Consider the following 57,671-nt stretch of genomic DNA (forward strand, 5'->3'; position numbering starts at 1 on the left):
ACGATAATTCTTTACTAATTCACTTTCGGTAAAAGGAAAGTGGTGCCGACTAACCGAGTCGAACGGTTGACCTACTGATTACAAGTCAGTTGCTCTACCAGCTGAGCTAAGTCGGCACTGCTTTAGTACGGGGCGAGATATTAGAGTAAGGTTTATTATGATGCAACTATAAAATTAAAAAAAATGTAATTTTTTAGCTTAAATGCTCACAATTCATGCAAAAGTGCTTAATTTTGCTGTTTTTCGTCGTTTTTACTTAGCTCATGCCAATAATTTAATCCTTTCATAACCAATAAAGAATCAAAAATACTGCCACTTATTTGTTGCTGTAACAGCAAACCGTAACCACCGGCGCACAAAATTTGTGGTTTTTGTTCGCCTGTTACGTGTTTAAGTTGATATTTGGCCTGTTCAATAGCGCCTAATGTTGCCACCAGCGCGCCATTTTTTAATCCGTTGGGTGTGTCTTTACCCAGCTCGTTTAAAAAGGGGGTATTGGCATCATCAAACACGCGCTGAGTATTTTGTGTTAATGAGCGAGTCATTAAGTCAAGGCCGGGCAATATCCAGCCCCCTAAGTGCTCGCCTTCGCCGCTCAATACATCAATAGTGGTTGCAGTGCCAGCATCAACAATAATACTCGCTCTGTTTGGGTAAAGGGTAAAACCTGCCACCAGCGCAAGCCAGCGATCAATACCTAAATTGCTAACCTGTTCATATGCGCAACTTAAGCCACTGAGATTTTTACTAACATGCGCCTCACAACACGGAATGCTTTTTTTGGCGGCTAATGTGAGCGCGTCATTTAATAATTCACTGTTACCTACACAAGCATACACAACCTCAGTTATTGCTTGCCACGGCACGTCGCTCATAGAAACGGGCGTTGCTTGTTGCTCGCGCCATAAGGCCGCTTTTAATGACGTATTACCTACATCTATTAGCAGTTTCATAATTCGGCCTTTCTTAACGAGATTTCGCCACCATAGTAACTTTTAACTTCGCCGTCTTGGCGAATGCGTATTCCGCCGTGCTGATCAATCCCCTCACAAATACCCCGCCAGCTTCTGTGCCCCGTATTTAGCTCTACGCATTCTCCTGCAAAGGCGTTTAGGGCGTTCCACTGTGCGTACATGCTGTTTAGCCCGTCTTGCTGGTAATCTGCCAAACGCTGCTCTAAATAAAAGGTAAGCGAAGCAACTAACTGGTTTTTATCAAGCGCGGTGGTGTGTTGGCTTAAATCAGTCCATGCTTGATCAATCTGTTCGCTGGTGTTTTGCGGCATTTGTAGATTAATGCCAATACCAATGACTAGCTGACAAGGGCCTTGCGGTTGCCCATCTAGCTCAACTAATACTCCGGCTAGTTTTTGCTTATTTATATATATGTCGTTTGGCCATTTAAGTTCAATGTCTATATCGTAAAGTGCTTTTATAGCATCGTATACCGCAAGCCCTACTGCAATTGATACGCCCATAGCAGCTTGCAGACCATCATCTAAGCGCCAAAAATAACTGTAATATAAATTGGCGCCAAATGGAGATTGCCATACCCGCCCTCGCCTTCCGCGCCCGGCTTGCTGCATTTCGGCAACCACAACAGTGCCAGACTCAAGCGCGACTTTATTTTGAATACGGCGCATTAGCTCGCTGTTGGTTGAATCTATAATAGGGTGTACTTCTACTTGGGCTGTATTGGCACCTAATGCATGGTAATGTTTGGTTATATCGGCTTGGTTTAGCAAACCCACCGCATTGTTTAAATTGTAACCTTTACCCGTCACTTTAAATATATCGAGCCCCATGTCTTGCAGTGTTTGAATATGCTTACTCACTGCTGCGCGGCTTATACCCAGCTGCTCGCCAAGGACTTGGCCCGATACAAAGCCACCTTGGTTAAGTGCATTTAATATAGCTAGTTTATTTCCATCTGGTGCTTTCATTACGCGTGCTCCGTAATAATATGGCATTCACTATTTGTGTTTATAAGCCTTACTTCGTGCTCTAGCATTATGCCGTAACGTGCAAACACCGTATTTTGTATATGCGTGATCATAGTGATTAAATCGCTTCCTTTACTATCACCATGATTAACTAATACCAGCGCCTGCTGCTGATGCACCTCAATCCCTGCTACTGTAAAGCCCTTCAAGCCCGCTTGGTCAATTAGCCAACCTGCCGCCACTTTGTGATGGCTTTCCCCATAGGGGTAATGCGGTAAATCACCAAACCGCACAAGCAGCACTTCTAAACGCGCATTGCTAATAATCGGATTTTTAAAAAAACTACCCGCATTGGCTAAAGTGTATGGGTTTGGCAGCTTAGCGTTACGAATTTCAATTACCTGCTCAAATACCATTTTAGGGGTGGGATTTTGCAATACTTTGAGTGGGCCATAACTTAAAACTGGCTGCCACTTTTTAGGGAGCGCTAAATTAACTTGAGTGATCACCGCTTTGTTTTTTAAAGCATGTTTAAAAATAGAGTCACGATAAGCAAACTCACACTGTGCGTTAGTTAAAGTCACCTTGGTTTTTGTGGCTATATCAATGTATTCAACCGACTCTACAAATTGAGCAAGCTCAACACCATAAGCACCAATGTTTTGTACCGGCGACGCCCCAACGGTGCCCGGAATAAGGGCTAGGTTTTCAAGCCCTGCAATATCTTTATCAAGTAAATAGCTTACTAGCTTATGCCAGTTCTCGCCCGCAGCTGCACTCACTAATACGTCATTTTCACGCTCGGTAATAGTAATGCCCTTAGTGGCCATTTTAATTACGGTGCCTGCGTAGTTTTCTAAAAATATTGTGTTGCTACCTTCCCCTAATAAACAAAACGGAGCACTAAAACGGTGTGCTTTAAGTTGCTCAACCGAGGTTATTTCAACAAAATGCTGGCATTGATTGTTTAGTGCAAAGGTATGTAAAGGTTTTAATGAGTGCGCCACAAAGGTCTCTGAGTGTACTGGTAACTAATCGCAGTAGTTTACCTTATTGTCGCAAAGAATGTAAAAATCACTCAACCCGCTGTATCAATCATGATATAAAACCTGCACTTATTATTAGTGTTCAGGGTATTTTATGAAAATTAAACCTCTTTTTTTAAGCCTCGCTATGGCCGGTATGTGCTCGCAAGCAATGGCAAACGCGATTGATCAAAACTCATACGCCAACCTAGATGATGTGGTAACAACACACTTAAACCTTGATTTAGATGTCGATTTTGCCGACAAGCAATTAGAAGGTTTTGTTGAGCACACGCTAAAGTGGAACAATGACACGAGTAAAAAGCTGGTACTTGATACCCGCGACTTAGACATTGATAAAGTAATGTACCAAGACACCTCGGGCGATTGGCACAAAGCTAAATTTACACTGGCAGATCGCGATGATGTTAAAGGCTCAAAACTAACAATTACTTTAAAAAGCCAAGCGCCAAAAGTACGTATTTACTACAACAGCCGCCCAGAAGCATCTGGCCTGCAATGGTTAACACCAGAGCAAACAGCCAGCAAAACGCACCCGTTTATGTACAGCCAATCGCAGGCTATTCACGCTCGTAGCTGGTTACCAGTACAAGATACCCCTGCCATGCGCGTTACTTACTCTGCCCGTATTCATACACCAAAAGATATACGTGCCGTAATGAGCGCCGATAACAAAGACGCACTATACAAAGATGGCGACTACCACTTTGAAATGCCACAAGCTATTTCGCCGTACTTAATTGCGATTGGTGCAGGTAATTTAGAATTCAAAGCCATGTCAAAACAAACTGGTATATTTGCCGAGCCTGAAATTTTAGACGCTTCGGTTGCCGAGTTTAACGACACCCAAGCCATGATCGACAAAACCAACGAAATGTATGGTGAGTATGCATGGGGCCGTTACGATTTATTAATGTTACCGCCTAGCTTTCCGTTTGGTGGTATGGAAAACCCGCGTCTTTCGTTTATTACCCCTACCGTAGTTGCTGGCGATAAAAGCTTAGTAAACCTTATTGCGCATGAGCTTGCACACTCTTGGTCTGGTAACTTAGTTACCAACGCTACGTGGGAAGATTTATGGTTAAACGAAGGTTTTACCTCTTACGTTGAAAACCGCATCATGGAAGAAGTGTTTGGCCGCGACCGCGCCGTAATGGAGCAAGCTTTAGATGCAGCAGGCTTACGTGCTCAGCTTAAAACCATTGATGCACCCGATACGCGCCTTAATTTAAAACTTAATGGCCGCGATCCAGATGATGCATTTAGCTCAGTGCCATACACTAAAGGGCAGCTATTTTTAATCTACCTAGAAGAAAAATACGGCCGAGATAAGTTTGATGACTTTGTTAAGACCTACTTTAATGAGTTTGCATTTAAATCGCTGACTACTGCGCAATTTGTTACTTACTTAAAAGCTAACTTAATTGAAAAATATCCAGGCGTTGTAAGCATGGATAAAGTGAATGAGTGGATTTTTGAGCCAGGTTTACCAAGCGATGCACCTAACCCAACATCGGATGCGTTTGATAAAGTAGATACAGCAAGCGCAGCATGGTTAAAAGGTGAAACAAGCGCAGTACAATTACCTACGGCTCAGTGGACAGTGCACGAATGGTTACACTTTTTAAATAACCTACCACGTGATTTAAGCTTAGATAAAATGAGCGAGCTTGATAAGCAATTTAACTTAACGCAATCAACCAATGCAGAGCGCGCGTTTGCATGGTTTATGTTAGCGGTAGGTAATGGTTATCAACCTATTTACCCAGCGCTTGATAAGCACTTATCAGGTATTGGCCGCCGTAAATTAATTGTGCCGTTATACAAAGCACTTATTAAAAATGGTAAGCGTGAGTGGGCACACGATGTATACATCAAAGCACGCCCAGGCTACCACCCGCTCGCACAAGGCACCATTGATGCTTTATTTGATAAATAAGCAACCTGTGCCAACCCAAAAGGTGTTTAGACCTTTAGGGTAAAACAGCAAAACCATTAAAAAAGGCCGATTTATCGGCCTTTTTTAATACTGTAATTTTCTCAAGCTAAAAACTGTAACTAAGTTCAGCGCAGTTAGCGCTTAAAATTAGTAGCTTGAGATAAGTTTATTATTCAGCGCCTTGGTTCGTTACCTTTTCTAAAAAGGCCTTTCGCTCAGCAAGCGTGGCTTGCTGCCACCAAAATTCTAGCATTTGCGGTGCACTTGGCATGCCTTTGCCATTAATAGGCGCAATAGGCTTTATAGGTTGGCTTGGACGCGTTGGACCCGCTGGCACCGTATTTTGTAAAGCAGGCTTTTGACTTGCAAGCTGTGTATTTGAAATAACACTAAGCGGCTGTGCCACAGACGCGCCCTTTGCTTTTAAACTTACCTGTGGTGCCTCAGCAAATATTTTCGCTGATACCGCGTTATCGGCACGATTAAACACCATGTCGTAGTCTTTGTTATCGTCAATAGTAATATCTACCCAAAACGGTTCAGACTCTATTACCTCATGGTCGTCAAAGCCTAGCTCGTATAAATCGGTGTATTTTAATTTTAATCGATAAGAGCCTGGATCAAGTTCAATGTCGTCAACGCGGCTAAATAGAGAGCTTTCAATCACTCTTTCGCCGACTTGTAAAGGCACTAACTCTTCAGGAAAGTGAATATTTCCGGCACTTACTGACATACTCATCAATAGCGCCGCAGCTGCAGTTATTAACATTGGTTTACGCATAAAAACTCCTTTATTTGTTTTGAGTTTGACACTGCAAACAAAATTTGTCATTAGTGACTTTAAATTCAAACCTTACACTGAAACGATTATGAGCACAGAAACATTATTTACAAAAATTATTAACCGCGAAATTCCTGCCGACATTATTTACGAAGACGACACTACCCTTGCATTTAAAGATATAAACCCGCAAGCTCCTTTTCATGTGTTAATTATTCCAAAAAAAGCAATTGCCACTATCAATGATATTAATAGCGAAAACTCACATTTAGTTGGAAATTTATACGAGGTTGCTGCTAAATTAGCCAAGCAATTTAACTTTAGTGACGATGGCTACAGAGTAGTAATGAACTGCAATAAACACGGCGGGCAAACCGAGTATCACATACATTTACATATGCTTGCAGGCAAAGAAATGGGCTGGCCTCCGTATCAAGAAGCTAAAAAATTAAAAATTTAATAATAAAAATTCACTGGAATTATTAGTATTTAGCTAGTTACAAATGTTATGGTTTATCATGTATATAAAGTGAAAAATAATTACTTATTTGCAACATTTTATGTTTAAATAATCGTAAAATCGTACTTGTTCACAAGGCGAAACCCGACTTTCTAATACAAAAGGTGTGGAAGTCGTGATAAACTTAACTAGTCAGCTTTATAAAAAGAGTATAAAAACATGAGCAGTTCAGCCTTTTTGTTATTAGATCAAGAGCCAATTAACACCATTGGCATTAACGTTTTAGAACCTTTGTTAAAAACGCAAGGCCTTGACGTAACCACGGGTACAAATATTTTAGATGTACCAGAAGGGACTCGATTACTGTTCATTGAAACATCAAGTAACGATGCATGGGGTAAACTAAAAGAACAGCTAGTTAACCTGCGCACCAAGTGCGATATCGTATTATTTAACCTAGACGAAAACCCAGAGCTCGCTAACCGCGCGCTGTTGAGCGGCATTCGTGGCGTGTTTTATACGACAGATAACGCTGATGTATTAATGAAAGGTATTCGCTTACTTTTAGAAGATCAGCTTTGGTACAGACGTGACATTATGTGTAATGCATTAAACCGCATGCTGCAGTTTAATAAAGACGCACTACACAAGCTGACCGAAGGCGATATAGAGCCAATTAAACTCACTAAACGAGAAAAAGCAATAATCTCGTTAATGAGTAAGGGCTCTAAAAAACAAAGAAATTGCTGAAGATTTAAGCATCAGCCCACACACAGTTAAAACACATTTATACAGCGCATTTAGAAAAACTAAATGTCGTAACCGTATTGAGCTACTATCTTGGGCTCAACAAAACATTCCAGACGAAATTCGTTAATCAATTTCGTAATTTAAAAACAGGTACTTATGGTGCCTGTTTTTGTTTATGCCGCATGCTTGTTAAATTAATCGCTTTTTATTACTCTATTTAAAGTACCCATTGCTGGAACCTCTATGCTCGACTCATTTACCCTCTTTTTTGCCAGCATTGCCGTTATTATTGTAATGACCCTTCTTAACTTTTTAACTTGGCGTACCAACAAAAGTACCCCAGGTACGCTGCTTTATATTTTTTACCCAGTTTTATTACTAGGCGCAGTAATTGGCTTTACGCTTATTGGTAAAACGCACAACCTTATTGTGATTAGTATTGCCAGCAGTATGATGTTTGGCGCATCAATTGTGCACAGCTTGGCTATATGCCAATTTTTAGATTATCGGGGTATTGGCTTTAAGCTACTGTGCTCCTTTACCGCGTTTAGCGCAGTAATGCTGGGGTATTATTCTTTTATTGACCCTTCTTTACGCGAGCGAATTTACGTCTCGGATGTACAGCACATTGCAGAAGCCGCTTTTTTGCTGTTTTTATTTATTAAATATGCCCGAAAACCCTACCCAAATGGCACCATTGTTTACATTTTAATATTAACTTTAGTTGGCCTGAGCTTTATTAGCCGCTCACTATTTATGGTTAATATTGAACAACCCCTGCTATTGCAAAGCCCATGGTTTAGCAGCTTACTGTTTTTAAATGGCGTTATTGCACCTATGTTTTATGCCGCCGGTATGGCGCTTTTGTGTAATGAACGCAGAGAAAAAAACCTTAACAAGCTGGCCGACAAAGCCCAAAAAGATTTAGAAATTAGAGGCCTGTTTTTATCAACTATTAGCCATGAAATTCGCACCCCCCTTAATGGCATATTAGGCAGCGCCCAATTAGTTATGAACCAAAGCACCGACAGCCGCAATAAAGCCTATTGTGAGGCCATTATTAATTCGGCCGAGTCGTTAAATTTACTGGTTGATAAAGTGCTCGACTACGCAAGCCTAGATCAAAGTGATGAAGCACTTTACGAAGAAGACATTGAATTTAAAACCTGGTTAAACAATTTGTGTTTATTACTCAGCCCATTGGCGGAGCAAAAGCAGCTTAAGTTTGAACTGGTATGTAATATCCCTGAACAAGCCTGTTACTACTGCGATCAGCAAAAGTTAAGGCAAATTATTATTAACCTTGTTGGTAACGCCATTAAGTTTACCGACCACGGTATAGTAAAAATTCAGGTTGATTTAATAAGCGATAGGCAGCTTGAGCACACCATAAAAATTAGCGTTAAAGACTCAGGCCCTGGTATCGAAAAAGACGAAATAGCCTACTTAACCGAACCCTACGTACAAAGTAGCGCCGGGAAAGAAAAAGGCGGCACCGGCCTTGGGCTTGCCATCACCAGCCGCTTACTAGAAAAGCTAGGCAGCCGCTTAGAAATAACCAGTCAATTAGGCACTGGTAGCGTATTTAGCTTTACCACCACCTTTACGCTAGGGGAGCTTAGTTTGGTAGAGCAGCGACATCAAAACAAAGACTACTTAACCGGCCTTGAAGTACTGCTAGTCGAAGATTTAGATTTAAATCAAAAAATTGCCATTGAATTTATGGCCGAAGATGAGCATAAAATAAAGCTCGCCAAAGATGGCAGAAGCGCTATTGAGCTGCTGCAAACGCATCACTTTGACGTTATTTTACTGGATATGAACCTGCCAGACTTTACCGGCCAAGAAGTATTAAAACGACTGCAGCGTTTGGAGCATAAAAACCAGCGCACGCCCGTACTGGCTTTTACAGCAAGCTTAAGCCCTGATGAGGTAAAAGAATACTTAGCTCTGGGAATAAAAGACATAGTAGGCAAACCAATTAAGCAGCAAAAGCTTCGCCAAGCACTGAGTGATTCACAATCCAATCAAACTACAAATATAGCTGTAGAGCTAGTAGACACCTTATACGACGAAACCGCAGCAGAAACGCTAACTAGCTCATTTAGTGAGGATGAAGTGTCGTCGATTTACAATGAATTTGTACTCTCAGCACGGACTAAACTAACCCGATGCCAAGAACTTATTGACCAGCAACCAGAGCAGTGCATTAAATTATTGCACCGCCAAGCAAGCACCGCGCTGCAATTAGGCTTTAACCGTTACGGTATTGAGCTTAAAAAAATAGAGCGCCGCCTGCTTGATAACAAACCCCATAACAACCTGCTAGATGAGGCGTTAGAGCTATGGCAACGAAGCCTAGAACAATACTTAAAGTACGTGCGCGGGCAGTTGGGGTGAAATTTAGTCAAAAAAACCAGCTACGGTCTTTGCTTTTCTTTAATTACTGAAAGTAATGGGGCTGATACGCGGAAATCTAACCTTGAAAGCAATCCATACATCAAATCATTTGTACCTTCATGATCGAAATAATATTGTTCGAATAAATATAAGTTCGTAAAGCTATTTATTAACTCCTTAGCCGCGCTCATATTATTAAATATATTTTTTGTATACATATACTCTCTTAATACTTCAGGCTCTGACTCGCTTGAATCATCAAAACGAGCATTAAAGAATGAATAGCTATCATGCTTTTTATCTAAGTTTAAGTTATCGAAAAGTAAGTCTATAGTAAGACTATTAAGTGCCCTTGATAAATGATTATAATGCATATTCTGCCAATGCATCCGTACCATTGCCTTATGTAAATCATCAGTTAGCTCATCATATAATGTTTTGAAGTCACAACCGAAGCTGGACATTATACTTATAAACTCATTCACCTCTCGATCGGTAAATTTTGTATTTGAAGCCAACTTATCCGACTCATGAGACATTCTATCTATCAGTAGTCTTGCCTCATTAGCAATAATAATTTGCCTCTCCTTTTCACCATTTTTTCGATATTGATAAACAGCAAAGAAAAATGCAAAAGCAGTCGCAACTTGAGCTATGGTATTAAATACATCGGTTATTTTAATTTTTTCGACTGTTAAACTTTGAATTGCTAATAATCCACAAGTTGTATAGGTAAGTGATAACAGCACTATGCATAAAATTATAAGAAACTGTAAAAAGTAAGATATTTTCTTCTTATACTTTTTTTCATATAGCATTTTTATTACTCTCCACTTTTAAATATAGAAATATCGGGCATAGCCAATGCCATTAGAGAAAAAGCACTTAGTTTTAATTGGTAATTTAAAACTACTTTCCACGTCCATACTTATCATCAAAACGCTCTATGTCACTTTCATCTAGTACGGCGCCAGTTTGTACTTCAATGACAATTAGCGGCTCTTTTTGATTGTTCGCTAAGCTGTGTATTTGTTTTGCTGCAATGTAGCACGATTGGTCGTGGCTAAGTGTTAATGCTTGCTTATCAATACGTACATCGGCAATACCCGATACCACCACCCAATGCTCTGCACGATGCTGATGGCGCTGCGTTGAAAGTTTAGCCCCGCTGTTTACGGTTATTTTTTTAACTTTAAACCCTGCCCCTGTTACTAAAGTGCGGTAATTGCCCCATGGCCGATACACAACCTGATGGTGATTGAGTTTATCACTTTGGCTAACCGCTAATTGCTTGAGCAATAAAGGCAGACCATCGAGCTTGTTTTTATTGGCAACGAGGGTGGCATCGTGGGTATGAATAATAGCTAAGTCGCTAACTCCAAGGGTAGCAACGCTGTGATCGTTTTCGCTTAAAACAAAATTATTAGTACTATTTTGCGCGGTATGGCTGTCGTTTTCATTATTGCCATGTGCATCTTTTTTAATAAGGCTAGCCAAGGCACTAAAGCTGCCTACATCACTCCAATTAAGAGCAACAGGCAGCACTGCTACATTATTACTGCGCTCTAAAATGGCGTAATCGATAGAGTCACTTGGGCAGGTTTTAAGTGGCTCACTTACCGGCCTTGTAAACCCTAAATCGTCAGAGAAATTAGCCGCCGCGCTTACACTGTGTGCAATTTTTGGGGCAAAGCGTTCTAGTTCATTTAAATAGGCTTGTGGTGTAAATAAAAACATCCCGCTATTCCAGCTATAACCGCCTTGAGTTAAATAATGCTCAGCGGTAGCCAAGCTTGGCTTCTCTTTAAATGCAGCCACTTTATAGCAATTTGAGCCTGCTATTTTACTACCTTGCTTAATGTAGCCAAACCCAGTGTGGGGCTGTGTTGGTGTAATTGAAAACGTGACCAGCATACCTTGCTGGGCTAATTCAATTGCATCGTTTAATTTAAGTGTGAGCTCAGTAAAGTTGGATATATGATGATCGGCAGGCATCACCAGTATTGGCCCTGTTATGCCTTGCTGTAAAGCGTAGTGTGCTGCCAGCGCAATGGCCGGCGCGGTATTTTTACCCTGCGGCTCTAACAAAAGTGCATGAGGAGTAGCCTGCGCACTTTGCTCAGCAGCAATAAAGCGGTGCTGCTCGTTACAAACAAGTATTGGCTTTGCAAACTCCTTGCCCGATACACGCGCTAACGTACTTTGTAATAGTGAGTGTTTGTTATCAAGCAGAGGTAAAAATTGCTTAGGCATAGCTTGGCGAGAAAGCGGCCATAACCGTGTGCCAATGCCGCCCGCTAAAATTACCGGTGTAATAAGGGTTGTATTCATAAAGCCGCCAATAAACATATCAGCGGCTATTTTAGCACTTTATTGGCTAGGCGCTAATGCTTAGCGATTTATACCAAGGTAAACGCGTCGGCATCTAAATAAGCAGGAAACGAGGCTTTAAAATCATCAAGCGGTGCTTTTTCAAGTGTTACGGTAAGTAACTCTTGTGTATTGTCTTTTGCTTTGGCGAGTGTATCGCCTTTAAAGTCGTACACGGCCGTGCCGCCATTGTGCGCAACACCATTGCCATCGTCGCCAACACGGTTAACGGCTACTACATAACATAGGTTTTCCATAGCGCGCGCCATTAATAGCGTATCCCAAATATGACGACGAACCGCAGGCCAGTTAGCAACGTTTATCATTACGTCGTAATCATTATTGTTGCGCTGAAAAACCGGAAAGCGCAAGTCGTAACATACTTGCGGCAGTAACTTAAAACCGTTAATTTCAAACGTTTTACGCGCTTGCCCTGCGACAACGTAATCGCCCTCACTGCCTAAGCGAAATAAATGACGTTTATCGTAATAATTCACTTCACCACTTGGGGTCACCCAATAAAAGCGATTCGCTTTTTTATCACCTTGAGCAACCAAAACCGAACCTGCAATAACGGCTTTATGTTTATGTGCTTGGGTTTTTAGCCAGCTCAACACTTTGCCATTTTCGGGCTCTGCGCAATCAAGATTAATAGCAAAGCCTGTGGCGAAGGTTTCGGGTAGTAAAATTAAATCAGGTTGAGCGCTCATCGCTGCTAATTTTTTATCAAACATGGCTAAATTGGCGTCTTTATCAAGCCAATGCAGCGCACTTTGAACGAGTGTAAGCGTTAAAGTTGACATAATATTTGCGCGGCCTCTATTAAGGTTTCATCGTTTTTAGCAAAACACAGTCGAATCACTTTATCATTTGAAGGTTGCTTATAAAACACACTTAAAGGAATAGCAGCAACCCCAGCTTGCTCTACTAACCAGTGGCAAAAATCCACATCATTAAGATCAGACACCTCACTGTAATCGAGCAATAAAAAGTACGTACCTTGGCTTGGTAAAATATTAAAACGGCTGTCACTTAAGTGCTGTGCCAGTAAGTCGCGCTTTTGCTGATAAAAATTACTCAGCTCATCGACATGCTCGCCTTGTTGTTCAAGCATGTCGGCCAATGCGTGTTGTGCAGGTGTAAAGCTTGAAAAAGTAACATACTGGTGTATTTTTCTAAATTCAATAGCAAGCGGTGCAGGCGCAATACAGTACCCCATTTTCCAGCCGGTACTGTGAAACGTTTTGCCAAAGCTTGATATAACAAAGCTTTTTTCACGTAGTTGCTCATCACAAAGCATGCTTAAGTGCTTATCGCCATCAAAGGTAATGTGTTCGTAAACTTCATCACTTATTACATATAAATCGTGGTCGCTTACTAACGATTTGAGCGCGTTTATATCATCGCTTTTAAGTATTTTTCCGCTTGGATTGTGTGGCGTATTAATAATTATAGCGCGCGTGTTTTTGCTCACTGCACTGCGAACCGTTTGCCAATCAATAGCATAATCGGGGGCATGGAATGCAATATGAACTGTTTTACCGCCAGCAAGCTCAATGGCGGGCTGGTAAGAGTCATAAGCGGGGTCAAACACAATGACTTCATCATCGGGGCGTACTATAGTTTGAATAGCCACAAATAATGCTTCGGTGGCGCCCGACGTTACCGTAACTTGCTCAGCTGCATCAATGTTAGCCGCGTATTTACGCGAAACTAAATTTGCTATTTGTTGCTGTAAACGGGGCACACCACTGGATGGCGAGTATTGATTAACCCCTTGCTGAACATAAAAATTTAGCTGGTTTTTCAGTAGTTCTGGCGCATCAAACTCAGGAAAACCCTGCGATAAATTTATTGCCGAATGCTGACTTGCCAAGCCACTCATTTGGCTAAATATACTAACACTTAAATTTGGTAATTTACTTTCAAACACGACAGGCCCTTAATGATGGTTTTGCGCTTAAAGCGATGCTATCATTGCTTAAAACAGAAGTATAGCCGTCTAAAATTAAATAGCTTTATATCAATTTGCTTAATTAACTGAGTTATTTTGAGGTAGCAAAAACGCAGCTCGCGTTTGGTTTAGCGCCTTAAACGCATTAAGTATTATTACGCATTGGTATTACACTCATTGGTGAGGAATGTATGCACAACAATACCGCTATTTCGCAACTTATTGAAGCCGGAAAATGGATCAGTCAAAAAGGCTGGGTTCCCGCCACCGGCGGAAATTTTTCGGCGCGCACCGCAACAGGGTATGTGGTTACCGCTAGCGGCTTTGATAAAGGTCAGCTCGGTACACACACATTCATTGAGCTTGATCATCAAGGTAATCGCACTAAAGGTGCTGGCAACCCATCGGCCGAAACGCAACTGCACCTAGGCATGTATAAGCTTATTCCGCACGCAAACGTGGTGCTGCATACTCACTCAGTAGCAGCCACCGTACTATCGCGTGTAATTAAAAGCCATGCATTAAATTTAAGCGGTTACGAAATGCAAAAGTCACTCAGTGGGGTAACCTCGCATTTAGATACGCTCAGCATTCCTATTTTTGAAAACGACCAAGACATAGACCGCTTAAGTTTGCTGCTTAGCGATCACCACTTACATACACCCATTGAACATGCAGTGTTAATTCGTGGGCATGGCGTTTATGTAGTAGGGCGTAATTACAAGCAAGCACTTCGCCACTTAGAAGGGTTAGAGTTTTTATTTAGTTGCGAGCTCGAACGGTTAAAAATAGAAGGTATTGGGGCACAGCTATAATGATAAAAGCAATTTTAACTGATATTGAAGGCACCATAACACGTATCTCATTTGTAAAAGAGGTGCTGTTTCCGTATGCAGCTAAACAACTAGCAACGTTTATGCGCTTAAACGAAAATAAAACCCATGTCGCTGAGCAAATAGCGGCTGTTAAAGCCATTATTAATGAGCCAGATGCCGATATAGAAAATGTCATTAGCGTGTTACTAAAGTGGATTGAAGAAGATAAAAAAATTACCCCTTTAAAGCAAATACAAGGGCTAATTTGGCAAACGGGCTACGAGCACGGTGATTTTAAAGGCCACCTATACGCAGATGCGTTTGAGTTTTTACAAGCTCAGCACGCTCAAGGCACCGCACTCTATGTGTATTCATCAGGCTCGGTGAGGGCGCAGCAGTTACTCTTTAAATACAGTGACTATGGCGATATACGCCCCCTGTTTAATGATTTTTTTGATACCAAAGTCGGCGCAAAGCAAGAGCAAGCCGCCTATAACACTATAGTTAACCAGCTCCCCTTTAGTGCTAACGAAATCTTGTTTTTAAGTGATGTGGCAGGTGAGCTTGATGCAGCCAAAGCCGCAGGGCTTAAAACCTTGCACTTAATACGTGATGGCCAAGCACATAGCGCGCACCCATACGTACATGACTTTAGCACAGTTAAATTGGAGCAATTTGCATGAGCCAATTAACAATTTATGCTAGCAACAATCCGAGTAATGCGCTGGTAAACACTTGTGATTTAAGCGAAATTACTCAGCAATTAGCAAAAGTAAATGTACGTTTTGAACAATGGCAAGCAACCGCACCCATTAATGAGCACACCACAAATGAGCAAATTATTGCAGCGTATAAAAATGATATAGCGCGCTTAAAAGCGCAAAATGGCTACCAAACGGTAGATGTTATTTCGCTTGCAAAAGGTAATCCTGCAGCGGCACAAATGCGAGAAAAGTTTTTATTTGAGCACACTCATAGTGAAGACGAAGTTCGCTTTTTTGTAAAAGGCCAAGGGTTATTTTGCCTACATATTGATGCCAAAATTTACCAAGTATTATGCCAGCAAGGTGACTTAATTTCGGTCCCAACTCTTACCCCACATTGGTTTGATATGGGGAGCGACCCAGAATTTACCGCCATTCGATTATTTAATAATACCGAGGGCTGGGTTGCAAAAAGCACCGAGTCTGAAATTGCGAAGCAGTTTCCGTTGCTCGCATAGCAAACGTAATACGCTCCACAAAGGGATAAGTGGAGCGATGTTTAAAAACTACTTAAGCGCTGTTAACGCCCCACTCTCTACATCACTTTTATTGTAAACACCGGTATCTAACACCCAAGCTGTTATTAGTTTTGCAGGTGTTACATCAAATGCGGGATTATACACATTGGCATTAGTGGGTGCCCACAGCGCCTCACCAAAACTGCCACTTACGCCGCGTACCTCTGCGCTATTTCGCTGCTCTATTGCTATATCGCTACCGCAAGCTGTTTGTGTATCAAGCGTAGTTAAAGGCGCGACAACATAAAAAGGAATATCATGAAAATGGGCCAATACAGCTAAATTATAAGTTCCCACTTTATTAGCAAAGTCGCCATTAGCAGCAATACGATCGGCGCCTACCACTATTTTATCTACCTTGCCTGCGGCCATTAAACTTGCTGCCATATTATCGCAAATAAGCGTATACGGTACTTGCCAGCGCTCAAGTTCGAACGCGGTTAAACGCCCGCCTTGCAACAAGGGCCGCGTTTCATCAACCCACACATGTATATTGCCGTGTTGTTGCTGCGCTTTGTAAATAACGCCTAATGCTGTACCAATACCAGCAGTCGCTAATGCGCCGGTATTACAATGGGTTAAAATATTGTCGCCGCTGTTTATAAGCTCAGCTCCGCGCGTTGCCATACGCTCACATAGGGCAATGTCTTCAATAAAAAGGCGCTCTGCGCTGCACACCACAGCAGCTACAAAACCATCGCTTTTAAGGGCCTCTCTTAATATAGCCATGCAATGCATTAAATTAACAGCGGTTGGCCTTGTGGCTTCAAGCTCATCAATTGCTTTTGCAAGCGCCGCTTGAGTTCCCCCCTGCCGCGCTAAATGAGCAACCAGCAAACTCGCACCTAAGCCTATTAATGGTGCGCCACGAATTTTTAAACTGATGATCAGCTCCTTCATCGTCTCAACACTATGGCATTCGTGCCATACCTGCTGATGAGGAAGTAAATACTGGTCAAGCACACTTAATGTGCCGTTTTCATATTTTAAACTGCTTGCGATTAGGTTTTGCATGGTGAGGCTGCTTAAATAAAATGCGTAAGGGTATTTTACATCAGTTTGAATAACTCTCAAGTTAGACTTGTAGACATCTAAACATTTAAAGGTATAGAATGCCCAAAAAGGTTATTTGAGAACTCACTATGGCTAACTATGTCGCGTTTGATGCGCAGCGCGCAATTGAATATGTAAACTCGCTAATTGACTCTAAGCAGTATGATTTTTTTAATGCTGGCGCACACTTAACTGCGTACGAATTTGGAGACGGTAACCTTAATTTAGTATTTAGAATTAGCGATGAGCACCATAACAGCATTATTTTAAAGCAAGCACTGCCTTATGCTCGTTGTGTAGGTGAATCATGGCCGCTCACGCTTGATAGAGCCCGTATAGAGGCGCAAGTGTTACTTAACCATGGCGCTATTTGCCCACAAAACACCGCTAAAGTACTGCACTATAACCAAGCTTACGCACTTACTATTTTAGAAGATTTAGGTCACTTAAAAATATTGCGCACTGCGCAAAATAACGCGGAGCAATTTCCTAAGTTAGCCGAGCACGTAGCTACGTATTTAAGCCATACCGGGTTTTATAATTCAGATTTTTACCTAACCGCCCAGCATAAAAAGGCCCTCGTACAGCAATTTACTAATCCTGAGCTTTGCCAAATTACAGAAGATTTATTTTTTAGCGATCCGTATACAGATCACGAACGCAATCACTTTGACGAGCAACTTACTACACATGTACACGCTTTGCGTGATAACACGGCACTTAAGTTAGAAGTTGCGAAATTAAAAGCTAATTTTTTATCTAACCCGCAAACATTGCTGCACGGCGATATGCACAGCGGCAGTATTTTTGTAGATACCAATACCACTAAAGTGATTGACCCCGAGTTTGGCTTTTTTGGCCCTGTTGGCTTTGATATAGGCTCTTTTATTGGCAATTTACTATTAAATTACTGCGCACAAGCAGGGCATATTGAAGAGTTTGTAGCACGGCGAAACTATCAAACGCATTTACTTAGCTGCATTGTTGAAAGCTATAATTTATTTGAGCAACAATGGTTAGCTTTAATTGCCAACCACAGCACAGATCGCACCCTTAATACCGAGGGCTACCCACAGTACTTTATGAAAACCGTATTACAAGACGCCATAGGCTATTGTGGAACAGAGCTAATTAGGCGCACCATAGGGCTCGCGCATGTGGTAGATATTGACAGCATTGAAGATGAAAATACGCGCCTTGCAGTACAAAAACAAACGCTGAGCTTAGGTGAGCAACTTATTTTAAATGCCAAAAGCTGCGACAACAAAGATGCCTTTTTTAGTTTATTAATAAGCCAGCTAAATTAAAAAAGGCGCCAAAGCGCCTTTTTTACTACCAATACCGTTATTGGTAGTTTTCGTAAATTTTATCGAGCGGCTCCGACAGCCCACTTTCTTGCACTATACGCACGTGTTTACGCCTTAATTCCCGCGCACTCGTTACACCACATGAGTGGGCAATTAAGCCAGCACCGTAATGAATATATTTATTATAATTGGCAACTCGCTGGGCTTTATCTGCAACATTTAACCCACGCTGTAGCCGCTCGTTATGGGTAGTTACACCGGTTGGGCAGGTGTCTTTATTACATTGCATAGCCTGTATACAGCCTAACGCAAACATATGACCACGAGCAGAAACAACAAAATCAGCACCCAAAGCAAGCGCCCATGCCACCTTAGAGGGCACAATTAACTTACCCGATACAATGACTTTAACCCGTCCTGTTAAGCCGTGTTTTTCAAGCATATTAACAACCAGCGGTAAGCTTTCGCGTAGCGGTAAACCTACCGAATCTAATAAGGGTTGTGGCGCTGCGCCCGTACCGCCATCGGCACTATCAATAGTGATAAAATCCGGTGCTGATTCAAGCCCGCGGTGGTTTATTTCTGCAAATAGCGTTTCTAGCCATGTGTAATCACCAATAACGGCTTTAAAGCCGGTAGGTTTGCCTGTGGCGTTTCGCACTGTGGCAATCATATCTAATATGTCGCTTGGCTTTTTGATCTCTGGGTGCCCATTTGGGCTAATTGAATCTTTACCCTCAGGGATGCCCCTTATTTTAGCAATTTCAGCATTAACCTTTTTACCAGGTAACATACCGCCTTTACCTGGTTTGGCACCTTGGCTTAATTTAAGCTCAAACATTTTTACGTTTTTATGCGCCGCAATTTCTTTAAGTTTATCAATACTTAAATTTCCAAGCTCGTCACGCACACCATATTTAGCCGTACCAATTTGAAACACCAAATCGGCTCCGCCCTCTAAGTGATAAGGGCTTAACCCGCCTTCACCAGTATTCATCCAGCAGCCGGCTAATTTTGCCCCTTTTGATAACGCTCTGACAGCCGGTTTTGAGAGCGCACCAAAGCTCATTCCCGATATATTAAACAAGGAGTTAGTGGTGTACGGCGTTTTACAATAAGGGCCTAAAGTTACATTACTTGGGTCCAGCGCCTCTTCATCTAAGGTAGGAAAAGCACAGTTCATAAACATCACTGTACCTGTTACCTCTAAGCTTTGCGTGGAGCCAAATGCAGCGGTACGATCGACATCTTTTGCAGCACGATACACCCAACTGCGCTCTGCTCGGTTAAACGGCATTTCTTCTCTATCGAGGGCAAAAAAGTACTGCCTAAAAAACTCGCCTTGGCGCTCAAAAAAGTACCTAAAGCGGCCAATAACCGGGTAATTTCGCCTAATTGCATGCTTTGTTTGAGTAATATCACGAAAATAAAAAACTATAACGGTAAGTACAATTAATCCTAATGCAACAATAAAAATACTCGCAAATACATCAATACTAAAAATAATAAAATCGCTCATCCAAGGCCCCTTGATGGCTGTTTTTAAAAATAAAAAAGGTGTTGCGTCAAAATGACACAACACCTTTCGTTGTTCAAGGTTTATACCTTTAGATAATTAGCTTTGTGCGTTTTCAAGCTCAGCTTTTATATACAAACGAACTTGCTCTTCAAGCACTGATAACGGCACTGAACCATGACGCAATACTTGATGATGAAACTCACGAATATCAAAACGTGGCCCAAGCGCTTGCTCGGCCTCTGTGCGTAAACGCTTAATAGTCAGCTCGCCAATTTTGTACGACAAAGCTTGCCCCGGCCACGAAATATAGCGGTCGGTTTCGGTTTTAACATTGTGTAATGAAAGCGCCGTGTTTTCGCTCATAAAGTTCATAGCGCGCTCGCGGCTCCAACCGTACATGTGCATACCTGTATCAACCACTAAACGAGCTGCACGCCACATTTCATAGGTTAAACGGCCAAACCGGCTGTATGGGTCTTGGTAAAAGCCTGCTTCTATACCTAAGTATTCAGAATAAAGCCCCCACCCTTCACCAAAAGCCGAAAGGTAGGCATCACGTCGGTAGCTTGGTAAGTTTTCAAGCTCTGCATTAAGCGATATTTGTAAATGATGCCCTGGTACGGCTTCGTGTAAGGTCAGCGCCTCTAATACATACAACGGGCGCTTATCTAGCGCATATGTATTAACCCAGTAATAACCTGCTTGATCGCTTCGGCTCGAGCCAACATAGCGACCTGTTGTATATTTAGGGGCTATATTTGCAGGTACAGGTGCAACGCCATAGGGCATACGTGGCAGTGTATGAAATAACTTAGGCAGCTGCGCGTCCATTTTTTTAGCTATATAAGCAGCTTCTTTTAATAGCTGCTCTGGAGTGGTGGCGTAAAATTGCGGATCGGTACGTAAAAAGTGGATAAAATCGGCAAACGTGCCTTCAAAGCCTACTTCTTTAATTATTGCCTGCATTTCACTGCGGATACGCGCCACTTCAGATAACCCCAGCTGATGTATTTCATCAATGCTCATATTTGTGGTGGTGTAATACTGTGCGCGGTTTTTATAAAACGCCTTGCCATTAGGGGTTTGCGAAATACCAATCGTAGTACGTGCACCCGGCTGATATTGCGTAGTAAAAAATGTTAAATACGCTTTGTAAGAGGCAATAACATCGTTTTTTATGATGCGTTTAGCTTTTTGCTGCAACGCTTTAAAGTCGTTTTCACTTAGCCCTGCTGTGTTCGTTTTAAACGGGGAGTAAAAGTCTGACTGTGTTACATCATCTACTATGTATGCGCTTATTGAGTCTTCATACCCAGCTAATACCGCTTGTGGCTGAGTAAGCCCCGTTTCGAGCCCCTTTTTCATCCAATGTATATTTTGCTCAAAAAAGCGCGGCACTTGTTCAAGGCGGGCTAAATACGTTTCTAACTGTTGTGGTTGCTTGTACTGCGAACTATTAATCATATAAGACAAGCTAGAATGGAACCCATACTCAGAAGTTAGCGGCATGTAGTGCGCATTAAATACATATTCATCAACACTGTTTTGTACTTGCGCACGAATAATACTGAGGTTAATACTGTTTTCACTTGAAAGCTGGTCGCTATCAATTGCATCTAAACGACTTAATAATGCTGTTTTTTCCTCATATTGCTGCTTTAAAAATTCAGCCGATAAATTAGGTAATAAATAGCCATCAACCCCTTCAGGCTGAGTGTAGGGATTAACACGTTTGCGGTAATCAACAATACTTTGCGCCACTTGTTCAAATTGTGTGTTTGCGTTGGGGCTTGTTAATGTACATGCGCTTAGCGTGCCAAAAAGTGATAGCACAAGCAGTGTGCGGCAAATTCGCGGGGGTAAGGAATAATTCATTTTAGTTTTACTTAACCATACAATAGATTTCACAAAACTATCGTAGGCTGAGTAAATAGCAAGACAAATGCGATTAATCTCAATAACACACGCTTAATTGGAGCGGGTAAAATAAGCTGAATCCGCCTAAATTAAGCTAAATACGTGCTCTTTGATGATAAAATCAGCTATTAGGCAGCAAAAGTAAAAAATTAAGTTCACTAATACTGGTTTTTACTTTTAAATAGCCTGCTTAACGATTATTGTAGTAAAAAAATAATAAAGCTTGGATGCATTGCCGCCTCATAGAAGAGTTATTTTAATGTGTAATTTAATGCGTACTTAGTTGGTAGTTAAAATGATGTTCCATGATTCCATGGCTGTAGCTCAAGAAAAAATGACGAATGTATGCCTGTTTTTAGAACGTCATACGCTGCCTCCCTCTCCGTTAAATTACCACGTTGCCTATACCTATATTAGTAAAGTAAATCCTCAGCTAAATAACGCCATAGACGAGGCCATTACTAATAAAGCCCAAATTGATAGTATTTTGATTGAGCAGCTCTACTTTGAGTTTTTAAACGAAGGGCATACCACGCAAGTGGCAATGATTAATAACGTAAATGGGGTTATTGATTCATTGTCGCGCAATGCGCAATCAACCGAAAAACAAATTGTTAGCTTTGCCGGCCAAGTAAGTGAGTGCATGCACACGCTTGATGAGAATAATATAGAGCAAAGCCGCCAAGCACTCGATACGTTAAACACCCAATCAGCCACGTTACTTGAGCAACACAAGCACTTTAAACACGAGCTATATAAAGCTAAAAAGTTACACGAAAAAACCCAAAAACAGCTGGCGCAATTACGTAAGCAGCACATTATTGACTCACAAACGGGGCTGTATAAACGTCATTATTTAACGCAGCAAACCCAACTATGGAGCAACCAAGACAAATCAATTTGCGCAATTGCTATTCAAATAGATAATTTAGATCATTTTGTAGATAATTACGGCGATATAATTGGCGAAGTTATTTTGAACAAAGTAGCTAAACAAGTAAAAAAATATGTTTTTCAAAGTGGTTTACCTGGGCGCACAGCAAAGGACCAATTTACCGTATTACTGCCAGATATAGACCCCGAAACCGCCAATGTTATTGCTGAAAAAGTGCGTAATGGCGTAGAAAAGCTTCGTTTTGTTAGCTCAAAAAGCGGCACTAAGCTGCCTGGCATTAACTTATCTTTAGGCATAGCGCAGCAACTCAAAAATGATGACTTTAACCAGTTAGCTAAAAAAGCCTCGCAAGCGGCATTTAAAGCACGCTCACTGGGGCAAAGTAGCTTTACAGCTGGCCACTAGGTTTTACGCTAAATTACCTGATAAATCATATTCAAATTGCACCTGCAGTATACAATCAAGTACACTAGTCTTTATTGCCACGATAGAGACTAACCATGAACGAAACAGAGCAAAAGACCACGCATTTTGGCTATAAAACCGTAGCCGAAAACGATAAAGCCTCAATGGTTGCAGACGTATTTCACTCGGTTGCAGCAAAGTACGATGTAATGAACGATTTAATGTCTTTTGGTGTACATCGATTATGGAAACGTCAAACTATAGCCAGCTCAGGTGTGCGCAAAGGCCACCACGTCCTTGATTTAGCAGGCGGCACTGGCGACCTAACAGCAAAATTTAGCCAACTAGTCGGTGACACCGGCCAAGTGGTTTTAGGCGATATTAACTCATCAATGTTAAAAGTGGGCCGCGAAAAACTGCACAACTTGGGTTTAGTCGGCAATATCGACTACGTGCAAATGAATGCCGAAATGCTGCCATTTCCAGATAACAGCTTTGATGTGATCACGATTGCCTTTGGCCTACGTAATGTAACCGATAAAGACAAAGCTCTTCGCTCTATGTACCGTATATTAAAGCCAGGTGGACGTTTATTAGTATTAGAGTTTTCCAAACCTGAGCATGAAATTTTAAGTAAAGCGTACGATTTTTACTCGTTCAATCTATTACCAACTATGGGTAAAGTAGTGGCGAACGATAGCGAGTCATACCAATACTTAGCTGAGTCGATTCGTATGCACCCAGACCAAGAAACCTTAAAAGCAATGATGGAAGAAGCAGGCTTTGAACAAACAACGTATCAAAACCTAACCGGTGGTATTGTTGCACTGCACCGTGGTTTTAAATATTAAGGCAGGCAGTTATGGCGTTTGAGCAAAAAAGCGAGCAAGTGGTCGCAGCAAAACCCGATTCGCAGTTTTTTATGTTACCTAATTTTGTACTTTCGCTTATAGAGCGAGTGCTTAATAAGGTACTGCAACTCGACGCCACCTTAATAGATAAGCTCAGTGCCGTTAAGCACAAACCATTAAAGGTCGAAATCCGCAATTGGCAGCAGCAAATAGTATTAACCTTTGATGGTAAACTATTACACCTTTACAGTGCCAGCGATGAAGATAGCGCAGAGTGTATGATCAGCGCAGATATAGATACACTTATGGCGCTTAAAGACCCAGCCATGCTTACACAGCTCATTCGTCAAGATAAGCTAGACCTGCAAGGCGACTTAAACGTCGCTCAGGCGTACAGCGCCGCATTTTCTGGGCTAGATATAGATTGGCCTGAGCAACTATCGCACTATATTGGCGATGCGCCCGCACAACAACTTTACATACAGCTAAACGCTTTACGCAGTAAAGAGCGTAAAGCGCGTCAGCAAATTAGCACCACATTAACCAGCCTATGCCAAGATGAGCTCGCTGTAACTATTCACCCTTTAGAGCTTGAACAATTTAAACAACAAAACCGAGTGTTAAAAGGGCAAGTGGCCGCTATTGAACAACGCATAAATGCATTAATCAACTCTTCTAACACCAACAGCCGCTAAGGATTTTTTGTGTCGACTGCTCGATTGTATTACATCACTAAAACATTACTTAGCTACGGATTAGATGAGTTAATACCAAAACAAAAAATACCTTGGTACGCTAAAATTGCGCGTGGTAGCTTGTTTTGGTTACGTAACCAGCACAAAAATAAGCCCGCGGGCTTGCGCCTGCGCTTAGCCTTGCAAGAGCTTGGCCCTGTGTGGATTAAGTTTGGCCAAATGCTTTCTACCCGCCGAGACTTACTTCCTCACGACATTGCGTTAGAGCTTGCTTTTTTGCAAGACCAAGTCGAGCCTTTTGAGGGCGAACTTGCCCAAAAAATAATTGAAAAAGCGCTCGAAATTAGCGATATAAGCCAGTTATTTAGTGAGTTTTCGCAAACCCCATTGGCCTCAGCGTCTATTGCACAAGTGCATACTGCTAAGCTAGTTGATGCCCATAACAATACCCAAGATGTTGTTATAAAAGTGATTAGGCCAAACATAAAAACACAAATTAATGCCGACTTAGCACTTATGGAAAAGCTCGCTAAAGTACTTGCCAATGTACACAGCGAAGCAAAAAGGTTACGCCCTGTCGAGGTGGTGAAAGAGTATAAAAAAACCTTGTTAGATGAGCTCGATTTAATGCGCGAAGGCGCAAATGGCATACAACTTAAGCGTAACTTTGAAGGCTCTGATTCGTTATATATCCCGGCTGTTTATAGCGATTATAGCCGCAGTAACGTTTTGGTTATGGAGCGTATTTACGGAATCCCGGTCTCAGATACTGAGTCGTTAATTGCGCAAAATACCAATATGAAATTACTCGCTGAGCGCGGTGTAGAAGTGTTTTTTACGCAAGTATTTAGAGACAGTTTTTTTCATGCTGATATGCACCCTGGCAATATATTTGTCTCTCGCGAGCACCCTGAAAACCCCATGTATATTGGTATCGACTGTGGCATTGTTGGCACATTAAACAAAGAAGATAAACGCTATCTCGCTGAAAACTTTATCGCCTTTTTTAATCGTGACTACCGCCAAGTTGCTCAGCTACATGTTGACTCGGGCTGGGTTCCACCTGATACCAGCATAGAAGAGTTTGAATTTGCAATTCGTACCGTGTGCGAACCTATATTTAATAAGCCGCTGGCTGAGATATCGTTTGGCCATGTACTCGTTAATTTATTTAACACCGCACGCCGCTTTAACATGCAAGTACAGCCGCAGTTAGTATTATTACAAAAAACGTTATTATACGTTGAGGGCTTAGGGCGTCAGCTTTATCCTCAGCTTGATTTGTGGAAAACCGCTAAGCCATTTTTAGAAGATTGGGTAAAACAACAAGTTGGACCGTTATCAGTAATGAAACAAATGTATGCTAACTTGCCATTTTGGGCTGAAAAAATGCCAGAACTACCTGATTTAATTTATCAAAATTTAAAACGTAGTCCGCAAATACAGCATTCTCAGCCAAGTAAAGTGTCACACAAAGCGCTAGTACTTAGCCTATTTGGCAGTGCTACACTGATTGTATCGGCACTGTGTTATCTGCAGCACGACCTCATAGCGGCAGGCGTAACATTAGCAGCGTCTGCAATTAGCTTTATTGTGGCGTGGCGTAACACATAAACTAAGTGCTATTTATGCCACAGGGCGTATAATTAGTACTTAAAATAAACATTTAAGCATTTATCAGTTGGAGATAACCATGGGGTTAGGTGGCATTAGTATTTGGCAATTATTGATTGTTTTAGCGATTATCGTACTTCTTTTTGGTACTAAAAAACTACGCGGCATGGGTGGTGATTTAGGCGGTGCAGTAAAAGGGTTTAAAAAAGCCATGTCTGATGATCAAACTAAAGAGACTGAAAGCGAAAAAGCAGAGCAAATCCAAGAGTCTCAAAAAGCAGCGCCAACACAGACACAAAGCACTGAAAAAACCAAAGACGATACTAAGGTTTAAGCAATATGGGAATGTGGGAGCTCGTTGTTGTTTTTATTGTTGGCCTAGTGGTACTTGGCCCTGAGCGGTTACCGGTTGCCATTCGCACCGTAATGCGCTGGGTAAAAACCGTTAAGTCGATGGCCAACTCAGTTAAAGCAGAAGTGAGTGAAGAGCTACGCATACACGAGCTTCACGAAAACCTAAAAAAAGCAGAGCAACAAGAGCTTAAAGATTTAAGCCCTGAGCTACAACAATCGGTTGATGAACTGCAAAAAGCAGCGCAGTCGGTTACTCATAGCTATAAAAACACTTCAAGCACGTCATCTAACGAACAACTCGATGAAAAAAAGTGAAATTAATTCCCCTATTTGTGGTCAACTTATTACGTGGTATAAAAAATAATGTCTGAACAAGCTAAATCAGGGTTCGTCGCTCACTTAATTGAGCTGCGCGATCGGCTTATTAAATCACTTTTTAGTATTTTAGTGATATTTATTGGCCTAGTGTATTTTGCCAATGATATATATGAGTTTGTAGCCGCCCCTTTAGTCGCACATTTACCAAGCACTGCCACTATGATAGCTACCGATGTTACGGCACCGTTTTTTGCACCGTTTAAGCTAACGCTATTTGTCGCCTTGTTTGGCTCTATTCCGTGGATATTGCATCAAATTTGGGGATTTATAGCACCTGGCTTATACCAACACGAAAAACGCATGCTAATGCCAATTTTGGCCTCGAGTATTTTGCTATTTTATGGCGGTATCGCTTTTTGCTACTTTATAGTGCTTCCTATTATATTAGGCTTTTTTACTAGTGTAGGGCCGCAAATGATGACCCTAGCACCGGATATTAGTAGCTATTTAGGATTTGTACTTAAGCTATTTTTTGCATTTGGTGTGGCGTTTGAAATACCCGTAGCCATAATGTTGCTATGTTGGAGTGGCGCTACAACCACGCAGAGTTTAAAGCAAAAACGCCCTTATATTGTGGTTGGTGTATTTGTTGTGGCGATGTTTTTAACACCGCCCGATGTGTTATCACAAACACTATTAGCACTTCCTATGCTGCTTTTATTTGAGCTAGGGTTAATTTTAGCGAAATTTTATAGCGCTAAAGAACAACAGGAATCTGAGGAATAAAATGAAAAAACAACTACTCTCACTACTGGTTTTACTAAGCGCACCGACGTTTGCAGCGCAAGAAATTAACGTGCAAGCTTTGCAAGCATGTAGCTTTATTGAAAACGACTTTAACCGTTTACTATGTTATGACAACACAGTGGCAGGTAAACCACTTACTAAGCCTAGTGAGAAAAAAACCCTTACCCCACCAAAAGCCGTAACCAATGTATCGCCAAACGTAAGTGCACCTGTTGCAGCTGTTTCTAAAGCAGCGCCTGCTGCTAAAGCAGATGATTTTGGCCTTGAGCATAAAGAGCTCACTAAAGATAAAGACGAAAATATCACAGCGTCAGTATCATCAGTTAGAAAAGCCCCTTATGGCGAGCTCATTATTACCCTTGATAACGATCAGCAATGGCGTCAAATTGGTTCTGACAGTCTTAAATTAAAAGAGTCAGACACAGTAGTTATTAGCCGCGGTGTATTTAATTCTTTTTTACTTCGTAAAGATGGTCAAAACCGCTCAATCCGTGTGAAGCGCACTCAGTAATGACCTACACGTTAGTTGATGCAGGCGTTAATTTAACCAATCACCAGTTTGAAGGTGAGCATCAGGCCATTATTGCCCGCGCAAATGCCGCGGGCGTGCAAGCTATGTTACTGATCGGCTGCGATGTGCCTAGTAGCGAACAATCGCTTACATTAGCAAAACAATATAATCAGTTTTCTACTGCTGGCGTGCATCCACATGACGCCAAAGACGCCACCGATGAACTTGAAACCACTTTAACGCAGCTTGCTAGTAACGATTGCGTTGTGGCCATTGGTGAGTGTGGGCTTGATTATAATCGCGATTTTTCTCCTCGCGATATTCAGCGCAGCGTATTAAAACGCCAGTTAGCGTTAGCTGAAAAACTAAACCTACCTGTTTATTTACACGAACGTGACGCAAGCGAAGATATGCTAAATATTTTGGCTAACTATAACGTACGTGGCGTGCTGCATTGCTTTACGGGCAATGCCCAAGCACTTAAAGATTATTTAGAATTAGGCCTTTATATTGGCATTACTGGGTGGGTGTGTGACGAGCGCCGCGGTAAAGCATTGCAACAATTGGTGCCAAGTATCCCGCTTGAGCGGTTATTAATAGAAACCGATGCGCCTTTTTTAATTCCACGCACAATAAGCCCTAAACCAAAATCACGTAAAAATGAGCCCGCTTATCTTAGCTATGTGTGTGAAACACTCGCTAAGCTTTATAACGTTGAACCAAGTACTATTGCCACCCATAGTACGGCTAACTTTTATAGCTTATTTGATATAGCAGGTCGCTAATGACAAGCCCAAAGGCGCTATTTAGCCTATTTATGCTCCTTTGTTCATTTTGCAGTGTTGCAAACCCCGTAATTTCTGAAAATTTTAAAGCAATAAAAATAGACACCCTGAGCTATTCGTTTACGCCCACCACAGCAAACAATGCCTACCATGAGGTTAACGACTGGCAAACCGTAAGTGATAAGCCATTAAATTTAGGGTTTGAACAACGCCCTGTATGGGTCAAGTTTACAGTTAAAAATACCTTAAATAACAATATAAGCCCTATTTTATCGCTCGATAACCCGCTGTTAAATGAAGCGCAAATTTTTCATTTTTATAATTCAGCACTGCTCTCACACATGCAAACTGGCGATAACTTTAAGCTCTCATCACGGCTAATAAAAAGTGAATCTTTATTAGCAACCTTGAGGCTGCCGGCAAATAGTATTAGCACCGTAATAATGAAGGTTAACAACAGTGCTGGGCTACGCATCCCGCTGACTTTATGGCAACCAGATGCCTACCTAGCGCATAAAGGTAAACTTAATTTAATTTATGGCTTACTCATTGGTTTTTTATTTTCATTGGCCATAAGTTGCTTGGTTTTGTATGGGTTTTCGCGCAAGTTGTATTTTGCTTATGCAGGCATTATTACGCTGACCTTAGGTGTGCTACTGGCTTATTTATGCGGTTTTGGCGCTCGTTATTTTCATCCAAATTCGCCTTCATTACAGCAAGTAATGATACCTGTTTTACTAATGCTCACTACGCTTGCTTTTGTGCCGCTACAAAAACAACTGTGCCAACCTAAAGCCTCTAAACTACTAAAATGGCAAACCATTGTTGCTAATATTTACGCAATTAGCCTGCTGTTTATGTGGGCTTTACCTAGCACAGTGTTTACCCCATTTAGCTTACTGGCGAGCCCGATTGTTATTATTTATTGCTTGGTAAGCGCCTACATCTGCCAGCAAAACGCGCCTTCAAAACCAATTCAAGCACTGCTAATTGCACTCATGCTATTTTTACTTGTTATGGTGTACCTTATTATTGCTGTATTTGGCTTATATCCTTTAGGTAGAAGTAGCTTAGCTTTTGTTTTTATGTGCTTTTTTGGTAGTACATTTTGCCTATGTTATGGCGTTATGAAGCGCTTTATTTTAGAACGTGATGAACAAGTTATTGCTCAACAAACCTTGATTGCTGAAAATGCAGCCCAAGATACACTATTAAATGAGCGGCTCGCGCTGCAAGCCCAAACACAAAAAGAATTAGAGTCGTTAGTTGATGAGCGCACCTTTGAGCTACAGGTCACTTTGCGTGAACTAGAAGATAAAAACCGCGAGCTTGAGCTACTTAATATGGAAGACGCGCTGAGTGGCGTTAAAAATCGTCGCTTTTTTGATAAAAAATTAGTGATGGAACTGCGTCGCTCTCGGCGTGAACAAACGCCTTTGAGTATGATTATGCTCGATATAGACCGGTTTAAACGCGTAAATGATAACTACGGGCACTTAACCGGCGACCAAGTAATACGCGCTGTAGCCGACATTATAAAACAGCATTTAAAACGCCCGTTGGATGAAGTGGCTCGCTACGGCGGCGAAGAGTTTGTTGTTTTGCTACCTAACACCCCAAAAGAGGGGGCTGTTGATATTGCTGAAAAAATTCGCCAAGCCGTAGAGAGTAATACCGTAAACGTAGCCGGAACATCCGTAAAAGTAACCATTAGTGCTGGCGTAAACAGCGCTGTAGTAAACGATATTAGTAACCCTGAGCTATTTACAGACGACGCAGATAAAGCGCTCTATTTCGCTAAACAACATGGCCGAAATCAAGTAATTAGTTTTCCAATTCCACAGTAGGAGCTTAGTAACATGGCCCAATCAGGACTCGACCTTTTCCCATATACCCGCATGCGTAGAATGCGCCGCAGTGATTTTTCTCGCCGTTTAATGGCCGAAAACCAACTATCGGTAAACGATTTAATTTTTCCGGTATTTGTACTTGAAGGTAAAAACCGCCGCGAAGCAATTGAATCAATGCCAGGAATTGAGCGTTTATCAATTGATTTATTGCTTGAAGAAGCTAAAGAGCTTGTAGATTTAGGTGTACCTGCCGTCGCTATTTTTCCGGTAACCCCTGCTGACAAAAAGTCTTTGATGGCCGAAGAAGCCTACAGTGAAGATGGCTTAGCACAACGCACAGTTCGTGCTTTAAAAGAAGCTTTTCCTGAGCTTGGGGTTATTACCGATGTAGCCCTTGACCCATTCACTACTCATGGCCAAGACGGCATTATTGATGATGAAGGTTATGTAATTAATGACATAACCACTGAAATTCTTGTTAAGCAGGCGCTTTCTCACGCCGAGGCAGGCGCAGATGTGGTTGCGCCCTCTGACATGATGGATGGCCGTATTGGTGCTATTCGCGAAGCACTTGAAGCAGATGGACATATTCACACACGCATAATGGCTTACTCAGCTAAATATGCCTCTAGCTATTACGGGCCGTTTAGAGACGCTGTTGGCTCTGCAGGTAACTTGAAAGGGGCCGACAAAAAAACGTATCAAATGGATCCTGCCAACTCTGATGAGGCTATTCGTGAAGTGGCACTTGATTTACAAGAAGGCGCCGACATGGTGATGGTGAAACCCGGTATGCCGTACCTTGATATTGTTCGTCGTGTTAAAGATGAGTTTGGTGTACCTACTTTCGCATATCAGGTCAGTGGCGAATATGCAATGCACAAAGCGGCAATCGATAACGGCTGGTTGAGTGAAGAGGCCACAATTATGGAATCATTACTGGCATTTAAACGCGCCGGAGCGGATGGTATTTTAACGTATTTTGCCAAGCAGGCCGCGCAATGGCTGCAAAATAAGTAAACATGTTATCAAAGGCGGTACGCCGCCTTAATTTTTTTACAACCATTAACATATTTGTATTCTTTTTGTCATTTAGATTGCCTAAACTGGTGTCCCATTTTGGGATTTAAATACACGGGAATAATAAAAAATGTTAAAAACGAAAATAACGCCACTGGCGCTTGTATTAGCAAGCCTCAGTGCACCAGCCTCCGCCGATCTAATCATTTCTGAATACATCGAAGGCAGCAGCAACAATAAAGCGATTGAGCTTTATAACAATGCTGATACAGAGCTTTCTCTTGAAGGTTATACTTTAGGACTTTATTCAAATGGTAGTAGTTCGGTAGGTAACTCAATTGATTTATCAGGCACATTGGCTGCCAATACCACCTATATAATTTCAAACCCTAGTGCTGACGCTGCCATTCTTGATATTGCAGATGAAACCAGCACAGTAACTTACTACAACGGTGACGATGCCCTTGTTTTAACTAAAGATGGTGTGGTGGTTGATAGCTTTGGCCAAGTGGGTGTTGATCCTGGCTCTTTTTGGTCTGATGATACCGTACAAACTCAAAATAAAACCTTACGAAGAAAAAATAGCATCACAACGGGTCGAACTGACTCAACTGCAACTTTTAATCCTAGCGATGAATGGGAACAGTTTGATATTGACACCTTTGACGGCTTAGGCTCGCATGCTGGCGATGGTGGTACGGCTCCTGCGCCAGACCCTGAGCCAGAACCATTAGAACCGCTTGTATGTGGCGCAGATAAAACGCTAATTAGCGCTGTGCAAGGTTCTGGTGAAGCAAGCCCGTTAGTAGATACCCTTGTTGAAATTGAAGGTATTGTCACTGCCGATTTTCAAGGTGAAGATGGCTTAGATGGTTTCTTTGTGACCTCGCTTGCTGCAGATGTAGATAACGACCCAATGACCTCTGAAGGTCTATTTGTATACTTTACTGATACCGATGTAAATGTAGGTGACCACGTGCGCGTACAGGGTACGGTTGATGAATACTATGATTCAACACAACTTGCAGATGTAACACAAATTGCAGTATGTGGTACTGACGAAGTGGCCTCTGCAACCTCAATAAGCTTACCTTTAGAGAGCCAAGCTGACCTAGAAGCTTATGAAGGTATGCTAGTAAGCCTAGATCAAACACTTGTAGTTACTAACAACTACGGCTTAGGTCGCTATGGTGAAGTAGAGCTAGCCACTGAGCGTTTATACCAAGGTACTCAAGTTGCATTGCCAGGTGATGCAGCCAATGCTGTTGAAGCGGCTAACTTGACTAAAAAAATCTTATTAGATGATGGCTCTACAGCTCAAAACTCAGATCCAACGGCTTACCCAGCGCCAGGCCTATCGGCAGAAAATACTCTACGTACCGGCGATACTGTAAATGCGGTAACAGGGGTAGTTACATACAGCTTTAGCACGTATCGCATTCACCCAACAGTTACACCACAGTTTATAGCGACTAATGCGCGTGAAGATGCGCCTGAGCAAAGTGAAGAAGCCGATTTACGAATCGCCAGCTTTAACGTACTTAACTACTTTAACGGTGATGGTCAAGGCGGTGGTTTCCCTACTAGCCGTGGTGCAGACTCAGAAGAAGAGTTTGTACGTCAAGAAGCAAAACTTGTAAGTGCTATTAGTGCAATGCAAGCTGATGTTGTTGGCTTAATGGAAATTGAAAATGATGGCTTTGGTGAGTTCAGTGCTATAGCAAGTTTAGTAAATGCATTAAACGATGCTGACAGCGCTAACAACTACGCGTTTGTAGATTTTAACGTAGCCCAAATTGGTAGCGACGAAATCACCACTGCCCTTATTTACCGCGCAGATAAAGTAGAAGAAGTAGGCACAGCCGCTATTACTACTGATTACCCGTTTGATTACAGCAACCGTGCCCCAATTGCACAAAGCTTTAAGTCACTTTCAACAGATGAAGTATTTACTGTTTCTGTAGCCCACCTTAAATCTAAAGGGAGCTGTGGTGATGATAACAACGACGACCTAGGTGATGGCCAAGGCTGTTGGAATGAAATTCGTACCGAAGCTGCTGATGCGTTTACTGATTGGTTAGACAACAAACCTACTGGCGTAGATGACGAAGATATCATTCTTGTTGGTGATATGAACGCTTATGCAATGGAAGATCCAATCCGTAAGTTTGATGAAAAAGGCTATAAAAACGTAGTCGCAGAGCTTGATGGCGATACACTAAGCTACTCTTATAGCTTCTCTGGTCGTGCAGGTAGCCTTGACCATGCTTTAGCAACCGAGTCTTTACTAAGCAAAGTTGTTGCAGCAAATGATTGGCATATCAATGCTGATGAGCCTATTGTGCTTGATTACAACCTAGAGTTTAAGAGCGAAGGTCATCAATCTACGCTATACGCAGAAGGGCCATACCGTGCATCTGATCACGACCCAGTTATTGTTGATATAAAATCTGAAGTAGTACTTACCCCTGAAGAGCAAACACCGGTAATTGCACCTGATCAAATATTCACAGTAGATGAAAACAGCGCTGTAGGCACTGTGATTGGCACACTTGATTTTAGTGACCCTAACGCTGATGTATCACCTGTAGTTAAATTTATCGTATCAGGTAACGATTCTGTATCAATTAACGAGCAAGGTCAGTTAATTGTTGCAAGCGAAGTAGACTACGAGTTTGAAAATCGTATTACCCTTACAGTACAAGCAGAGGATAGTGTAGGTAACGTATCTGAAGCACAAACGGTTGTAGTAAGAGTAAACAACCTACGTGGTGATGACGATAACGACTCAGGCTCATTGCTTTGGTTATCTCTTTTATTAGCACCACTTTCATTAGTGCGCAGATTTAAGAAAAAATAACGAGTGATTTGTTTTAAAGCCGCATTTTTGCGGCTTTTTTTATGCTTATAAAAATGTAATTCAGACAAGCTTCAGTAAACAACCCTTAATATCTTCCATACCGTTTATTAACTATTAATAGAATTAGCCGCGCAACAAATACATTAAATGAGTATTTTTTACACATGAGCCGTAGTTAAAACCCTTTTTAATAAATTTAACTGTTGAAATGTAAACACTTTATTTACGGATTAAAAGTTGCACTATAAGTTCGTCACCCTTGTGTAGTAGTTAAGTAACAAACCCTAAGCGTAAAAATAAGTCGTGTTTTTATAAAGGAATGGAAATGAAACAATTAACCCAAACACCTCCTACTTGGCAGAAAAAAGCAACGCCATTATTGGGTCTACTTTTTATTTTTTCTGGCTGGGGCTATAGCACGCAGGCAATAGCAGCAAGTGTTGATGCAGCAATTCCGCAAGGAAGCCTATTTGAAGTAATAAGCGCCCGCGCTAAAAAACTAGCCGAACAAGAATATGTACCTCCAAAAAATATAGAGCTAGAAGCATTAAATAACATTGATTATCAAGATTACCGCTCAATTCGATTTAAGCAGGACAAATCGGTGTGGAAAGATGAAGGCCTGTATGAGCTACAACTCTTTCACCCTGGTTTTTTATATAAAACACCGGTAACAATTAATACCGTAGAAGGCGACTCAAAACGTAACCGCCTACCTTTCAGTACTGATTTTTATCAATACGATGGCACAGCCGCCCCTCTAAAAGACGAAATAGCAAAAAGCGTAGCCGGCACGCAACTAGGCCATGCAGGCTTTCGCTTACATTACCCAATTAACACAAACGAATACAAAGATGAGGTAATGGTGTTTCAAGGGGCCTCTTATTTTAGAGTTGTTGGTCCTAATCAAGTATATGGTTTATCAGCACGCGGGTTAGCAATCGATACCGCCGAAACATCGGGTGAAGAGTTCCCTATGTTTAAAGAGTTTTGGCTTGTTAAGCCCCAGGCTGAGCAAACTAACATCACTATTTTTGCATTGCTTGATAGCCCTTCGGTATCAGGCGCTTACAAATTTGATATTGACCCAACAACCAGTATGTTAGTTGATGTTGATATGCAAATTTTTGCCCGTAAAGATATTAAAAAGCTAGGCGTAGCCCCTTTAACAAGTATGTTTTACCACGGTGAAAACAGCACTAAGTTTTTTGATGACTACCGCCCAGAAGTGCATGACTCAGACGGCTTGTTAACACAGTCAGCTGATAACAAATGGGTATGGCGCCCGCTTAACAACCCAGCACAGTTAAGCGTTACGTCGTTTTCATACACCAACCCTAAGGGGTTTGGTTTAGCACAGCGTGACCGTGACTTTAACAATTACCTAGATACTGAAGCGCACTACCACGACCGTCCAAGCCTGTGGATAGAGCCAAAAGGTGAATGGGGAAATGGCCGAGTTGAGCTAGTAGAAATACCAACAGACACAGAAACAAACGACAATATAGTGAGTTACTGGGTGCCTGAAAAGCCAATGAAAGCTGGTGATTCATTAAAGCTAAGCTACAAAATGAGCACCTTTAACGCCCATTTAACTCAACACCAAAAGGCGCGTGTAACACGCACACGTATTGGTAGCGCAGCGCTGCCAGGTGAAGATAACCCACCACCGCAAAGCCATCGCCAGTTTACCGTTGACTTTGCAGGCCCCGATTTAAACAACCTGTCTGAAAAGCTAACACTTGAAGCCGACATTCAGCTAACAACAGGTGAAGTAAGAGATGTAACAGTGCAAAAACTTCCTAAATCTCTTGGTTGGCGAGTAGCGTTTAAAATTGCACCACAGGACGATCAACCCGTAGATATGCGTTTATCGTTAAAACTTCGTGATAAAGAAATTAGTGAGGTATGGAGCTATGTTTGGTACCCAAATGACATCAAGTAATAAAGGAAAGGGCACATCAATGCCATTCAAAACACTGCGCGTATGGTTATTTGCTATTGCAGCACTCACTGTTTCAGGGTACGGCATCTCCATTATGTTTGAAATTTTAAGCTCAAACGGAATGACCTTGCTTGAATACGCGCTATTGGTTTTATTTTCAATAACCTTTGCATGGATTGTTACGGCATTTTGTAGCGGCACGATAGGATTTGTACTGCAATTATTTCGTATTGACCCGCTCACCCTAAGACGCATTAAACCTATTGAGTTTGATAATGCCGCGCTTGCACAGCAAAAAACCGCGGTAGTTATGCCTATTTATAACGAAGACACACACCGTGTTATTGCCGGCTTTGAAGTGAGCTTACAATCGCTAAAAGAGACAGGGCAACTTGCCAATTTTGACTTTTATTTACTTAGCGACACGCAAGACCCTGAAATAGCACAAAACGAGCTAAGCGCATGGCATGCTTTATGTGAGCGTTTAGGCGATACTGCAAAACAGGTTTTCTATCGTCGCCGCGAAGATAATAAACACCGTAAAGTAGGTAACTTAACCGACTTTTGCGAGCGCTGGGGCAGCCAATACGATCACATGATTGTACTTGATGCCGACAGCGTAATGACGGGTAAATGTATGCTAGAGCTGACCACAAGCATGATCAACAACCCGCAAGCTGGCTTAATTCAAACTATCCCTATTCCAGTTCGTCAAGACACCTACTTTGGTCGTTTTTTACAATTTGCCTCAGTGCTTTACAGCCCAATGCTGGCAACGGGGTCTGCTTTTTGGCAAACCGACAAAGCTAATTATTGGGGCCACAATGCCATTATTCGTGTTGAAGCATTTATTAACTATTGTGGTTTACCTACGCTTGAAGGCAATGCCCCCTTTGGTGGCGAAATTTTAAGTCATGACTTTGTAGAGGCTTCACTACTGCACAGTGCAGGCTGGGATGTTCTATTACTTAGCGATATTGAAGGTAGCTACGAAGAAGTACCAAGTAACATTTTAGATTATGCCATACGCGACAGACGTTGGGTGCAAGGTAACATTCAGCATCTTGGTTTATTAGGCTCGTCTAAATTAAAGTTAATGAGTAAGTTTCACTTTTTATTAGGCGCAACCGCTTATATTTCATCGCTTATTTGGTTATCTATGCTGGCACTAAGCACCATAGATGCGGTAACACGTGCATTAAATAGCGATGTGTACTTTAATCGGGTTTATCAGTTATTCCCAACGTGGCAAATAGCTAAAACAGACCTAATTGATTCACTACTTTATTTAACCATTATTATATTATTGGTGCCTAAATTAATGGGTGTAATTGTCACGCTAGTGCACAGAAATAAGCGCTTTGGCGGCTCGTTTAAATTAATACTAGGCTCAATAATAGAGACTGTATTTGCCATTATTGTGGCACCACTTATGATGGTGTTTCATGCTTACTTTGTAGTGTGTGTATTTTTAGGTAAAAAAGTTAAGTGGGATGCACAACCGCGCGAAGGCCGCATGGTACCGTGGAAAGAAGCGTTTAATTACACACTATTTTCTACCTTGGTTGCCATAGTATGGGGTGCTACAGCCTATTACTTTACGCCAGTGTTCTTTTGGTGGTTATCGCCTATATTACTTGGTCTATTACTTGGAGCGCCAATAATACGCTACACCAGTAGCATTAAGTTAGGTGTGCAGCTGCGTAAAATGGGAATATTTATTTGCCCTAGCGAAGTTGATAACGACCCTATGCTAAACAACCTTAAAGTGCATTTAAAAGAGATTTCGGTACCAGAGCCTGGGCAATACCCTAAAACGGTGCCAGCCCTGCCACAAGAGCATTTAGTGGTTATGCCAATACAAAGCTTTAATAAGCCTCGCTTGCCAAAGATGAAAGCGCTAAGAGCTAAAGCAATTAAGAAGTTTAATTAGCGCAATGGGCACGCACTAAATACAAAAAGGAGCATGATTGCTCCTTTTTTTATACCTAAAATAAGCCGCTATACAACTTCCCTTTCTTAACTAGCACCTCACTAACCCAAGTATAACCTACTGTATTAAGTGAGCGCGCTTATGCACTAAGCTGCCATTGCTCCTACGGCCCCCTCAGCTTTAAATACCATATATCACGCACCGCTTTAAGCAGCCTTTTATTTAGGCTGCCAATGTTGGTATTACTGTTTTTGAGAGACGCTAACTCAAAGAGTAATTAAATCGTAGGCAATAAAAAACCCGCAACATGTGCGGGTTTTTTTAAAGAGTTACAGAGCTAATTACTTAGCTGCTTTTTTCTCTTTTTCTGCAGCGATTACAGTGTCAGCTACGTTTTGTGGACATGCTGCGTAGTGTGAGAACTCCATAGAGAACTGACCACGACCTGATGTCATTGTACGTAGTGAACCGATGTAACCAAACATTTCTGATAACGGAACGTCTGCTTTAATGCGAACGCCAGTTAAACCAGCTTCTTGGTCGCTTAGCATACCACGACGACGGTTAAGGTCACCGATTACGTCACCAACGTGATCTTCTGGCGTGAACACGTCAACTTTCATGATTGGCTCAAGAAGTTGTGCGCCCGCTTTAGGGATCGATTGGCGGAAAGCGCCTTTAGCAGCGATTTCGAATGCGATTGCAGATGAATCCACGGCGTGGAAGCCACCGTCGAAAAGCTCTACTTCAACGTCAAGTACTGGGAAGCCAGCTAGAACACCTTCGTTCATCATTGACTTGAAGCCTTTCTCAACTGCAGGCCAGAATTCTTTCGGTACGTTACCACCAACAACTGATGAAGTGAACGTGAAGCCTGAATTCGCTTCGCCTGGCTTGATGCGGTAATCAATTTTACCGAACTGACCAGAACCACCAGATTGTTTCTTATGCGTGTAGCTATCTTCGATTTCACGAGTGATAGTTTCACGGTAAGCAACCTGTGGTTGACCAACAATAAGGTCTACGCCGTAAGTACGCTTAAGGATATCTACTTTGATATCTAAGTGAAGCTCACCCATACCTTTAAGGATAGTTTCGCCTGAATCTTCATCAGTCTCAACTTGGAAAGACGGATCTTCTGCAACCATTTTACCGATAGCAATACCCATTTTCTCATTACCGCCTTTATCTTTAGGCTGTACAGCAATCGAGATTACTGGAGTTGGGAATACCATTGGCTCAAGTGTTACTGGGTGCTTAGGATCACAAAGAGTGTGACCAGTTTGCACGTTCTTCATACCAACGATAGCGATGATATCGCCCGCTTGCGCTGAAGTAAGCTCTTTACGATCATCAGCTTGCATCTCAACCATACGGCCAACACGCTCAGTTTTACCAGTAAATGCATTAAGGATAGTGTCACCCTTGTTAAGCTTACCAGAGTAAATACGTACGAATGTTAACGCACCAAAACGGTCATCCATGATTTTGAATGCTAACGCTTTGAAAGGTTCGTCTGCAGATACAATTGCGTGCTCGCCGTTTTCGTTACCTTCTTCATCCATAAGAGGTTGAGGATCAACTTCTGTAGGAGCTGGTAAGTAATCAACAACAGCATCAAGGATTAATTGCATACCTTTGTTTTTGAATGCAGAACCACAGTATGTAGGGAAGAACGCAAGGTCACGAGTACCTTTACGGATACAACGCTTGATATCTTCAACTGAAGGCATTTCACCTTCCATGTACGCTTCCATTAGGTCATCGTCTTGCTCTACAGCAGTTTCAACTAGGAACTCATGGTATTCATCAGTTTTTTCTACCATGTCTGCAGGAACGTCAACAATTGAGTAGTTCTCAGGAAGACCGGTCTCATCCCAAACATATGCTTGTTTGTTTAAAACGTCTACAACACCTACGAATTCGTCTTCAATACCAATTGGTAAAGTCATAACTAATGGAACAGCACCAAGTACTTTTTGTACTTGCTCAGTTACACGGTAAAAATCAGCACCCATACGGTCTAATTTATTTACGAAAATAATACGTGCAACACCTGATTCGTTCGCGTAGCGCCAGTTAGTTTCTGATTGTGGCTCAACACCACCAGAACCACAGAATACACCCACACCGCCGTCTAATACTTTAAGTGAACGGTAAACTTCAACTGTGAAGTCAACGTGTCCAGGAGTATCGATAACGTTAAAACGGTGATCTTTCCAGAAACAGCTTACTGCCGCAGACTGGATAGTAATACCGCGCTCAGCTTCTTGCTCCATGAAATCGGTAGTAGACTCACCATCATGTGTCTCACCGCTTTTGTGGATTGTACCTGTAAGCTTTAGGATACGCTCAGTAGTTGTGGTTTTACCCGCATCAACGTGCGCGAAAATACCAATGTTTCTGTACTTCGATAAATCTGCCATTAATTTTACTCTTAATAAAGTCGATAAATTATTCGGCGGGATTATAGCATTACTTAAAGCGAACATCACCATACAAGTCGCTTAAAATGCAATCAATTCAATAAAATTTTTCTAGATTTACATCAAGCACTGGTTAAATAGCACTGATTATTATGTAACCCATTAAAAATATTATGTTTTATTCTTGTAATCTGAAGGACACTCAGTTACTTAATTATTTTGTAACAACGCTCTGGCCTGCCAATACTACCGTAGCTTTGATCAGCACTTAACTTTTCAGACTCTAATAAAAACTCTAAATAGCGACGAGCAGTTGAGCGGCTTACCCCCACTAAATCGCCCATTTGCTGAGCAGTAAATGCACTTGAATCATGCTGTACGAATGCATCATGGATTTTTTGCAATGTAAGCTGGTCAACGCCTTTGGGCAGCCTAATAGCACCCTGTTTTTTCTCTTTTGAGCCGAATAACACATCAACCATTGATTGGGTCACTTCGTTTGCATCAGAAAAACACTGTTGACGCGCCTCAAAGCGCGAAAGAGCTTGATCTAATCTATTTAACATTAACGGTTTAACTAAAAAATCACAGGCACCAAGTTGCATTGCTTTTTCAAGTGTTTCAACTTCTTTGGCAGCCGTTAGTAGCATCACTTCGCTCTTAATTTCACGACGCCGTAAATCTGATAATAAATCGAGTCCGTTACCATCAGGTAAATGTATATCGAGTAAAATAAGATCTGCCTCTATCGCTTGCAACAGAGCTGTTGCAGTACTTAAATTACCTGCAATTCCAACCACTTGGTACTGTCCTTGGCGTAAACTCTGTTTTGCAATTTGACTTCCCGCAGCGCCCCCCGGCAGTAATAAGTACTGGGCAATTAGCTGTGCAACTTCAACTTCGTCTTCAATTATAATTACAGAATAGGTCATTGCTTAATTACTCTTATTATTTTGGAATATAAACACTTAACCGCGCCCCTAATAAATCCGACTCACCAATTTCTAAACTACCACGGCAGGAGTCCAAATTGGTTTTTACTAAGTACAAACCAATACCGTGTTGCGCCCCAGACTTAGAACTAAATTGAGGCGTAAAAATGACTTCATGATCAGAGCCTAAACCAAACCCTGTATCTTCCACATCAAACAATAAAGTTTGACTGGTTTCGTCAACTGTTACCCTTACTTTAGCAGGGCGAGTATCAGATGCTCTAATAGCAGCTTCAATGGCGTTATCTATTAAATTGCCTAAAATAGAAACCACTCGTTCAAGCATATCCTTACGTTCTATAACACCAAGCAAACTATCTTGGTTAAGCTCAAGAGCAACATTAAGCTCTCGTGCTTTGTGGTATTTTCCCACCAATAAACCAGCTAATACGGGGTCTTGAATCCGCTCAAGTAAGTTGTGAATTTGTGCTTGAGAACCCTGACTTTCCTGCCCTATAAGTTCAATTGCTTGCTCGTTTTTGCCCATTTGTACTAAAGCACCAATTAGGTTTAATTTATTCGAGTAATCATGTGTTTGAACACGAAGTAACTCAGCAAATGCTTGTACTTTTGTTAGCTGCTGACTTAAATATTCCAGTTCATCAGACGGGCGCATACTGAGCAGAATACCATCATCCTGACCTTGAACTTGTAAAGAAAACCGCGACAAAATAATTCGTTTATCTGCAGCAAATAACTCAAACCCAACAATTTTGCGGCTTTGATTGCGCAGTAAAAACTCAGCATGCTCAGGCAATAGGTCTTCTAGAGTAAGGTTTTTATGGATTGTAGATGTAGGCTTATCAAGAATTTCACAGGCACGTTGATTTAGTTTACGCACGGTTCCATCAGGCTCCAGTGCAATAATGCCGCTACGAACAGTATTTAAAATAGCATCCTGCTCTGAAAATAATCTTGCTATCTCATCTGGTTGCAAACCAAATATAGCATTACGTACTCGTTGACCAATATAAACCGCGGCAATAATACTTAAACCAACAAGCATCAGCCCCCAAATAAGTATTTCAGCACTACGAGATAAAATAAGCGGATCAATTGATTGCACCAAAAAACCAACAGACACTAGGCCTATAATTTCATTGTTAGCATTATATACAGGTACTTTACCGCGAATTGACTCCCCCATGCTGCCATGAGCTACCGATATATAGCGCTCGCCTTGAAGGGCCTCCTGACTATCACCTCCAACCATAGGTTTGCCAACTTTGTGCTCATCAGGATGTATAATACGCAGTGCATTAATATCGCCAACCACTATAAAATCAGCGCTTGTTAGCTCCGTAAGGCTTTCTATTTGCAAATTAAATGCTGTTAAATCACCTTTTCCCTCTAACGCATTTATTACATCAGTTCGTGTTGCGACACTACTTGCTACAGCGAGTGCTTTATCACCTATGTGATTATGTAAACTTTGCGCCGTAAGCTGATACACCAACGCCCCAAACAATATTGCTTGTAAAACACATAGCCCAGTTACCCAAATAATTAAACGTGTTTCTAATCTTTTAGGTTTTTTTACCATGCTCTGCAATGGGCTTGGTTTGTTGGTGTTTGTCATTAACGTCCTTATTAAGCTTGCTCTTGCTGTAACCTAGAGGCTGTTTTATCCGCACGGCGCTGCTTCAAATAATCTTTTAATGGGAACAACAACACTAAAATAGAAAGTATAAAAATACTTAATGTGAGCGGCCTATCCCATAAAAAGCTTAAAGAGCCATCCGAAATCATCATTGAGCGACGAAAGTTTCGCTCAATCATATCGCCTAAAATAAAGCCAAGTAACAAAGGAGCCATTGGAAAGGCCAATAGGCGTAATATTAACGCAACCAAGGCAACACCAACCATCATAAATAAGTCGAATGTGTTAAACGACACCAAGTACACGCCAATTAAACTAAAGAACAAAATCATAATGGTTAATACCGACTTTGGCATTGCCAATACTTTTGCAAAATAAGGAATAAGAGGTAGGTTTAAAATCAATAAAACAATGTTGCCAAAATACATGCTTACAATGACAGACCAAAATACACTTGGGTTTTCTTGCATGAGCATAGGGCCTGGCTGAATACCATACGCTATTAATGCTCCTAGCATTATGGCCGTCGTGCCAGAGCCTGGAATCCCCAATGTTAATAAAGGTACAAATGAGCCTGTGCATGCTGCATTATTTGCAGACTCAGGAGCGGCAAGACCACGTAAAGAGCCTTTTCCAAATTTTTCTTTTAGGCCTTTAGGTGCCAAATTTCGCTCAGTGGCATAGGCCATAAAGCTTGCAATAGTGGCTCCTGCGCCAGGTAAAACACCAACAATAAATCCTAAAAATGACGAACGGCCAACAACCGGCGCCATATCTTTAACTTCGTCTTTTGTTAATTTAGTTGAACCTATTTGCGGCGTATCTGAATCATTAAGACTTTTAGCGTCTTTCTTCTCTGGCTTAACAACATTAATTAATGCCTCAGCAAGTGCAAACGTTGCCATTGCAATTAATAAAAAGCTAATACCATCGAGTAAGTCGGCTTGTCCAAAGGTAAATCGCTCGGTGCCCGAGGATGGATCTATACCTACCGTTGCCAGCATTAAACCAAATACTGTCATCATCATTGCTTTTAAAAATTGGCCTTTATTTGAAAATGCAGCAATAGCTGTTAAACCTAAAAACATTAGCACAACATAATCAGGAGATTGAAAACTCAATGACACCTTTGCTAGTAGAGGTGCGGCAACCATAAGTAGTATGGCGCCTATAGTTCCACCTATAAATGAGGAGTAAGCGGCAATAGCCAAGGCTTTACCAGCATGCCCTTGCTTTGCTAACGGATAGCCATCAAAAGATGAAGCCACCGTACCCGCCACCCCTGGCGCATTTATTAAAATGGATGATGTAGAGCCACCAAAAATAGCGCCATAATAAACCCCAGCCATTAAAATCATCCCTGAATCAGCACCTATGCTGTAAGTAATAGGGATCATCAATGCAATAGCAGTTATTGGTCCAAGCCCAGGTAACATACCAATAAAAGTACCCACCAAACAGCCTGCTATCACGTACATTAAATTATTAAAGTCGAGCACGGTCGACAAACCAAGCATAATTCCATCAAACATAACTTAACTCCATAAATCGCCCGGAACCAAGTAAATACCTAATACTTGAGTCATCAAAAACCAAAACACCACGGCAACAGGAATAGAGGCAAACAATAGAATCTTCTTGCGCCTTTCACCCATTACAAAAAAACCCGCTAATAAAAAGGCGCTGGTCGAGATTAAAAAACCAACAGGCTCCAACATTGCACTATAAATCACCATTAAAACTAATAAGCCTAAAGTTCGTACGACATGCGACTTTTCTAGAGGCTGGTTTTCTGCCGCTTTTTCGTTTGGCTTAAGCAAAGTAGAACCGATAGAAAGCAAGCACACCACAATGCCAAAAGCTGCGTATACTTTTGGTAATGTAGCAGAAGTAACCGTTTCGTATTCTTCAAATGGTAATAGTGGAATTTGCCACGCCACAATGGCGTAGAGTGTAAATAGCGTCAAGAATAAACTTGGCCCTAGTAGTTCGCGATTCATCATAAAAACCTCGATTAATCCGCTTTACGAATAAAGCCAAGCTCTTGCATTACCACTTTAAGCTGCGCTTCTTGTTTTTCGAGTGACTGGATAAATTCATCTTTTTCTTGAAAGAGATTTAACCAGCCATTTCGCGCGCGAACAGTTTCCCACTCAGGAGTTAATTGTAATTTACGAAGTTTCTCGGTGTATTGAGCAAGTTTATCGGCAGGTAAATTAGGAGCAGCAAAAAAGCCACGCCAATTAACAAACTCCATATCGTAACCCATCGACTTTAACGTAGGTATTTTAGGGTAATCCGCTAAAGCTTCTGGCGATGTAACTGCTAACACCCTCGCCTGCCCGCCATTTACAACTTCTAACGCCTCGCTTAAACCGGTAGAAAGTAAGTTTACTTCACCAGAGAGTAAACCAGCTTTTGCTTTACCACCGCCATCGTAAGGAATGTAACGAATTCTGCGGCCATCAACCCCGCCTGCTTTAGCCGCTTGTGCAGCAACTAAGTGATCCATACTGCCACGGGCAGAACCACCCGCTACTTTAATTGAGCTTGGGTCTTCTTTAAGCGCTTTAATAACATCCTGCCAGGTTTTATAGGGCGAATCGTTACGAACAACAAAGGCACCAAAATCAGCAATCATATTGGCTACGGGAGTTAAATCTCGGTAGCTATAGGGAATTTTCCCCGTTAAGGCGCGCAATACAATAGGCGTTGAATTAACCATTAATATATCGCCTTTTTTAGTACCTGATTCTATTAAGTAGGCAATGGCGCGCCCGCCGCCACCGCCCGACATATTCTGAAAAGACGCATTATTATCAATGCCAGCCTTTACTAAACCTTCACCTACACCGCGCGCAGTTGTATCCCATCCGCCACCTGGGCCTGCTGGTACTAAAAAGTGAATATCGGCCAATGCCATAGGGCTGCTTAGTACTAATGATGCCGCTAATAATGTTGTTTTAACTGACTTAAATAATTTCATTGTGTGTCCCCTTAAAATAAATACTGCATACGTACACTAAATCCCATACCAGAGTCTTCATCACCTACAAGCGCAGCGGTACCTGGGCCATCTACATCGCTATAGATAAGATTGCCCATAAATTTAATGTCACTACTAACGTAATAGCTTGTACCAAGTGTGTAGGTAGTTACTTCGCTACCTTGGTTTTTACTCGTTGCATCCATTTGCGAAACTCGAGCAACTAACTCCCATGCATTTTTAATATTTTTAGGTTGTACAAATAGTGCAGAGCCAGCTTTATACTGTCGTTGCTCAACCCCTAAAAAGTAACTTGCTGAGATATGAAAGCCGTCAAAGCGCTCGCCATCTAGATCATCGCTGCTATTGAGCGCATCTAAAGCACGGCTTGCGTATTCTGCCTCTAATGTTAAAGAGTCAGCCTGAAAAGCAAATTCAAGCCCAGACTGCAATAAGCTATCCAGTGCTACCGCTGTGCCGCCTGTAGCATAATTAACAAGGCGTACATTAGTTTCGCGCACTTCACCACGCGCAAAACGCTCGCCTAGTTCATTGCCACCCATATCACGGTATGAATGCCATGCACCTAAATGAATCACGTCACCAGGTGCTGCACTTGACCACGTAGCACGCCCTGTAATAGCAAGCGTTAGACGGTCGTTTTCATCGTTACCCGTTGCACCAAAGGCATCATTTTTATAAACCCCAACGGCATATCGAAAGCCTGAGTCTTTAAAGTATTGATAAGCAGATACGCCCCAACGGAAAAAAGGCGAGAAAGTATTAGCAAGCGTACTACGCTCAATAGTATTAATGTGCTTTGAGCTAGTAAGTGCGTTTAGCGACATGTCTTCACGGATTTTACCCGCTTTAATTTTAAGACCGTTTTCAAAGGCGTAACGCACGCGGGCAAGTACAATTTCGGCATCCCCTTCGCCAAATTCTAAAAGTAATTTGTGATCCCAGTTTCCATGCTCGCTCTCTACGTAGGTACGAATACGACGAGGGAAGAAGTCGCTTCCACCTGAGCCATCATTGCCTGCGTTATAGGCACCTTCAAAATAGTTGTAATCAAGCTGTACTCGTCCTCCAAACTCCAAATTAAAGCCACTTGATGTTTTTAAAGAGTTAACTTCTTTTTGCAATGCATCTAATTGTGCTTGTAGTTTTTGAGTATCGTTATCGGCTAAAGCTGATGTGCTAGCCAACGCTGCTGTAATTGCTAAAGCGAGCTGTGTGTTACTTGCTTTCATTATTTTCTCCACGCTGTGTTTGTATCTTTATTGTCAGGTAGATAAGCGACGACAAACTGCTATCTAAAGCGCAGCTTATTGTTAACGTGAAATTAACGAAATATTTTGAGGGAAAGGTGCATTGATGACGGTAAAGTACATTTTGTTCATAAAAACCATGAACAAAATAGACATAAACAAAAATTAATAAGAAGGGTAGTGAAGTACACCTATGCGATGACTAAAAAACGCACTTAATAAAATAAGAATTATTTGCATTTAGGTGTTGACAGTTTATTAGATCTAACTGATAATCAATATCAACAAGACGGGAATGCATACCCACTTGTGACGGAATGAACTAATTTGTTTCTCGACCCTGAAACAACGTGTGGCGCACGTAAACAGCTATGGTTACTTGTTATGAACCGCAACGCCCCTTGATGTTGATGATAAGTAACCGCCCTACTATTTTACTTGCTACATTGCTCATATCGGTGACGGTAGATATGAAACTAAAAAAGCCCTTACGGGCTTTTTTTATGTCTGTAATTTAGTAAGTAATATACTCACATAAACTCACATATTAACGGCGGTTTTTACGTGCACGTGCACGGCGCTGTTTTTTCTCTTCTTCTTTAGCGGCTTTTTTGGCCTCTGCAGCGGCGCGTAAGCCAGCTACCATAATTTCTTCTTCTTCACGCATGGCTGGGGTTTCCATGGTAATACGGCCGATAATCCCATCACGTAATTCGTTAATCAGTATTTCAGACATTTTATAGGTGTCTATTTGGTTACCGCCACGAATACAACCACGCTTTTTACCGGCCATTTCTACAAACTCCCAGTCACTTTCTGGCAATTCATCTATTTTATAGCGTGCTTTTAAAAGCTCTGGGTAGGCTTTTAATAAATACTCTGCGGTATAACTTGCCACATCTTCGTATTCAAGCGCTGTATCACGTATTGCACCGGTGGCACCTAAACGATAACCCGAGTTCTCGTTTTCTACTTTAGGCCACAGCATACCTGGCGTGTCGTAAAGCATAATGCCGTCTTCAAGCTTAATACGTTGCTGCGCTTTTGTTACCGCAGGCTCGTTACCCGTTTTTGCAACTATGCGCCCAGCTAATACGTTAATTAACGTTGATTTGCCCACATTTGGAATACCCATGATCATGGCTTTAATTTGCTTATCGGCGCCCACTTTATGTGGCACTAATTTTTTACAAAGCTCATTAATGCGGTGCACCTCAGCGGCTTTATCATGGCCAAACGCGATGGCTTTAACGCCACTTTCTTGCTCAAAATAGTCTTTCCACGCTTGGGTCATTTTAGGGTCGGCTAAATCCGCCTTATTTAAAATTTTGATGACCGGCTTGCCTTCACGAAGCGTAGTTACCATAGGGTTTTCACTACTGTAAGGAATGCGTGCATCAAGCACTTCAATGATCACATCCATTTGCGGCATTATTTCTTTAATCTCATTACGGGCTTTATTCATGTGCCCAGGGAACCACTGGATAGCCATTTTTAACTCCTAACATATAATTTGACGCTATTTTAACTGGCAATTCATTTAATTGCGCTATACTGGCGCAAATTTTTTTAGATTAGATATTATGGCTCTTAAATCTACCATTATTAAAGCGCAATTATCGTTAAGCGATATGGACCGCCACGTGTACCAAGATTTTAATTTAACGTTGGCACAGCATCCCTCTGAAACCGAGCAACGCTTGATGATTCGCTTATTAGCCTATGCGCTAAATAGTTGTGATGGCTTAGAGTTTACCAAAGGCTTAAGTGCCGACGATGAACCTGAGCTTTGGCATGTAAACTACAGTGAAGAGATAGAGCTGTGGATTGAGCTGGGCCTGCCAGATGAAAAGCGTCTTAAAAAAGCCTGCAATAAAGCTAAAAAAGTGGTGCTTTATACCTATGGCGAAAACAACCAAGCTATTTGGTGGCAAAAACATCAACCTAAATTGTACGATTTTAAAAACTTAAGTATTTTTAGCCTTGATTACGCCGCTACTCAGGCACTTGCAGATTTAGCCGACCGCAATATAAAACTTACCATTACCGTTCAAGATGGTGAAGTGTGGGTCAGTTCTGATACGGCTAATATCGAAATAAAACCGCAACAGTTAATGTAAATTGTAGGTAAGGGCGTATGAAAATAAACCACGTTATTGTATTACACGGCCTTTATATGTCGGGCTTTGTTATGCGCCCGCTCTGCTCTCGTCTTGAACAGTCTGGAGTTAAAGTACTGAATCTCACTTACAATACGCTCGACCCTAACTTAAGCACCATATTTAAACAAATTGATGAGTTTATTGGTGATGAGCCCTCTGCATTAGTATGTCACTCTATGGGCGGATTAATTGCCCGCGCCTACTTAGAGGCAGGCACGCCAGCGAGTCACCATGTCACTAAAGTGATTACGCTTGGCACACCCCATCAAGGCAGCCACATAGCGCAAAAGATGAAGCAAAAAGGGTTTGAAACCTTTTTAAAAAACAGCGTCGAGTTTTTACTCACTAAAAATGGTAACTGGCCGTTTAAGGCCAAGCTTTACAGTATTGCTGGCGATTTGCCCATTGGGTTAATGCCGTTAATTGTCAAAGGCAGTCAGTCCGATGGCACCGTTTTACTAGACGAAACCAAGCTTAAAGGCATGGCTGAGCATAAAGTGTTTCATTTAAGCCATACCAGTATGATTTATTCTCGCCAAGTGCTTGAATACATTATTAAGTGCCTTAACGAAGCAGCCTAGTCTTCCCCCGCCTCTGCTATTTTATAACTGATTAAAAATATCACCCCCAAAATAAGTGGCATGGGTGCGGCAATGTAGCCAAACGTGTCGGCATTGGCAAAACTTGCGCCTGCTAAATGCGCCACCAGCCCCAATACAAATGCTATAACGGCTATACCTACCACTATTAACTCTGCTTTATTTTGTTTTACTGTTTTTGCATCCATAATCGCTCTCCAATAAATTTAAGATATTTATTTTGCTTGAGTGAATTATGCGCTACAGCCATAAGCATTTACTGATTTAGATCAATACATCAAATAGCCAATATTCAACCTTGTAGAAAACTTGTTTTGGATCATAATTTATCCATGTTTTGTCTTTATTTTATTGTTAAGGGGTAGAATTTTAATAAATTCAACCCATCTATATTGTATGAGTGATTTATTGCGCTGCACGTTATTAATAGTTAAAACCTATTGCATTGACTGGTTTAAACAATTTTACTAATTAATAGCACTGAGCAATAATGATCATCAGTTCATAAATAAACGGTTCATCAAGGAGCAAGGTATGTCACAGGTAAATGCAATTGGTTTAAACAGCGCAAAAAGCGAAGACATTGTTAAGTCACTCAATACATTATTGAGCAGCTACCAAATTCAATACATGAATGCGCGCGGTTTTCATTGGAATATTAAAGGCCGTAACTTTTTTGAATTACACATTAAATTTGAAGAGATTTATAATTTACTACTTGAAAAAGTAGATGAAATTGCTGAACGTATTTTAACGTTAGATGGCGCGCCACTACATGCGTTTTCTGATTACTTAGAAGTAAGTGAAATTAAAGAAGCTAAAAACATTAGCGATGGTACCGCAGCCGTAGAAAACCTATTAGCTGGCTACAGCACACTAATTAAAATGCAACGTGAAGTACTTACTCAAGCAGGCGATGCAGATGATGAAGGTACAGCGTCATTAATGGGTGATTATATTTCAGAGCAAGAAAAACTAGTATGGATGTTAAAAGCGTACTTAGACTAAGCTAAAAAATAAGCCCTCAAAAGGGGAGGGCTACAAATAGGGAGAATCGTAAATTTCTTTGCGATTCGGATACTATATTAGCGCCCCCTATCGACTAAACAACGCCACTGTTACCAGTGGCGTTGTTTTTGGTTTAAGCGGAGCATAAATAATTTTAAAGCAAACTAGCCCACCCTTTTCGCGCTTGCATTAAAAAGCCCCAGCAACGGCTGGGGCTTTTGTTAATACCAGCTCCTTAATTAAGTGAAGCTGGAAAAACTACAATTGTGCAGTATTAACTGCTTAAAATTTACTTCTAAAACCAATATAGAAGGTTTGCCCGATTGGGTCATACGTACCTGCGTCGGTTTCAGTACCTGTGCTTGAGCCACTTACACCTGAAAGTATACGCGGAGGCTCTTTATCAAATAAATTGTTAGCGCCGGCGTATAGCTCTACCGCGTCACTTATATGATAGCTTGCTTGTACATCGTGGTAGATTACTGAGCCAATACCCACGCCGCCAGCAGGTATACCAAAGCCACTTAAGAATTGATCATCAAAGTCAGCAGCCCCTATGTAGGTCATGCTCCAGTTAAAATCAAAGTCATCAAGCTTATAGCCTAAGTTCCAGTTAGCTTTGTGTTCAGATGCGCCAATTTCACCAGCAAACTCATCTTTATCCGCACCCGGTAACGGAATAGTGTAACCGTCAATCAAGTAAGTGTATGCAAGGCGAGTTCTAAATGCGCCTGGGCCAATATCGGCAGAGTAAGTTAGTGTTAAATCAACACCTTCAGTTCCTAAACCACCACTATTTGATACACCACTGTCAATAAACTCAAGTGAACCTGCGCTATTATTACCAGAAGGGCCGCTACGACGAGTTATAAAGCTACAGAAGCTATCGTCACCACCGCCATAACATTGGTCTAAAATAAATTGGCGCGGTGTAGATACAATCGCATCTGTGATTTCTATATCAAAGTAATCAAGGGTAACGTCAAGGCCCGAAATTAGCTCCTCTGGGGTAAATACCACACCCACAGTCACAGAGTCGCCCACTTCTTCTTTTAAGTCTGGGTTACCACGGTTAAAACCACTAATACCCTGTAAATCAGACTGGTTAAGGGTAAACTCACCGTTTGATGCAATATTATTTGCAACACCCGCATCGGCACGACACGCATCACCTACAGCGCCACCGCCACTGTTTGTAACACCTATACATGGATCGTTTAAACCACTTGGGAATGTTTGCGAAGGCGGTGAAAATAACTCATCAATATTAGGCGCACGTGTAGAACGAGCACGAGTAGCACGAAGGCGTAAGCTATCCATCACTTCCCAATCAACACCTACGTTCCAGCTTTCTGTATTACCTACTGTTGAGTAGTCAGATAAACGGACTGCGGCGTTCATTGTTACCGCATCCAGCACTGGAATGTTAGCCTCAACATAGTATTCAGTTACATCAAAAGAACCTTCGGTTGCAGGAATTGCATTACCGGCATTTAAGCCTGCTTGCTGTAGGGCATCAAATTCACTGCGAGAAAACTCTTCGCGGTATTCAAAACCAGCCGCAATACCTACCATACCCGCAGGCAGCTCAAATAAATCACCTGAGACATTACCGCCAATAATTTCTTGCTCTACCGACGTAGAAAGCGTACTTGGCGCACTTACAAAATCAATTGCACCTTGCGATAGTGAATTAAATCCGTAAATGTTTACTGGCGCACAATTAAAGCCACGCGCTGTTGCATCAATACAAATCGCTTCATCGGTAATGCCATCCGCATCTAAATCTTGGCTATCAATTACCGCCTCTAAACCTTGGCGAAAGCTTTGTACATTTACTAAGCCACCTGATACTTGCGACTCTTTCGTTTTACCGTACACATAGTAGGTATCGTAAAACCAGCTGTCGTTAATCTCACCCTGAAAGCCCACAGCTAAGCGGAATGTATCACGCTCTGCACGGGCACCACGGTTACCTACGTCACTTAAACGTTTTGCAAAAAAGATATCTCTAGCACCATCACCGTCGGTGTCTGTTGCTGCATTGTAAATATCATCTGGCACAAAGGCATTTCTGAGCATTTCGCCATTTACGTCAAACTCAATTGGCACGCGGCCATTGGCATAAATGTCATCTGAGGCAAACGGAAAAGGCTCTAACTCTGAAATAGTGGTACTAGATGCGTACGTCCCTTCAAAAAAGAAGCTGTGTTTATCTGTTAACTCGTAACTACCATTTGAGGCGAATAAGTAGCGCTCTGTTGGTATAGCAATGGTACGTACACCGCTTCGGTTAAAGCCGTTGGCATCTATACCGTCACCGCCATTGGTGCTAAACGAGTCTTGTAAGTTGTTGTTTGGATCGTAAGTAAAGCGTGTATCGCCTGCATCAAAACGCCCTTGTGGCGGAAATGATGAGAAAAACGGGTTAACGGCTTCAAAAATAGAGCCCGGATTTGCCGCCGGATCGTCTTCAAAATAAATACCTGAAAATTGGTCTACTGCAGAGCGCTCACGATCGCGCGAAAACACAGCACCTTGGTCTGAGTAGCCTAAGTGGAACATGGCTTGACCTTTGCCATCACCCGTAGTTAAACCCGAGGTAAAAGAAAACTGGCGCGATTCATCATCGCCTTCGCTTGATTCGCCGTATTGGCCTTCAAACTCTACGCCTTCAAAGTCATCTTTTAGTACAAAGTTAACTACACCTGCAACCGCATCAGAGCCATATACTGATGATGCGCCACCGGTCATAATTTCCACGCGCTCAATAAATTGGCTAGGAATGGTATTTAAATCAACTGCCGAGCTACCAGGTACACCCGATACATAACGGCGCCCATTCACAAGTACTAAAGTACGGTTTGAACCTAAGTTACGCAAATCAACAGTAGCTACACCCGCGCTTGCCGTTGAAAAGTTAGAGTTAGTACGGCTAATAGCTGGAGAGCCAAATGCTGGGTTTTCTAGCAGTAGGTTTTGGATGTTTAAAGAACCCGATGCATCAATTGCCTCGCCACTTACAACCTGTATAGGTGCAGACGACATCGCCTCGGCTGAACGAATACGAGAACCCGTTACTTGCACGCGTTCTATTTTTTCTAGTTCGTCTTCTTCTGCGGCTATACCTTGAAAAGAAAAGCCAGCAAGCACTGTCGCACTAAGTGCTAAAGACAATGAAGATTTTTTAAATGTACGACTATCTAAGTTATTTATTTTTTTCATACTATAATGTCCCTGAAATGTTATTTTTGTAACTGGTTGGTTACAAACATTTCAACATTAAGTGGAATAATTTTAAGACACTATGCGCATTATTTAATAGGCATTTAGTCAGGTACAAACAGCAGGATATATGGGATGAAGGTACTTATCCCAGATTGTTATAAATTAGATTAAATTTTTTTAACATTTTTTATTAAATACACGGTCTTTATAACTACACACTCTAGAGATGGATTTTTTTATGATTACTTACTTTCATGCACTAATTAGAGTTAGCACGAGCAAATTTGCAACATTCTTAACTCAGCAGGTGCAAGCTCACCGTCACTTTGATTCGCAAATGCAACTGCCCGAGCAGCGTTTAGATCAAATAGATACCTCTCGTTTTAATGTGCTTTTTTACGAATTATCTAATTTAAATGATCCTACTCAAATAGTGCACCTAACTGAATTGGCTAAAACAATGAAAGTGGTGGTGATTGCTAGGTCGGCTGAATTTGCTAATTTTGCGTTTGAAGTCGGCGCAGTCGATTTTTTAACCGTCGATGCAACCGCTTCAAGGCTTGAAAAATGCTTCGATAAGCTTATTCATTTATGCCCATTAGCCACACAAGCCGAGCGCTTGTTTAAAGCCGCATCTGAAAACGAGCAACCCATTGCTGCACATATTGTTGTTAAAGATGTAGGAAAGGTACGTTTAATAGATATTAACGATATTGTATGGATAAACGGTGCGGGTAATTATGTAGAGCTACACTTTAATGGTAACAGCGCCCCCGTTTTACACCGTGAAACCATGAAAAACATTGAGCAACAGCTAGAGCCTGAAGGTTTTATACGTATTCACCGCTCCACGCTAGTTAGAAAACATGCCATAAAAGAGCTTATGCCAACAGACAGCGGCGACTATAAAGTGAAGCTTAAAAACAATATCTCGTTAAATTTATCAAGAAGGTACAAAAACTGCTTAGAAAGCATTATAAGCCCCGTAGCATAGGGGCTTGTAATTCTATTTACCAGTAGGTTTTAATGTATTCATCGTCTGGGTGATGATGTAGGTAGCTTTCTGAGTCTTTATAAAAGTTAACTTCAATATCGCTGTTGCTCCAGACCTTCTCGAACATATTTTTAGCAATAATGTTTGCATATAAGTAATCTACGCGTTCGTAGCCACGCTCTTTTACGCTGGCAAAGTACGCCTCTAACGAGTCCATGCTATCTACAGTTATTAACTCAAATTCTTCTAAATTAACCACAACACACTTTACCGCGCCTTTGGGGTGCATACTTAGTTCGTTCACCACGCCATTCGTTAGTAAAGTAATTCCTTCATTATTAAAACTACCCATTAGCTTTAAATACATGGTGGGTGGCTGAGAGCAAATATAAAACTCTCCATGTGCTCCAAACATAAATAACCTTTTATATATCAGTGCTTCATTAAAGCTTAATACATTTTGCGTATTTTGCAGTTAATTTATAAGCGCGATAAAAAAGGCCATTTCGAGGGCTTTTTCTTCAAGGCTTTTAAAACGCCCAGATGCGCCGCCATGCCCAGCATCCATATCGGTTTTAAATACCAGTATATTGTTATCGGTTTTGAGTTCTCGCATTTTTGCTACCCACTTCATAGGCTCCCAATATTGTACTTGAGAGTCGTGCAGGCCTGTGGTGACTAAAATATGCGGGTAGTCTTGGGCGCTAATATTATCGTACGGTGAGTACGCGGCTATTACATCATAAAAGTGTTCATCGTTTGGGTTGCCCCATTCATCATACTCGTTAGTGGTAAGTGGAATACTTTCATCTAGCATGGTGGTTAACACATCTAAAAATGGCACATGACACCCTACACCTAAGTAAAGCTCTGGCGCTTGGTTTAATACAGCGCCCATCAACAAACCACCTGCACTGCCGCCAGAGGCAAATACTTTGTTTTTATCACCGTAGCCTTGCTCTACAAGAGCCTTTGTAATATCAATAAAGTCGCTAAAGCTATTTTGTTTATGCTCTTTTTTACCTTGCTCGTACCAATGGCGTCCTAGCATTTCGGAGCCTCTTACATGTGCAATCGCATACACAAAACCGCGGTCTAGCAAACTCAATGAGGTACTCGAAAAGCTCGGATCTATCGTGTAACCATATGCACCATAGCCATATTGAAACAGTGGGTTAGTGCCATCTTTGGTAAAGGTGTCTTTTCTATAAACTAACGAAACAGGTACTTGCACGCCATCGCGTGCTGTCACGAATAAGCGCTCAGAGGCATAAAGTGCACTATCAAACCCGCCCAGTACTTGCTGCTGTTTTAACAATGTTTTTTTGCCCGTGGCTAAATCAACATCGTACAACGTTCCAGGCGTGGTTAGACTTGAATAATAAATACGTACCGAACGCGCCTGTGGCTCGGGGTTCATCGCCACAGCGGCATAGTAGCATGGGTCGCTAAATTCAAGCGCCATGCGCTCTTGAGCTTGGTTAATAACAACAAAGCGAGCTTGACCTTGCTCGCGCTCAGTTAATACTAAAAAGTCGTCAAATATCTCTACGCCTTCAAGCAACACATGCTCACGGTGCGCGGTGTGCTCTTGCCACTGCGTTTTATCTGCAATCGTTTCGCTTGTTGCCGTCATCAGTCTGAAATTTTTAGCTTGCCAGTTGGTTACTATGTAATAAGTATCGTCGTGTTTATCTATATCAAACTCATGCCCTTCTTCGCGCGGTAGTAATGCGTTAAATTCACCTTGCGGGTTATTGGCATCAAGCACCCAGGTATCGTTTGTTTCGGTGGTGGCCAAATCTATAATAATAAGGCTCTCGTCACGGCTTTTACCCAAGCCCATAAAAAAGCTTTTATCGTGCTCTTCATACACCATAATATCTTGGCTTTGCGCTGTGCCTAGTTCATGCCTAAACACCTGAAAACCCAGTAACGTTTGTAAGTCTTTTTTAACGTAAAATACGGTTTTATTGTCGTTAGCCCAAACAATTTGCCCTTCAGTGTTTTCTAAAACATCGCTGAGC

General features: G+C 41.7%; 48 protein-coding genes, 1 tRNA gene and 1 pseudogene (1 of these 50 running past the window's edge). 26 read left to right on the top strand and 24 right to left on the bottom strand.

Translation table 11 applies throughout. The annotated features are described in order from the left end of the window. Positions 1–40 precede the first annotated feature (40 nt). The 4 genes from PAT01_RS07120 to murB all read right to left on the bottom strand — a co-directional run bounded on the left by PAT01_RS07120 (position 41) and on the right by murB (position 2,949). Positions 41–116: transfer RNA gene (locus tag PAT01_RS07120), tRNA-Thr, on the bottom strand. 111 nt (positions 117–227) lie between these two features. Continuing rightward, positions 228–953 (bottom strand): type III pantothenate kinase, encoded by a 726-nt coding sequence (locus tag PAT01_RS07125; protein WP_154945227.1) that lies wholly within the window; start codon positions 951–953, stop codon positions 228–230. Next, a complete protein-coding gene (birA, locus tag PAT01_RS07130) occupies positions 950–1,942 on the bottom strand; it encodes a bifunctional biotin--[acetyl-CoA-carboxylase] ligase/biotin operon repressor BirA (protein ID WP_154945228.1) in 993 nt (330 codons plus the stop codon). The genes PAT01_RS07125 and birA overlap by 4 nt, the downstream gene beginning before the upstream one ends. After that, on the bottom strand, positions 1,942–2,949 hold the full coding sequence (gene murB, locus PAT01_RS07135; protein ID WP_154945229.1) for a UDP-N-acetylmuramate dehydrogenase: 1,008 nt from the start codon (positions 2,947–2,949) through the stop codon (positions 1,942–1,944). Before murB ends, birA begins: the two co-directional genes overlap by 1 nt. 133 nt (positions 2,950–3,082) lie before the next feature. On the opposite strand from murB, the gene PAT01_RS07140 reads away from it, so the two are divergent. Beyond that, the gene (locus tag PAT01_RS07140) at positions 3,083–4,927 is read left to right on the top strand and encodes a M1 family metallopeptidase (protein ID WP_154945230.1); all 1,845 of its coding nucleotides are present in this window, start codon (positions 3,083–3,085) and stop codon (positions 4,925–4,927) included. Positions 4,928–5,096: 169 nt separating this feature from the next. Here the strand turns inward: PAT01_RS07140 and PAT01_RS07145 are convergent, their stop codons facing one another. Continuing rightward, entirely contained in the window at positions 5,097–5,708 is a 612-nt protein-coding gene (locus PAT01_RS07145) for a DUF2057 domain-containing protein (protein ID WP_154945231.1), read from the bottom strand. An 88-nt stretch (positions 5,709–5,796) separates the two neighbouring features. On the opposite strand from PAT01_RS07145, the gene PAT01_RS07150 reads away from it, so the two are divergent. The 3 genes and pseudogenes from PAT01_RS07150 to PAT01_RS07160 all read left to right on the top strand — a co-directional run bounded on the left by PAT01_RS07150 (position 5,797) and on the right by PAT01_RS07160 (position 9,318). After that, positions 5,797–6,168: a histidine triad nucleotide-binding protein gene (locus tag PAT01_RS07150; RefSeq protein ID WP_154945232.1), complete on the top strand. Its 372-nt coding sequence runs from the start codon at positions 5,797–5,799 to the stop codon at positions 6,166–6,168. A 219-nt stretch (positions 6,169–6,387) separates the two neighbouring features. Beyond that, positions 6,388–7,045: pseudogene (locus tag PAT01_RS07155) on the top strand (response regulator transcription factor). 116 nt (positions 7,046–7,161) lie between these two features. Further along, complete coding sequence (locus tag PAT01_RS07160) at positions 7,162–9,318, top strand: ATP-binding protein (RefSeq protein ID WP_154945233.1); 2,157 nt, start codon at positions 7,162–7,164, stop codon at positions 9,316–9,318. 20 nt (positions 9,319–9,338) lie between these two features. On the opposite strand, the gene PAT01_RS07165 is transcribed toward PAT01_RS07160, so the two are convergent. The 4 genes from PAT01_RS07165 to PAT01_RS07180 form a co-directional block, all read right to left on the bottom strand. Further along, positions 9,339–10,136 (bottom strand): hypothetical protein, encoded by a 798-nt coding sequence (locus PAT01_RS07165; protein ID WP_154945234.1) that lies wholly within the window; start codon positions 10,134–10,136, stop codon positions 9,339–9,341. A gap of 91 nt (positions 10,137–10,227) precedes the next feature. Further along, on the bottom strand, positions 10,228–11,649 hold the full coding sequence (locus PAT01_RS07170; RefSeq protein ID WP_154945235.1) for a mannose-1-phosphate guanylyltransferase/mannose-6-phosphate isomerase: 1,422 nt from the start codon (positions 11,647–11,649) through the stop codon (positions 10,228–10,230). Between the two features lie 68 nt (positions 11,650–11,717). Beyond that, positions 11,718–12,491 (bottom strand): amidohydrolase, encoded by a 774-nt coding sequence (locus PAT01_RS07175; protein ID WP_126008575.1) that lies wholly within the window; start codon positions 12,489–12,491, stop codon positions 11,718–11,720. After that, positions 12,479–13,621: a methionine aminotransferase gene (locus PAT01_RS07180; RefSeq protein WP_126008577.1), complete on the bottom strand. Its 1,143-nt coding sequence runs from the start codon at positions 13,619–13,621 to the stop codon at positions 12,479–12,481. The genes PAT01_RS07175 and PAT01_RS07180 overlap by 13 nt, the downstream gene beginning before the upstream one ends. Positions 13,622–13,833: 212 nt before the next feature. On the opposite strand from PAT01_RS07180, the gene PAT01_RS07185 reads away from it, so the two are divergent. From PAT01_RS07185 to PAT01_RS07195, 3 genes are read left to right on the top strand one after another with little or no spacing between them, the layout of a single operon-like run. Further along, positions 13,834–14,457, top strand: a complete 624-nt coding sequence (locus PAT01_RS07185) for a methylthioribulose 1-phosphate dehydratase (RefSeq protein WP_004587487.1) — start codon at positions 13,834–13,836, stop codon at positions 14,455–14,457. Beyond that, the gene (mtnC, locus tag PAT01_RS07190) at positions 14,457–15,140 is read left to right on the top strand and encodes an acireductone synthase (protein ID WP_121638139.1); all 684 of its coding nucleotides are present in this window, start codon (positions 14,457–14,459) and stop codon (positions 15,138–15,140) included. The genes PAT01_RS07185 and mtnC overlap by 1 nt, the downstream gene beginning before the upstream one ends. Beyond that, positions 15,137–15,679 (top strand): 1,2-dihydroxy-3-keto-5-methylthiopentene dioxygenase, encoded by a 543-nt coding sequence (locus PAT01_RS07195; RefSeq protein ID WP_126008579.1) that lies wholly within the window; start codon positions 15,137–15,139, stop codon positions 15,677–15,679. The genes mtnC and PAT01_RS07195 overlap by 4 nt, the downstream gene beginning before the upstream one ends. A 48-nt stretch (positions 15,680–15,727) precedes the next feature. Here PAT01_RS07195 and mtnA read toward each other — a convergent pair whose 3' ends face one another. Further along, positions 15,728–16,753, bottom strand: coding sequence for an S-methyl-5-thioribose-1-phosphate isomerase (gene mtnA / locus PAT01_RS07200; protein ID WP_154945236.1), 1,026 nt, complete (start codon positions 16,751–16,753; stop codon positions 15,728–15,730). Positions 16,754–16,881: 128 nt separating this feature from the next. Between mtnA and mtnK the strand changes: the two genes are divergently transcribed. Continuing rightward, on the top strand, positions 16,882–18,099 hold the full coding sequence (gene mtnK, locus PAT01_RS07205) for an S-methyl-5-thioribose kinase (RefSeq protein WP_126008583.1): 1,218 nt from the start codon (positions 16,882–16,884) through the stop codon (positions 18,097–18,099). A gap of 37 nt (positions 18,100–18,136) precedes the next feature. On the opposite strand, the gene PAT01_RS07210 is transcribed toward mtnK, so the two are convergent. Together PAT01_RS07210 and PAT01_RS07215 are read right to left on the bottom strand one after the other, a co-directional pair. Beyond that, complete coding sequence (locus PAT01_RS07210; protein WP_004587481.1) at positions 18,137–19,618, bottom strand: FMN-binding glutamate synthase family protein; 1,482 nt, start codon at positions 19,616–19,618, stop codon at positions 18,137–18,139. 96 nt (positions 19,619–19,714) lie between these two features. Next, on the bottom strand, positions 19,715–21,493 hold the full coding sequence (locus PAT01_RS07215) for a DUF885 domain-containing protein (RefSeq protein ID WP_126008585.1): 1,779 nt from the start codon (positions 21,491–21,493) through the stop codon (positions 19,715–19,717). Positions 21,494–21,848: 355 nt separating this feature from the next. Between PAT01_RS07215 and PAT01_RS07220 the strand changes: the two genes are divergently transcribed. From PAT01_RS07220 to mdoH, 14 genes are all read left to right on the top strand, one after another. Beyond that, entirely contained in the window at positions 21,849–22,835 is a 987-nt protein-coding gene (locus PAT01_RS07220) for a GGDEF domain-containing protein (protein ID WP_055019619.1), read from the top strand. Between the two features lie 95 nt (positions 22,836–22,930). Continuing rightward, positions 22,931–23,686, top strand: coding sequence for a bifunctional demethylmenaquinone methyltransferase/2-methoxy-6-polyprenyl-1,4-benzoquinol methylase UbiE (ubiE, locus tag PAT01_RS07225; protein ID WP_004587478.1), 756 nt, complete (start codon positions 22,931–22,933; stop codon positions 23,684–23,686). An 11-nt stretch (positions 23,687–23,697) separates the two neighbouring features. After that, positions 23,698–24,381, top strand: coding sequence for a ubiquinone biosynthesis accessory factor UbiJ (locus PAT01_RS07230; protein WP_126008587.1), 684 nt, complete (start codon positions 23,698–23,700; stop codon positions 24,379–24,381). A 9-nt stretch (positions 24,382–24,390) separates the two neighbouring features. After that, positions 24,391–25,995: a ubiquinone biosynthesis regulatory protein kinase UbiB gene (gene ubiB / locus PAT01_RS07235; RefSeq protein ID WP_121638146.1), complete on the top strand. Its 1,605-nt coding sequence runs from the start codon at positions 24,391–24,393 to the stop codon at positions 25,993–25,995. Between the two features lie 79 nt (positions 25,996–26,074). Next, positions 26,075–26,329 (top strand): Sec-independent protein translocase subunit TatA, encoded by a 255-nt coding sequence (tatA, locus tag PAT01_RS07240; protein ID WP_004587475.1) that lies wholly within the window; start codon positions 26,075–26,077, stop codon positions 26,327–26,329. 5 nt (positions 26,330–26,334) lie between these two features. Further along, a complete protein-coding gene (tatB, locus tag PAT01_RS07245; protein WP_004587474.1) occupies positions 26,335–26,664 on the top strand; it encodes a Sec-independent protein translocase protein TatB in 330 nt (109 codons plus the stop codon). Positions 26,665–26,712: 48 nt separating this feature from the next. Beyond that, positions 26,713–27,453: a twin-arginine translocase subunit TatC gene (gene tatC / locus PAT01_RS07250; RefSeq protein ID WP_126008589.1), complete on the top strand. Its 741-nt coding sequence runs from the start codon at positions 26,713–26,715 to the stop codon at positions 27,451–27,453. Between the two features lies 1 nt (position 27,454). Next, positions 27,455–27,985, top strand: coding sequence for a hypothetical protein (locus PAT01_RS07255; protein WP_126008591.1), 531 nt, complete (start codon positions 27,455–27,457; stop codon positions 27,983–27,985). After that, positions 27,985–28,770: a TatD family hydrolase gene (locus PAT01_RS07260; RefSeq protein ID WP_126008593.1), complete on the top strand. Its 786-nt coding sequence runs from the start codon at positions 27,985–27,987 to the stop codon at positions 28,768–28,770. Before PAT01_RS07255 ends, PAT01_RS07260 begins: the two co-directional genes overlap by 1 nt. Next, positions 28,770–30,617, top strand: a complete 1,848-nt coding sequence (locus PAT01_RS07265) for a sensor domain-containing diguanylate cyclase (protein WP_126008595.1) — start codon at positions 28,770–28,772, stop codon at positions 30,615–30,617. The genes PAT01_RS07260 and PAT01_RS07265 overlap by 1 nt, the downstream gene beginning before the upstream one ends. Positions 30,618–30,629: 12 nt before the next feature. Next, the gene (gene hemB / locus PAT01_RS07270) at positions 30,630–31,640 is read left to right on the top strand and encodes a porphobilinogen synthase (RefSeq protein WP_029772896.1); all 1,011 of its coding nucleotides are present in this window, start codon (positions 30,630–30,632) and stop codon (positions 31,638–31,640) included. Positions 31,641–31,770: 130 nt separating this feature from the next. Continuing rightward, positions 31,771–34,500 carry an ExeM/NucH family extracellular endonuclease gene (locus PAT01_RS07275; RefSeq protein WP_154945237.1) on the top strand — a complete coding sequence of 910 codons (2,730 nt, stop codon included), beginning with the start codon at positions 31,771–31,773 and terminating at the stop codon, positions 34,498–34,500. 325 nt (positions 34,501–34,825) lie between these two features. After that, a complete protein-coding gene (locus PAT01_RS07280; protein WP_154945238.1) occupies positions 34,826–36,445 on the top strand; it encodes an OpgD/OpgG family glucan biosynthesis protein in 1,620 nt (539 codons plus the stop codon). After that, positions 36,417–38,378 carry a glucans biosynthesis glucosyltransferase MdoH gene (gene mdoH, locus PAT01_RS07285; protein WP_154945239.1) on the top strand — a complete coding sequence of 654 codons (1,962 nt, stop codon included), beginning with the start codon at positions 36,417–36,419 and terminating at the stop codon, positions 38,376–38,378. Before PAT01_RS07280 ends, mdoH begins: the two co-directional genes overlap by 29 nt. Before the next feature lie 341 nt (positions 38,379–38,719). On the opposite strand, the gene fusA is transcribed toward mdoH, so the two are convergent. The 8 genes from fusA to ylqF all read right to left on the bottom strand — a co-directional run bounded on the left by fusA (position 38,720) and on the right by ylqF (position 49,145). Then, entirely contained in the window at positions 38,720–40,804 is a 2,085-nt protein-coding gene (gene fusA / locus PAT01_RS07290) for an elongation factor G (RefSeq protein ID WP_126008601.1), read from the bottom strand. Positions 40,805–41,010: 206 nt separating this feature from the next. Further along, the gene (locus PAT01_RS07295; RefSeq protein WP_004587464.1) at positions 41,011–41,736 is read right to left on the bottom strand and encodes a response regulator; all 726 of its coding nucleotides are present in this window, start codon (positions 41,734–41,736) and stop codon (positions 41,011–41,013) included. Positions 41,737–41,752: 16 nt separating this feature from the next. Beyond that, positions 41,753–43,375 (bottom strand): ATP-binding protein, encoded by a 1,623-nt coding sequence (locus PAT01_RS07300; RefSeq protein ID WP_126008603.1) that lies wholly within the window; start codon positions 43,373–43,375, stop codon positions 41,753–41,755. 11 nt (positions 43,376–43,386) lie between these two features. Next, a complete protein-coding gene (locus tag PAT01_RS07305) occupies positions 43,387–44,928 on the bottom strand; it encodes a tripartite tricarboxylate transporter permease (RefSeq protein ID WP_064385956.1) in 1,542 nt (513 codons plus the stop codon). A gap of 3 nt (positions 44,929–44,931) precedes the next feature. Next, positions 44,932–45,399, bottom strand: coding sequence for a tripartite tricarboxylate transporter TctB family protein (locus PAT01_RS07310; RefSeq protein ID WP_154945240.1), 468 nt, complete (start codon positions 45,397–45,399; stop codon positions 44,932–44,934). Between the two features lie 11 nt (positions 45,400–45,410). Further along, the gene (locus tag PAT01_RS07315) at positions 45,411–46,382 is read right to left on the bottom strand and encodes a Bug family tripartite tricarboxylate transporter substrate binding protein (protein ID WP_154945241.1); all 972 of its coding nucleotides are present in this window, start codon (positions 46,380–46,382) and stop codon (positions 45,411–45,413) included. A gap of 11 nt (positions 46,383–46,393) precedes the next feature. Continuing rightward, positions 46,394–47,635, bottom strand: a complete 1,242-nt coding sequence (locus PAT01_RS07320; RefSeq protein ID WP_154945242.1) for an OprO/OprP family phosphate-selective porin — start codon at positions 47,633–47,635, stop codon at positions 46,394–46,396. A 565-nt stretch (positions 47,636–48,200) separates the two neighbouring features. Continuing rightward, positions 48,201–49,145 carry a ribosome biogenesis GTPase YlqF gene (gene ylqF / locus PAT01_RS07325; RefSeq protein ID WP_054983594.1) on the bottom strand — a complete coding sequence of 315 codons (945 nt, stop codon included), beginning with the start codon at positions 49,143–49,145 and terminating at the stop codon, positions 48,201–48,203. A gap of 91 nt (positions 49,146–49,236) precedes the next feature. Between ylqF and PAT01_RS07330 the strand changes: the two genes are divergently transcribed. Together PAT01_RS07330 and PAT01_RS07335 are read left to right on the top strand one after the other, a co-directional pair. After that, positions 49,237–49,773, top strand: a complete 537-nt coding sequence (locus PAT01_RS07330; RefSeq protein ID WP_126008609.1) for a YaeQ family protein — start codon at positions 49,237–49,239, stop codon at positions 49,771–49,773. 17 nt (positions 49,774–49,790) lie between these two features. Further along, entirely contained in the window at positions 49,791–50,396 is a 606-nt protein-coding gene (locus PAT01_RS07335) for a PGAP1-like alpha/beta domain-containing protein (RefSeq protein ID WP_004585990.1), read from the top strand. Here PAT01_RS07335 and PAT01_RS07340 read toward each other — a convergent pair. Next, the gene (locus tag PAT01_RS07340; protein WP_024033977.1) at positions 50,393–50,602 is read right to left on the bottom strand and encodes a hypothetical protein; all 210 of its coding nucleotides are present in this window, start codon (positions 50,600–50,602) and stop codon (positions 50,393–50,395) included. The genes PAT01_RS07335 and PAT01_RS07340 overlap by 4 nt on opposite strands. Before the next feature lie 346 nt (positions 50,603–50,948). On the opposite strand from PAT01_RS07340, the gene PAT01_RS07345 reads away from it, so the two are divergent. Continuing rightward, complete coding sequence (locus PAT01_RS07345; RefSeq protein ID WP_004585992.1) at positions 50,949–51,422, top strand: Dps family protein; 474 nt, start codon at positions 50,949–50,951, stop codon at positions 51,420–51,422. A gap of 282 nt (positions 51,423–51,704) precedes the next feature. On the opposite strand, the gene PAT01_RS07350 is transcribed toward PAT01_RS07345, so the two are convergent. After that, the gene (locus tag PAT01_RS07350; RefSeq protein WP_154945243.1) at positions 51,705–54,647 is read right to left on the bottom strand and encodes a TonB-dependent receptor domain-containing protein; all 2,943 of its coding nucleotides are present in this window, start codon (positions 54,645–54,647) and stop codon (positions 51,705–51,707) included. A gap of 241 nt (positions 54,648–54,888) precedes the next feature. Between PAT01_RS07350 and PAT01_RS07355 the strand changes: the two genes are divergently transcribed. Further along, positions 54,889–55,644 (top strand): LytR/AlgR family response regulator transcription factor, encoded by a 756-nt coding sequence (locus tag PAT01_RS07355; RefSeq protein ID WP_154945244.1) that lies wholly within the window; start codon positions 54,889–54,891, stop codon positions 55,642–55,644. Positions 55,645–55,660: 16 nt separating this feature from the next. Here the strand turns inward: PAT01_RS07355 and PAT01_RS07360 are convergent, their stop codons facing one another. Both PAT01_RS07360 and PAT01_RS07365 read right to left on the bottom strand, forming a co-directional pair. After that, positions 55,661–56,059 (bottom strand): hypothetical protein, encoded by a 399-nt coding sequence (locus PAT01_RS07360; RefSeq protein WP_055255445.1) that lies wholly within the window; start codon positions 56,057–56,059, stop codon positions 55,661–55,663. 60 nt (positions 56,060–56,119) lie between these two features. Continuing rightward, positions 56,120–57,671 carry the 3' portion of a S9 family peptidase gene (locus tag PAT01_RS07365; RefSeq protein WP_404821021.1) on the bottom strand. 566 nt of this gene lie beyond the right edge of the window, so the window shows 1,552 of its 2,118 coding nt (coding positions 567–2,118); its start codon lies beyond the right edge, outside the window; the stop codon is at positions 56,120–56,122.

It is taken from the genome of Pseudoalteromonas atlantica (assembly GCA_007988745.1).
Lineage (GTDB): Bacteria > Pseudomonadota > Gammaproteobacteria > Enterobacterales > Alteromonadaceae > Pseudoalteromonas > Pseudoalteromonas atlantica.

Coding starts and splice junctions, on each gene's coding strand:
- mtnK (WP_126008583.1), top strand. CDS start 16,882: ATGGCTAACTATGTCGCGTTTGATGCGCAGCGCGCAATTGAATATGTA.
- PAT01_RS07215 (WP_126008585.1), bottom strand. CDS start 21,493: ATGAATTATTCCTTACCCCCGCGAATTTGCCGCACACTGCTTGTGCTA.
- PAT01_RS07320 (WP_154945242.1), bottom strand. CDS start 47,635: ATGAAAGCAAGTAACACACAGCTCGCTTTAGCAATTACAGCAGCGTTG.
- PAT01_RS07330 (WP_126008609.1), top strand. CDS start 49,237: ATGGCTCTTAAATCTACCATTATTAAAGCGCAATTATCGTTAAGCGAT.
- PAT01_RS07230 (WP_126008587.1), top strand. CDS start 23,698: ATGGCGTTTGAGCAAAAAAGCGAGCAAGTGGTCGCAGCAAAACCCGAT.
- PAT01_RS07150 (WP_154945232.1), top strand. CDS start 5,797: ATGAGCACAGAAACATTATTTACAAAAATTATTAACCGCGAAATTCCT.
- PAT01_RS07145 (WP_154945231.1), bottom strand. CDS start 5,708: ATGCGTAAACCAATGTTAATAACTGCAGCTGCGGCGCTATTGATGAGT.
- tatB (WP_004587474.1), top strand. CDS start 26,335: ATGGGAATGTGGGAGCTCGTTGTTGTTTTTATTGTTGGCCTAGTGGTA.
- PAT01_RS07295 (WP_004587464.1), bottom strand. CDS start 41,736: ATGACCTATTCTGTAATTATAATTGAAGACGAAGTTGAAGTTGCACAG.
- fusA (WP_126008601.1), bottom strand. CDS start 40,804: ATGGCAGATTTATCGAAGTACAGAAACATTGGTATTTTCGCGCACGTT.
- PAT01_RS07265 (WP_126008595.1), top strand. CDS start 28,770: ATGACAAGCCCAAAGGCGCTATTTAGCCTATTTATGCTCCTTTGTTCA.
- tatA (WP_004587475.1), top strand. CDS start 26,075: ATGGGGTTAGGTGGCATTAGTATTTGGCAATTATTGATTGTTTTAGCG.
- PAT01_RS07305 (WP_064385956.1), bottom strand. CDS start 44,928: ATGTTTGATGGAATTATGCTTGGTTTGTCGACCGTGCTCGACTTTAAT.
- PAT01_RS07220 (WP_055019619.1), top strand. CDS start 21,849: ATGGCTGTAGCTCAAGAAAAAATGACGAATGTATGCCTGTTTTTAGAA.
- PAT01_RS07280 (WP_154945238.1), top strand. CDS start 34,826: ATGAAACAATTAACCCAAACACCTCCTACTTGGCAGAAAAAAGCAACG.
- PAT01_RS07125 (WP_154945227.1), bottom strand. CDS start 953: ATGAAACTGCTAATAGATGTAGGTAATACGTCATTAAAAGCGGCCTTA.
- mdoH (WP_154945239.1), top strand. CDS start 36,417: ATGTTTGGTACCCAAATGACATCAAGTAATAAAGGAAAGGGCACATCA.
- mtnA (WP_154945236.1), bottom strand. CDS start 16,753: ATGCAAAACCTAATCGCAAGCAGTTTAAAATATGAAAACGGCACATTA.
- PAT01_RS07170 (WP_154945235.1), bottom strand. CDS start 11,649: ATGAATACAACCCTTATTACACCGGTAATTTTAGCGGGCGGCATTGGC.
- ylqF (WP_054983594.1), bottom strand. CDS start 49,145: ATGGCTATCCAGTGGTTCCCTGGGCACATGAATAAAGCCCGTAATGAG.
- PAT01_RS07345 (WP_004585992.1), top strand. CDS start 50,949: ATGTCACAGGTAAATGCAATTGGTTTAAACAGCGCAAAAAGCGAAGAC.
- PAT01_RS07300 (WP_126008603.1), bottom strand. CDS start 43,375: ATGACAAACACCAACAAACCAAGCCCATTGCAGAGCATGGTAAAAAAA.
- PAT01_RS07355 (WP_154945244.1), top strand. CDS start 54,889: ATGATTACTTACTTTCATGCACTAATTAGAGTTAGCACGAGCAAATTT.
- PAT01_RS07340 (WP_024033977.1), bottom strand. CDS start 50,602: ATGGATGCAAAAACAGTAAAACAAAATAAAGCAGAGTTAATAGTGGTA.
- PAT01_RS07350 (WP_154945243.1), bottom strand. CDS start 54,647: ATGAAAAAAATAAATAACTTAGATAGTCGTACATTTAAAAAATCTTCA.
- PAT01_RS07275 (WP_154945237.1), top strand. CDS start 31,771: ATGTTAAAAACGAAAATAACGCCACTGGCGCTTGTATTAGCAAGCCTC.
- mtnC (WP_121638139.1), top strand. CDS start 14,457: ATGATAAAAGCAATTTTAACTGATATTGAAGGCACCATAACACGTATC.
- PAT01_RS07210 (WP_004587481.1), bottom strand. CDS start 19,618: ATGAGCGATTTTATTATTTTTAGTATTGATGTATTTGCGAGTATTTTT.
- birA (WP_154945228.1), bottom strand. CDS start 1,942: ATGAAAGCACCAGATGGAAATAAACTAGCTATATTAAATGCACTTAAC.
- PAT01_RS07185 (WP_004587487.1), top strand. CDS start 13,834: ATGCACAACAATACCGCTATTTCGCAACTTATTGAAGCCGGAAAATGG.
- PAT01_RS07195 (WP_126008579.1), top strand. CDS start 15,137: ATGAGCCAATTAACAATTTATGCTAGCAACAATCCGAGTAATGCGCTG.
- PAT01_RS07260 (WP_126008593.1), top strand. CDS start 27,985: ATGACCTACACGTTAGTTGATGCAGGCGTTAATTTAACCAATCACCAG.
- PAT01_RS07310 (WP_154945240.1), bottom strand. CDS start 45,399: ATGATGAATCGCGAACTACTAGGGCCAAGTTTATTCTTGACGCTATTT.
- PAT01_RS07175 (WP_126008575.1), bottom strand. CDS start 12,491: ATGTCAACTTTAACGCTTACACTCGTTCAAAGTGCGCTGCATTGGCTT.
- PAT01_RS07335 (WP_004585990.1), top strand. CDS start 49,791: ATGAAAATAAACCACGTTATTGTATTACACGGCCTTTATATGTCGGGC.
- PAT01_RS07360 (WP_055255445.1), bottom strand. CDS start 56,059: ATGTTTGGAGCACATGGAGAGTTTTATATTTGCTCTCAGCCACCCACC.
- hemB (WP_029772896.1), top strand. CDS start 30,630: ATGGCCCAATCAGGACTCGACCTTTTCCCATATACCCGCATGCGTAGA.
- PAT01_RS07165 (WP_154945234.1), bottom strand. CDS start 10,136: ATGCTATATGAAAAAAAGTATAAGAAGAAAATATCTTACTTTTTACAG.
- PAT01_RS07140 (WP_154945230.1), top strand. CDS start 3,083: ATGAAAATTAAACCTCTTTTTTTAAGCCTCGCTATGGCCGGTATGTGC.
- ubiE (WP_004587478.1), top strand. CDS start 22,931: ATGAACGAAACAGAGCAAAAGACCACGCATTTTGGCTATAAAACCGTA.
- PAT01_RS07160 (WP_154945233.1), top strand. CDS start 7,162: ATGCTCGACTCATTTACCCTCTTTTTTGCCAGCATTGCCGTTATTATT.
- PAT01_RS07315 (WP_154945241.1), bottom strand. CDS start 46,382: ATGAAATTATTTAAGTCAGTTAAAACAACATTATTAGCGGCATCATTA.
- tatC (WP_126008589.1), top strand. CDS start 26,713: ATGTCTGAACAAGCTAAATCAGGGTTCGTCGCTCACTTAATTGAGCTG.
- PAT01_RS07255 (WP_126008591.1), top strand. CDS start 27,455: ATGAAAAAACAACTACTCTCACTACTGGTTTTACTAAGCGCACCGACG.